Below are 56970 nucleotides of genomic sequence, written 5' to 3'. Positions count from 1 at the left end.
ACCCTAACAAGGGGCATTTCAAGAAAAACGAGGACTGGGACACCGTCGATTGGGACGGGATGGAGCCCAAGCTGAAGGCTGAATTCATCGACTTCCTGATCTCCTCCTGCACCGCCGAATTCTCCGGCTGCGTGCTTTACAAGGAAATGAAGCGGCGTGGTGCCAACGAGGACATCACGACCCTGTTCCAACTGATGGCACGGGACGAAGCCCGGCACGCCGGGTTCATCAACGACGCCCTGCGCGAGGCAGGGATCCGCGTGAACCTCGGCTTTCTCACCCAGCAAAAGAAATACACATATTTCCGGCCCAAGTTCATCTACTACGCCACGTACCTGTCGGAAAAGATCGGCTATGCGAGATACATCACCATCTTCCGCCACTTGGAGGAGCATCCAGAGCATCGCTTTCACCCGATCTTCAAGTGGTTCCGCGAGTGGTGCAACGACGAGTTCAGCCATGGCGAGGCCTTTGCCCTGCTGATGAAAACAGACCCTAAATTGACCGAAAGCTTCGGCAACAAGCTTTGGATCAAATTCTTCCTCACCGCTGTGTACTCAACCATGTGGGTTCGCGACCACCAACGCCCCGTCTTCCACGATGCACTTGGCGTCGATACCACGTGGTACGGACAGGAGGTCTTCCGCAAAACCTCCGAAATATCCAAGCAGGTCTTCCCGCTAACGCTCGACATCGACCACCCGCGCTGGCGACCGAACCTCGACCGCATGGAAGCAGCATCCCGTCAGGTCGCCGCAGGCAAGGCCAAGGGCGGCATCACCGGCACAGCTTCACGCGTTGCTGGCATGGCCAAGGCGGCCTATGCTTTCGTGTCGCTCTACACCATCCCGGCCAAGAAAAACGCGGTGCCCGACAGCCCGCGCCTTGAACCGGCTTACTGAAGGAACCACCGTGACGTCCCCATGGATCGCCGCATTGATAGCCGTTTTCGCCTGGTGGTTTTTCACCGGGGCGATCCTGCTTGTCGTGCGGCGCGCCGACGGAGGCGACGCGGTGGCCCACGGCCGCAACGTGTTCCTGTCGATCCCATTGGCGGCTCTCGGCGTTGCAGGATTGGTCGTTTCGTCAACGGAAATGACAATCCTGAACGTCTACATCGCTTTCCTCAGCACCCTGCTGATCTGGGGCTGGATCGAACTGGCCTTCCTTGCGGGCGTCATCACCGGCCCCGAACGCCGCCCCTGCCCCGCCGGCCTGACAGGCAAACCGCGCTTCATCCGTGCATGGCACACGGTCAGCCACCACGAACTGCTGCTGCTTTTTGCGTTGTTGATCATCCTCAACGTCACGCGGGGCGCGGAAAACACCGTGGCCTTCTGGTCCTATCTGATCCTGTTCGCTGCGCGCATCTCGGCCAAGCTGAACCTGTTCTTCGGCGTGCCGCGCATCAACACCGAATTCGTGCCGCAGCCCCTACAGCACCTCAAAAGCTATTTCCGGCAAGGTCCGATCACCATGGCCTTTCCCATCGGTGTCACGTTCCTGTCGATCACAGCCGCCTGTTTTGCCGAACGCATGTTTTCGGCCCCCTCTCCCGAAGCCCTTGCCGGTTTCGCCCTGCTCACCGCGCTGGCGACCCTCGCCACGCTTGAACACTGGCTGATGGTGGTCCCCCTGCCCGACGCCAAGCTTTGGCGCTGGATGCTGCCCGAGACGACACAAGTAACGAAGGACCAGACCCATGAACTTTGATGCCCTTTTTCAGTCCCAGCTCGACCAACTCAAGCAAGAGGGCAACTATCGTTATTTCGCTGAGTTAGAGCGTAAAGCGGGCAAGTTCCCGCGCGCGGCCAACCACGTGGACGGTGAAAAGCGCGACGTGACCGTCTGGTGCTCGAACGACTACCTTGGCATGGGACAGAACCCGCTGGTGATCGACGCCATGTGCGAAGCGGTGCAGCGCACAGGAACCGGTGCCGGCGGCACGCGCAACATCTCGGGCACCAACCACGACCACTTGCTGCTTGAGGCGGAACTGGCCGACCTGCACGGCAAGGAAGCGGCCCTGCTCTTTACCTCAGGATATGTCTCTAACTGGGCCGCTTTGTCCTGTCTGGGCAGCCGCCTTGAGAACTGCGTGATCCTTTCCGACAGCGGCAACCATGCTTCCATGATCGAAGGCATCCGCCATTCCCGTGCCAAAAAGGTAATCTGGCAGCACAACGACGTGAAAGACCTCGAAGCCAAGCTGGCAGCCCTGCCCGCCAACGCCCCGAAGATCGTCGCATTTGAGAGTGTATATTCGATGGACGGCGACATCTGCCCGATGCGCGAGATCGTCGAAGTGGCCGAGAAATACGGCGCGATGACCTACCTCGACGAAGTCCATGCCGTTGGCATGTACGGCCCCCGTGGCGGCGGTGTGTCAGAGCGCGAAGGCCTCGCGGATCGCATCACCCTGATCGAGGGCACCCTTGGCAAGGCCTTCGGCGTCGTGGGCGGCTACATCACCGGCTCCGCCGCCCTTTGCGACTTCATCCGCAGCTTTGCCTCCGGCTTCATCTTCACGACCGCCCTGCCCCCTGCCGTGGCCGCCGCTGCGCGCGCCTCGATCATGCACCTGAAAGAAAGCTCAACGGAACGCGAGCGCCAGAAACAACAGGTCGCCAAGCTGCGCCAGATGCTGGATCAGGCAGGCATTCCGCATATGATGAACGACAGCCACATCATCCCGGTGATGATCAAGGATCCGGTCAAGACGCGCATGCTGGCCGATTATCTGATGGAAGAATGGGGGATCTACGTGCAACCCATCAACTATCCTACCGTCCCCAAGGGGACAGAACGCCTGCGCTTTACCCCCTCACCGTTGCATACAGACAAGGACATCGCCTATCTTGTCGATGCGCTGTCGCATCTGTGGAAGCAATGTGCGATCAGCCACGCTGTGGCCTAGCGTCACCGGGACATGATTGGTGCCTGATTGCGGAACCTTGCTGAGGCTGGAAAGGTTAGTTCTCTGTCATGACAGCAAAACTTCCTTTCCGCGCGGTCCTGCGCAACGGTGAAATCGTGCTGATCCGAGAGATTGGCCCGGACGACCGCCGCCTGATGCGCGACGGCTTTGAAAAGCTGTCCAAACAGTCCCGTTTCTTTCGTTTCCTCGCCCCGCACAGCCAACTGTCCGAAGCAGAGCTGGACCAGTTCACCGAAAGCAACACAGATGAGCATTTCGCCATCGGTGCGGTCTCTGTAGGGGTTGAAGCGGACTTGCCATTGGCGACCGCCCGCTTTGTGCGGCTTTCCGAAGGGGCAAAAGACGCTGAATTCGCGCTGACAATCATCGACAGTCACCAACGGTTGGGGCTTGGGTCGTTGTTACTGCGCACGATGGCGCGGGCAGCGCATGCGCGCGGGATCGAAAGGTTCACCGCCCTCCTGCACCATGAAAACCGCGGGATGCAGGCCTTGATGCGTTGTTTCGGCGGCCATCGCATGACACCGGGGACCGAAGAGGAATGGATACTGCCCCTGCCCCTCAAGCCCGAACCCACGTTGTCAAAGCAACCCAGTGAAATCGCGATCTGGCGCAAGCCGGTCTGACCCGCTGTTGACCCGGCACTTGGCGGGCGGCCGCGATTGGCATATATTGCCATTACCGAATAAAGGGGCCACACCGATGACCACGCGCAATGTTGTTCTCACGGATCACCAGGACAAATTGGTAAATGACCTGATCGCGTCAGGCCGATACCAGAATGCCTCCGAAGCGTTGCGGGCCGGTCTGAGGCTGTTGGAGCAAGAAGAAGCAGAGCTTGATGCCCTGCGTGCACGCCTGGAGGAAGGTCTCAAAGAGGCCCATTCAGGTCAACGCGCTGAAGGGACGGCCGAGGAAGTGATGCGCCGCGCCTTCGCCCGCGCCAAGGAACGCTTTGAGGGAAAACAGCAGGTTGGGTAAATATATTACGTTCACCCCAACCGCTGCACAAACCCTCGAAGATATCGCCCTATGGACAATGGAAAACTTTGGCCCCGGTCAGGCTGATGTCTACCTTTCCGCCCTGCTCAGTCGCTGCGACGCCTTGCTGAAGGGCGATGTGTTCTATCGCAGACCTGCCTCGTTCTCGGCTGAGTTCCCTGACACGCCATTGCTGCTGGCAAAGGCCGAGTCCCATTTCATCGTTTTTGCGGAAATCGGTGACGAGTATCTGATCATCGACTTCCTTCACGAGAGAAGCGATCTGCCAGCCAAGTTGGAGAAGCTTTCGGAGCGGTTCAAAGCCAACTAGCTGCGCCAGTCAAAGAACCCCTCGCCTGCCTGCGCCAGCAACTTCTGCGCCATCTCGCGCCCTGCCTCGGCCCCGTCCTCGACCGGACAGCGCAGCGCATCATCAATCGCCTCTGACCCATCCGGGCGCAGCACTTCGCCGCGCAGGTGTATCTCTGTGCCGTCCAGATCGGCCAGCCCGGCAATCGGCGTCTCGCACGACCCATCCAGTGCCTCCAGAAACGCCCGCTCTGCCGCAAGGCGCTGCCCTGTGGGCTTATCGTGAATGGCCTCCAGCATCTCGGCCATCCGCATGTCATCCACACGCCGCTCAATCCCGATGGCACCCTGCGCCACCGCAGGCAGCATCGTCTCTACTTCAATCGCGGTCTTGGGCACCTCGTCCATTCCCAGACGGTTCAGCCCGGCCATGGCAAGGAACGTGGCCTCTGCCACCCCCTGCTCCAGCTTCATCAGCCGGGTTTGCAGGTTGCCGCGAAACTCCACCACTTCCAGATCGGGTCGCCGCAATTTCAGCTGCGCGCGCCTGCGCAAGCTTGACGTCCCCACCACAGTACCGGCGGCCAGCTCGTCCAGCCCCTTCGCACGTGGCGAGATGAACGCATCGCGCACGTCTTCGCGCGGCAAATACGTCTCTAACACGAGGCCTACGGGCTGAAGTGTCGGCATATCCTTCATCGAATGCACCGCGATGTCGATCTTGCCCGACAGCATGTCGTCCTCAATCTCGCGTGTGAACAGACCCTTGCCGCCGATCTCTTTCAGTGGCCGGTCGATGATCTTGTCTCCTGTCGTCTTGATCACGACGATGGTGAACGCCTCGAACGGCAGGTCGAATGCCTTCGCCAATCTTTCACGCGTTTCATGCGCCTGCGCCAACGCCAAAGGCGAGCCACGTGTGCCAATATTCAGGGGTGTTAGCGGGGTGGGTAATTCGAAACTCATTCCCTTTCGTACCGCTGTAAACTTGGGCTGACAACTCTTGTATCTATCCACATGAAAAAGCATGATGCCCAAAACACTTTTTCCGGGGAAATACCTGCCATGAGCAAAGACAAAACCATCCTGCGCGCGCTTGCGGGCGAAACGCTGCCCACACCGCCGATCTGGATGATGCGACAGGCGGGTCGCTACCTGCCAGAGTACAAGGCCACGCGGGCGCAGGCAGGGGATTTTCTGTCGCTCTGCTACAACCCCGAACTGGCGGCAGAGGTCACGTTCCAGCCAATCCGCCGATACGGGTTTGATGCCGCGATCCTGTTTGCAGACATTCTGCTGGTGCCACAGGCCCTCGGTGCTGACCTTTGGTTTGTCACGGGCGAAGGCCCGCGCCTGTCAACGATCACAACACAGGCCGAGGTGGACGCGCTCAAGCCGGTTGAGGCCATCCACGACACGCTGAACCCCATCTACGAGACGGTCAAGATCCTGTCGAATGGTCTGCCGGATGATACCACGCTGATCGGTTTCGCCGGGGCGCCTTGGACTGTCGCGACCTATATGGTCGCCGGGCGTGGCACCCCGGACCAGGGGCCAGCGCACGCGCTGAAAGACGAAAATCGCGCCGTGTTCGAGGCATTGCTTGAGCGGATCACCGACGCGACGGTGCTCTATCTGTCTGAACAGATCAAAGCGGGTGCAGAAGTCGTAAAGATCTTTGATTCCTGGGCTGGCTCCCTTCAGGGGTCTGATTTTGTTGATTATTCTCTGAACCCGATGCAGCGGATCACCTCCGAAATCAAAGCCATGCACCCCGATACACCGATCATCGCCTTCCCCCGTGGCGCAGGCGAACGGTTTGAGGGCGCTCATGCAGCCATCGGTGCGGACTGTGTTGCTTTGGATGATGGTGTCACGGCGGAATGGGCGGCAGAGCATGTTCAGAAGGACGGCTGCGTTCAGGGCAACCTTGCTTCCTCGCACATGGTGACCGGCGGTGACGCGCTGGTGTCCGAGACGCGGCGCATCGTCAAAGCCTTCTCCAAGGGACCACATATTTTCAACCTTGGCCACGGGATCACGCCGGATGCTGACCCCGAGAATGTGCAGCTGATGATCGACACTGTGCGCGGCGGCTGATCCGTCAGTCGGTTATCTCAATCGCATTGACCTCCCCATCGACAGATTGGCAGGCGCGCAGCAACACGCCCTCAAGGTGCGTCTGGACATAGGCGGCATGAAATCGGCTTGGCGCCCTGAGGGTCAGCCGCCCCCCTGCCCTGCCCGTGCGCGTCAGCGCCTGAAGCCATGCACCAAACCGCCCTGCGTCCTCTGCATAAAGCACCGCCCGCGCCAGCGCCCATTCCGTGGCGTCGTCAATCTCGGGCGCGGCAACCGTCCCTTGTACCGGGAACGGCACCACCGTCTCTGCCGGGACGCCTTCAAGCCTGAGCGCGAAGTCCGGACCAACCTCTGGCCAGATCCCCTTGGTCGCATCCAGCATGGCACCGGTGTCAAACCCATAGGTCGTTACACGCCCCCGCGCCCCCTGCCGCTTGATCACCAGCCAGCCCATGGCGCGCAGCTTGGCGATATCGCGTTTGACCGTGCGTTCGTTGCACGACCACAGCCGCGCAATCTCGCGCTGACCGATCGACAACTCATCCCGCGCCCAGTTGTAGCGCGCCGTCATCAAGGTGATCAGACGCAGCACCAGCCGTTGATCATGCTTGCCCAACGACAGGGCATGCGCCCCTAACGCCGTGATCAAATCGTATTTGCGTGCGGCAGCCCCCGGCCCCGCCACCTTTTTTTGGAGCATATCTCTGCCCGCCTCTTGCCGCAGCGACACGGCGCTGCTTACCTCATGGTCCGAACTCTTTGGGTCCGGTTTGTTGGCTTTCAGAGAAACTCAACGCTTTTCCGAAGCCTTGCCTGATTTGCGTCCAAAGTTGCGATTCTGTCAAGGGTTAGCTCGATCCTGAATATGTGCCCTACCTAATTCAGAATGAAATTCGTGGTATTAAAGGTATTGGGTGACATCCAGTGCGTCCCCTATTCAGAGCCTTTTGTCCCCTATTAGGGTCTCACACTGCAAATGCTGTCACGTTGTTTTACCCAGCTTTGGCATCAGGTCGGGCAGGCCCTCCGATTCGCGCTTGCCTCAAGGAATAAAGGCGTATCGTCATAATATTGAGATTTACATTTTTCGCAAATTCAGCGTTAATCATGAAACGACGGTAATTAGCGTCCTGAAAAAAGGTGCGATACTGCCGGACTACAGGTGTCCCCGCGGGGACACAGGCGGAAAAATGAATAAAAAGAGGCATTTGAGCATGTTCACCCACCAAGACCTTGCAAAGCTGCAGGCGCAGTCCCTCAAGATGCAGGGGTTCATTCGGCAACAGACCTTCTCGCCCGAGAATGAAAAGACCCTGCGCCGCTTCTCAAGCTGGGAAGTGGCCGAACTGATCTTCAAGGTCAATCAGTCGACCCTGCGCGGCCGGCTGGCCGCCGACCCGTCGCTGCCGCAGGGCCAGACCGAGGAAGAAGGCCGCCAGCACTGGTACACGCTGGAAGAGATCAACGAGCTGCGTCGCCGCCTCAAGGTCAACCGCAAGTCCCTGATGCCAACGCGCCCCGCGGGGAAACGGGCCATCCGTGCTGCCATCGCCAACTTCAAAGGGGGTGCGGGCAAATCGACGGTCGCACTACACTTTGCCCACGCCGCCGCGTTGGACGGCTACCGTGTGCTTGTTGTCGACTTTGACCCGCAAGCCACGCTGAGCCACTCGATGGGCCTCAATGACGTGAACGAGGAATATACGGTCTGGGGCGTGATGGCCCGCGATCTGATCCGCGAGACGGAGCGCATGAACGCGGTCACCCAGGGCGCTGAAAGCGGTGCCGCCCTGCCCCAGCGCAAGCTGCCCAGCTCCATCACCGAGATGGGTCTGAATGAGCTGCGTGTCACGGATTTCATCAAACCCACGAACTGGCCGACAATCGATGCCCTGCCCTCTTGTGCCAACGCAGCCTTTGTCGAATTTGCCAGCGCCCAGTACCGGCATCTGAACCCCGAATGGTCGTTCTTTGCTGCCGTGTCGCGGTACCTCGACAGCCTGCCTGAGGACGCCTACGACATGATCATCTTCGACTGTCCGCCTGCCATTGGCTATCAGTCGATGAACGCGGTCTTTGCGGCGGATGTCCTCTATATCCCCTCTGGCCCCGGATATTGGGAATACGATTCCACCACCTCATTCATCGGACAGTTGGCCGAGGCGCTTGAGGATTTGGAGCGTTTCGGCGGCGCTGTCCCCGCGGGGACACTTTCACTGCCCAAGGTTTTTGCGGATGTGCGTTTCTTGCTGACCCGCTTTGAAAGCAACAATGAACTGCACCGTGCGATGCAGCAGGCCTTCGGTAAGGTGTTCGGCGATAGGCTTGCCGAACATCCTATCGAAATGACCCGCGCAGTTGAGCAATCGGGCCGCTTCCTAAGCTCCATTTACGAGACGGATTACCGCGACATGACACGCGAGACATGGCGGCGGGCACGGGCGTCCTTTGATCAGGCGTACGAGGAATTCAAAGGGCATTTGATCACCGCATGGGACACCATCTGATACAGGTTGGGGAGGATAGAGCATGAGTAAGAAGAAACGCGTATTCGACATTGATTTTGAGGATGTGGACGTCACGCTAGAATCCTCTGTCCCCGCGGGGACAGAGGCGCGGCGGGGTCCAATGGCAGCGGCGATCACGGAAAACGCCGCAGCCCTGACAGAACGACAGGCAGCCGAAGCTGCGATCCGCGCCGAGAACGACGCACTGGCGCATGAGCATGTGCGGCTGAAAAAAGCGGGACTGATCACGGATCTCATTCCGCTGGACGACATCCGCACGGACAAGCTGACCCGTGACCGCGCGCCCGGACGCGATCCTGAGATTGATGAGCTAAAGCGATCGATCCGCGAAATTGGCCTGTCGAACCCGATCCGGGTTGAGCCGGTGGGTGATGGCTTTGAACTCATTCAGGGCTTCCGGCGTGTCACGGCTTACCGCGAACTGTTCGAGGAAACCGGCGATGACGCATTTGCCCGTATCCCCGCGGGGATCAACGCGAAGGGTGAAAACCTGCTGCGGCTTTACCGGCGCATGGTGGACGAAAACCTTGTGCGGCGCGGCGTGTCTTTTGGCGAGATGGCGCAGCTGGCGATCAACTACCGCAAGCAGGCGACCGAAGTCGAAGGGTATGACCACGCGGTCGAACTGCTCTTTGCCTCATCGGGCCGCCAGAAAAGATCCTACATTCGGCATTTCGTGCGCCTGCTGACCGAGACGAACGGGCAGATCAAACATGTCGATACCATCCCGCGCGCGCTGGGTTTGCAGGTCGTCAAACGGTTGGATGAAAACCCCGAGGCCAAGGGCATTCTGAACCGTCTGCTGGCCGCCAAGGAAGGCCGGACAGCAGAGCAGGAGCAGGCGCTGATGAGCGACTTTGTCGCGCAGATGTCGGTGACGCCCAAGAAGAAGGTCAAGCTGACCACGCCCCGTGCGGCCAAGACGACCTTTCGCCTGAACCGTCCCGACGGGGACGCGAAATGCACTGTCGCCGATGGCCGGATCGAGCTGCGGCTGGAGCGCGATTTCAGTGGGGTGGAGCGCAAGCGGCTGGAAGAGGCGGTTGAAGCGTTTTTGGCTGCTCTGGAAGGGTAAAACAGGTTGTCCCCGCGGGGACACACGTCGAAAAGCGTTATATTTCAGATATTTAAGTTGAATTCTCTTCCAAAAAGACGCGGAGGGCGGAAAACACCGCTTCCGCGTCTTCTTCGTGGGCCAGATGCCCCAGTCCCGGCAGGGACACATGACGCGCCTCTGGCATTTTCAGGGCCACATCGCGCGAGGTTGATGGGGGTACGGCTTTGTCGCGATCCCCGGTGATCAGCAGGGTTTTCGATGGATGGCTGGGCAGGGCACGCAGCAGCGGATCCAGATCCCATTGCGCCATCATGGCAAGCGTGCCGTCCACGTGACCTTCGTCCCCGATCAGCGCGCGGTACCAGCGCAAATCCTCCTCCGACAGATGCGATCCGGTGCCTTCGATCAGGCGGGTCACGGACTGTGGTCGGGACGTTGACGCGGTAAACAGGCGGGCCACCCAGGGCGTCATCGCCAGCGCCTTGGCCATCATCGGGAACAGCAGACCGGCAAGCCCTTTGAAATTTCCCAGCGCGGCATTGATGCCGACAACCGGCGGGGCAGGGGACATGTGGCGGGCCATCTCAAGCGCGATGGCGGCACCGGCGGAATGGCCGATGATGGCGTCAGGTTTCCAGCCCTGATCCATGCAAAGCCCGGTCAGATCCTGTGCCATCGGCACCAGCCCCATGCGTTGTTGCGCACCGCTTTTGGTAAACCCTTGTCCCGGCAGGTCCACGGCGACGACGTGGTGGTTCTGCGCAAGCAAGGGCATAAGGTGCCGCCAGCTTTGCGTGCCGCCGCCCGCGCCGTGGATAAGTAATACAAGAGGGCCTTTGCCCATCTCCTGAATATGCCATCGGTGCGGTTTGCACAGGGTAAAGCGCGACTGCGCGGCATGGGGCCAGCTGTCTTTGTATCGTGCCCAATCCATTCAGATTTCCAGCGTGCGAGAGACTGTCTGGGAAAGCGCCTGCGCGTCTGCACGGGGGAGCGAGACATAGTGTCCCCGCAGGGACAGGGAAAGCTCCCTTAGCGCCGGTTCCGGGCGACGACCGGTGTCGATGATAATCGTGTCGATGCCCGCCTGCGCAATCTGGGTCGCAACGCGCGTGGCGTCAGTCGCGGCCTGCGCACGATCCGGTGCCCCATTCAGGGCGACATTGCTGCGCCCGTCTGTGAGCAGGACTATTACCGGGCTAAGACCCTTCCGGAAGGCTGTCGAAGCAGTCTCTAATGCCACGTGCAGACCCGTAGCCAGCGGGGTTCCGCCACCACCCGGCAATTCCGCAAGTCGGCGTTTGGTCTGTACCAGGGATCGGGTGGGCGGCAGCAACGTTTCCGCGCCTTCTCCACGAAATGAAATCAGTGCGACATGGTCCCGCCGGGCATAGGCTTCGGCCAAAAGCAGCTCTACGGCGCCTTTGGCCTCTGCCAGACGGGCGAGAGCGGCAGAGCCGGAAGCATCTACAGCAAACACCAGCAGGCGGTCTGAGAGGTCCTCATATCGCCTGTAGCGCAGATCTGTGGGATGGATGATCGGGCCGGTTCGATCCGGGAGCGCGGTTTTTCGCAGCTTTTGCCACGGCACGGCGGCGCGCAGGGTTGCGATCAGATCGACACGGGCTTGCCCGTTTCTGGCGCTGGTGTTCCGGGCGGGCAGGGGGCGGCCGCGGCGGTTGCCAATGCGCTTTTGCCCTGCACCGCTGCCAGAGGCACTTTTCAAAGTGTTAGAGCCTTTTTGGCTCAGCAGATTGGGGGGCAGCGCAGTCTCGATTGCAGCAAGAAGAAGCTCGTCTGGCAATGTGACCTTGTCAGGGCTTCGCGGTTGTTTGTTTGGTTCTGGTTCAGGTTCGTTCTGGCGCGGCTCTGGTGCCTCCTGCGGCAGTTGAGTTGCACGAGGAGCGAGGACAAGCTCCGCTGCCGCGATCATATCCGCCTCAATGACGGTCTTTCGCCCATTTAGAGCCGCATATGCCTTGGCCGCGCTCAGCGCCAGCGTCGGTGCACGCAGGCTGGTGATACCAAGCGAAACCGCCAGTGTCACAAGATCAGTCATGATCTGATCGGACGTATTGATGTGCGCCGGATCGAGGCGTGCACCGACTGCGATCTCTTGGTCTGATATGTCCTGCAGGCCAAGACCTTCGAGAGAAACATGAAACGCCAGCCGGTCCGTCAAAGCAATGGGCGGCGGCGCGTCTTCTTCGGTGCGTTCGTCCAGCATGATCACCGAGTTGCCCGTGCCTGTATCAAGCATGGAGGCGATGGATGCGGCCATCAGGGGCGGGGTGCGTTCGGCCATGGTCAACACAAAGTGTCTTTTGTGCGCATCAAGCAGCCCGCGTTGGCGCACCAGCGTCCCTTCGGACAGGCTGGTCGAGACGTCGATGCCGCCGGTGAGGGTGTCCTGGGTCATCTGGGGATGCAGCCTGACGCATTGGCTGGGAATGCGCGCAAGAAATGCGTCCCGGACCGGGCCGGACCGGGCGTGCAGAACGATGCCCTTCAGGCCTTTGGGGTCAATTTCCAACAGCCGCAGGGCCGTTATCGCGCGGCCCCAAGGGGTCATCCCAACACGTCCTCGACAATCCGGCTGACGCGGGTGCCGGTGCCTGCTTCATCCAGTGGATCGCGGCGCAAGCGGTGGCGCAGGGCCATCGGCGCCACTTCGCGGATGTGCGAGCGGGTAAGGGCGGTGTCATCACGGTAGGCGGCGTAGGCGCGGGCGGCTTTCAGCAGGGTCAGTTCGCCGCGCAACCCGTCCGAGCCAAGCTTGATGCAAAGCTCTGCCACATCACGCAGGGTCTGTTCAGGTGTTTTGAGCTTGGTCAGGGTCTTGCGCGCCTTCAGGATGCGGTCGCGCAGGGCGGCGTCTTCGGCCTGCCAGCGCAGCATGAAGGCGGTGTTGTCATTTTCAAAAGCATCGCGGCGTTTGATGACCTCGATCCGCTCGTCGATGTCGGTGGGCGAGGTCACGTCAACCGACAGGCCGAACCGGTCCAGCAGTTGCGGACGCAATTCGCCTTCTTCGGGGTTGCCTGAGCCGACAAGGACGAAGCGGGCGGCGTGGCGGATCGACAGGCCTTCGCGTTCGATAACGTTCTCTCCGGATTGGGCGACGTCCAGCAGCAGATCAACGATGTGGTCTTCGAGCAGGTTTACCTCATCAATGTAGAGGTACCCGCGATTGGCCGCAGCCAAAAGCCCCGGCTGAAAAGCCTTTTCGCCTTTTGTCAGGGCCTTTTCGATGTCCAGCGCGCCTGTCACGCGATCTTCTGACGCGCCAAGCGGCAGATCAACGACCGGGGTCGGGATCTTGTGGGCAGTTTTCTTGGTCACCTTGGCCCATGATGGGCAATCGTCAAACCGTTCACTGTTCACCGGGCATGCCTTGACCGCCTTGATCGGTGGCAGGAGGGCCGCGAGGGCGCGCACGGCAGTTGATTTGCCGGTGCCACGGTCACCAAAGACCAGCACGCCGCCGATTGAGGGGTCGATGGCGGTCAGCAGCATGGCGCGTTTCATCTCGTCCTGACCGACGATCGCAGAAAAGGGGAAGGGGTGCTTCATTTGTTCAAAGCCTCTTTCAGAGGGGAGGTGCCGCCCCATGTGCCTTCATCGCCGAGTAGCGTGAAGCGGGCGTAGAGTTCTTCGCGAAACCAGCCTTCGTCGCGGACAGCGCGGATGGCTTCGGCGTGGGGGCCTGTACGGGCGAAATCCGCCATACGCGCGGCGTCTGGCCAGATGGAAAAGGTGACCTGATGCAACCAGGGGATTTCGCCGATGCCAATTTTGAACATCACGTTTGGATCCTGGCCAATCACCCGTGAGATATTGGGTACGCGACGCCAAAAGCGGGTCAAAATGCCCGGTTTGATTGTTGCACGGGTCAGGGCGGCAAGAGGGCCCTGCGCGCTGTTTTCGGTTGGTTCAAAAGGGGCCACGCCGGACCATGCGCCGCGCGCTGTATCGGCGGACATGTAGATCGTCCAGCTTTCCGCTGATTTGGCGCGGTAGCGTTTGAAAATACTTGCGTCAGACTGTGCTTTTTCCGCGGTTTGCTTGTCAGGCCATGTGCAAAGGACGGCATAGACGCCGAAATTTGGAAACGGCGTAAATCCTTCGCCCGTGCCGGAGCCGCAGAGTTTCCAGAAGCCGATGCCGGGGATGCGCGCCATTGCGGGGCGTGCAAGGCCCATCATCACGAACGCCCACGTCCGCGCCATCACGCTGTCAAAGCGGTAAAGGCTGAGGCTGACCACCTGTGTCACTGGTTCCGAGTCCCTTCGGCTGTCAGGCTAGGTTTACATATTCATATGCCTTTGGGAAGGGAGACCCTTGCATGATTGTAAATTAAACTGGACAGTTGTAATGTCGGATAAGCTGACATGGGGATCTTATGACAGACGATGTGCGCGCGATTGTAATTGGAGCCGGTCTTGGCGGGCTTGCAGCGGCGATGCGGCTGGGGGCCAAGGGATACACTGTTACGGTGCTGGACAGGTTGGACAAGGCCGGTGGGCGGGGTTCGTCCATCACGCAAGATGGGCATCGGTTTGATTTGGGCCCGACAATCGTGACGGTACCGCAGGTGTTCGAAAAACTGTGGGAGGCCTGCGGGCGCAATTTCCACACCGATGTTGATCTGCGCGCGCTTGATCCGTTCTACGAGGTGCGCTGGCCCGACGGGACGACGTTCTCTGCCTGCGGTGATGAAGTACGGATGGAATCAGAGGTCGCCAAGATCAATGCGGGCGATGTCAAAGGTTACCGAAAGTTCCTGAGGGATTCGAAAGCCCGCTATGTTGTTGGCTTTGAGGGGATGGTTGCCAAGCCGATGCATCGGCTTTGGGAGACAATCAAGGTATTGCCAACCTTTGCCTGGTTGCGGGCAGACCGGTCGATCTATGGTCTGGCGGCGGCACGGTTTCGGGATGAAAAGCTGCGGATGGCGTTTTCGTTCCATCCGCTCTTTATCGGGGGGGACCCGGCGCATGTGACATCGATGTATGCGCTGGTGGCACATCTGGAGAAAGAATTCGGCGTCCATTACGCCATGGGTGGTGTGCAGCGGATTGCCGATGCGATGGCGGCGGTTGTCCGCGCGCAGGGCGGGGTGGTCCGACAGGGCGCTGAAGTGGATGAAATCCACGTTGAGAATGGTGCGGCGACGGGCGTGACGCTGACTGATGGCACCCGGTTGGATGCCACAACGGTCGTCAGCAACGCGGATGCGGGCCATACCTATGACCATCTGCTGCGCAACCATCGCAAACGGCGCTGGACGGCTGCGAAGCTGCGCAGGCGGCGGTGGTCCATGGGGCTGTATGTCTGGTATTTCGGGACCAAGGGCACGGCGGACATGTGGCCCGAACTGGGGCATCACACGATCCAGAACGGCCCGCGCTTCAAGGGGTTGCTGCGGGATATCTTCATGCGCGGCAAGCTGGCCAACGACATGAGCCTTTATGTGCACCGTCCCAGCGTCACGGACCCAAGCGTGGCACCCAAGGGGGACGACACGTTTTATGTGCTGTCGCCTGTGCCGCATCTGGGATGGAAGGACGCAGTGGATTGGGAGCGGGAAGAGCCGATCTATCGCGAGAAAGTGGCGCAGGTGCTGGAAGGCATGATGCCGGGGTTCCGTGACCGGATTTCGACGGAATTGGTTTTCACGCCAGAGACATTCCGCGACAGGTATCTTAGCCCCCATGGCGCGGGGTTTTCGCTTGAGCCGCGGATTTTGCAGTCCGCGTGGTTCCGTCCGCACAATGTAAGCGAAGAGGCCAAAGGCCTGTATCTGGTCGGTGCGGGGACGCATCCGGGGGCCGGGCTGCCGGGTGTGGTGTCGAGCGCCGAGGTGCTGGGCAAGCTGGTGCCGGATGCCCCGGTCGCGGCGGATACGCCTGTGCGGGAAGACCCGCACGGGATGGCAGCGGAATGATTGCGCCTGCGGATATGGAGCATTGCCGGGCGGTCATCCGCACCGGATCGCTGTCGTTTCACACGGCATCGAAACTGTTGCCTGCCTCAGTGCGCGATCCGGCATTGGCGCTTTATGCGTTTTGCCGGTTGGCCGATGATGAGGTTGACGAAGGCGATCACAAGGCGCGGGCGGTTTTGAATCTGCGCGACCGGCTGGACGAGGTGTATGCGGGCAAGCCGCGCAACGCACCGGAGGATCGGGCCTTTGCCGCGATTATCGAGGCCTTCGATATGCCCCGTGCCTTGCCCGAAGCGTTGTTGGAAGGGTTGGCGTGGGATGCGTCGGAACGCCGATATCAGACACTATCCGGCGTGATAGACTATTCTGCCCGGGTGGCGTCCGCCGTGGGGGCGATGATGTGCGTGCTGATGCGCGTGCGCGATGCCGATGCGCTGGCGCGCGCCTGTGATCTGGGCGTGGCGATGCAGCTGACAAACATCGCCCGCGACGTGGGCGAGGATGCGCGGGCAGGGCGGCTGTACTTGCCGCTGGACTGGATTGAAGAGGCGGGGCTGACGCCCGAGCAGTTTCTGGGACAGGGGACCGCGACAACACAGACACAGCGGATGGTCCGGCGGTTGCTGGCAGAGGCACGCAGATTGTACATACGGTCCGAAGCGGGGATTTCAGCGCTGCCCATCAAGGCGCGTTCGGGCATTTTCGCGGCAAGATACGTCTATGCCGGTATAGGCACGCAGGTGCGGCGCAACGGATATGATAGCGTCACGCGGCGGGCGCATACGTCCAAGGCGCAAAAGCTGGGCTGGGTGATGCAGGCGGGCCTCCGCGCTGCTGGAACTGTTGTAATGCCACAGTCGCCGGTGATTTACGCGGCCCCCTTGCCGGAAGTGGCATTTCTGGTTGACGCGGCCAAGTCCGGACTAACTGGTGCATCTCAGGGCCGCACGGCGGCGCTGCTGGACGTACTGCGGGATCTGGACGCCCGTACCGGATCTTCGCAAATGGCGGCCGAATAGGCCGCGAAAGGAAGAGGTCATGGATCTTTATCTTTTTGGTATCTTTTTGCTGGCCTGCTGTGCCGCGGGGGCGACGGGTGCGGTGTTTCAGCCGGGGCGCTGGTACGATTCGCTGAACAAGCCAAGCTGGACCCCGCCTGACTGGGCATTCCCCGTTGCGTGGACGACGATCTATTTGCTGATCTCTTTCGCCGGGGCGCGGGTGGCAGTGCTGGAGGGCAATGCCTATGCGATGGCGTTCTGGGCGTCGCAGGCGGCGTTCTCAACCCTGTGGACGCCGATCTTTTTCGGGCTGCGGCGGATGAAGGGGGCATTGCTGGTGATGGCGCCGCTGTGGCTGTCGGTCGCGGGCTGCGTCTGGTTCAATTTTCAGCTGGATTTCTGGGCCGGGCTGGCGTTCCTGCCATATCTGGCGTGGGTCACGGTTGCGGCCGCTTTGAATGCGACGGTTTGGCGGCTGAACCCCGGTGTGGACCCGATTGTGCCTGCTGATTTGTGATCGCGGTGGCGGGGTATGCCCCGCCCCACGGTAAACGCTTTCGGTGCGTAGCGCGCTGCTTCCAGTACTTTCAGAAAGTCCATTTGGCGCGTCGTGGGACGCGGACGGCGAGCATGGGCTTTAGCAAAGGGTTGGCATACCGGTTAAGGTCGAGTGCCTCGTGAACGCCCTGGGTTCTTTCGCCGTTGATCTGGGTTTCCACCACAGCGCGGGAATAAAAGGGGGCGTCAAGCATTGCCTTGGTCTGGCGGGGTATGACGCCGGGGTCTGCACGGGTTTCGCGCCGTAGCGCCCATAGGGTGCGTTTGAACGGCGTGCGCGGCGGAGCGGAGACGATTTCGGCAGCGCCTGTGTCCGAGAAGGCAACAGCAGCCTCCAGCGATGTGCCGTCGCGGCGGGTGGCATCGTAAAAGCACGTGGCGCCGGCCTGCGTGGGGTAGCGGCCCCATGTCCAATAGCTGAAATCATGTTCCAGCGGGCGGATGCCAAAGTTGCTGTCGAAATAGCCGTGACCGTTGAATTGCCAGCCCTTGGCCTCAAGATCGACGGTGATGTCACTGACGGGCGCAAAGGGGCGCCAGATGTGAGCCCCGTCAGGAGTGAGCGGCAGTTCGACATTTGTGATCGCCGATGGGGTTAGGGTGATCCGACCGCGCATGCGGGAGATCAGCGGTAGGGAGGAAACCTCGTTGATGTCGATCACCAGTTGGTCGCCCGTCCATGTCATTGAGGAGGGGCCGACGGCGAATTGATCGGGCGAGGTGCGTAGCGCGGATGTGCCGCGATCCGTCATGGCAAAGCGGCCACCGGGGCCGTAGGTGGCCACGTTGATGCAGCAGTGGTTGGCAGGCGTGTGGCGTCCCGACCAGTGGAACCACGGAGAAAAGACCGACCCTATGAAGCCGATGACGGAGACGGCGCGTTTGCCATCGTCTGAGACACCGTCGATGTACCACCATGCGTATCCGCCTGCTGGGACGTCGAGGTCAAAGAAAGGTCTTGCGTGATCGCCTCGGCCGCGTGGGCTGCGCAAAGTGTCGCCATCGGGGTGCCCGCCCCCGGATGCACGCCGCCGCCCACCAGATAGAGCCCCGGTATCTTGCTGCGGACCGTTGGGCGCTGGAACGCGGCCATCATCCCATGTGGGGATCGCCCGTAAAGAGAGCCGTTGCTGGCCGGGAACATCGCGGCGAAGTGTTCCGGCATCGTCAGGCTGCCTGCCTGCGGGCGCGGTGTGAAGTGAAGACCGAAGCGGGCCAGGCGTTGCAGGGTCGCTGAATGACATCTTTCTTGGTCCTCCGGGGAAAGTGTGCTGCTATCTGGGGCAGGGGGGGCGTTCATGATGATCTCGAACCGTTCGGGACCATCGGGGGTGGCGCCGCCGAAACGGTCCTGTGCGCAGATGTAGAGCGTCGCGTCACGGGGCATCTGGCCCTTGGCAAGAGCGCTGAATTCATCGTTCGGATTGGTGCAGAAAAAGACGTTGTGACCTGCAAGGTCAGCGCCTTCGGCGATGGCTGCGAAGCTGTGGACATAGGCCGAGAGGCTGCGACGTTCAGTTGCGTCAGAGGTGACAGCCGTACGGGATTTGTTGCCGAGCAGGCCGGTGTACAATGCACGCGGGTCGCCGTTGAACAGAACGGCATCAATGGGGATGCGGCCAGTTTCGGTTTCGATGGCAGAGGGTTTGCCATTTTGCATCTCAATCCGGTGGACATGTGCATTGTAGTGGAACCGGGCACCCAGATCGGTGGCGCGGGCGGCGATGGCCTGTGCAAGTTTGTGCATGCCGCCCTCGACATGCCAGACACCCTGGCTTTCTGCGTGCCAGATCAAGCTGAGCAGCGCTGGCGAGGCGTCGGGGATGCCGCCCACGTAGGTGGCGTAGCGGCCAAAAAGCTGGGCGAGCTTGGGTTCGGAGAACTGTGCAGACAAGCTGCGTGAAAGGGTCCGGAGCGGGTCCATTTTCGGGATGAGGCGCGGATTGCGCAGGACTGTTGCGCTGAGGGCGTGCAGTGACGGTGCGGCGGTTTGCATCATGGGCGCGTCAAAGGCATCAAAGAGCATCGCTGCGCGTTTGCTGAAGGCGCTGAATTCGTCAGCGATCTTGGGGCCGAACGCAGCGCTGACGTTTTCGATGCTGGCGGTCGGGTTTGCCATCAGGTCAAGTGTGGTGCCGTCGGGCCAGAAGTGTCGGGCGAGGATGTCTTCTTGTTTGAGGGTGACATGATTGGACAGTGCGCTGCCGGTGTCGTCGAATAATTTTTCGAAGACATGCTTCATCGTCAGCACGGTGGGACCGGCGTCAACGGGACCAGCCCGTGATGGGGTGGTGCGCATTTTGCCGCCAGGGTGGGCGTGACGTTCAAATACGGTTACGCGCGCGCCGGCATGGGCAAGCCGAAGCGCGGACGCGAGCCCGCCAATCCCCGCACCAATGATGGCGATATGTGGGGGGCGTCCTGTCATGCCGGAAAGGCAGCGATAGATTCCATATGTCTACTTTAGTTGACACATGGACTGTCATCAATACACTACATGTGACGCTAAAGGAGAGTCGCATGGATTTCGCCGCCCGTATTGATACCGCCATCACCCGTGCCATTCATCAGGGACAGGCCAGGCCTTCGCCAGCCAAGTTGGCGTCGGCCCTGCATTATACTGTGACGCCGGGTGGGGCGCGTATCAGGCCGTCGATTCTGATGTCGGTGGCTGCCGCCTGCGGGGACCGGACGCCGGACCTGACCAACGCGGCGGCGGCGGCGCTTGAGCTTATTCATTGTGCCTCTCTGGTGCATGACGATCTTCCCTGTTTTGACGATGCCGATACCCGGCGCGGAAAACCGGCTGTACACAAGGCCTTTGGTGAACCGCTTGCGGTTCTGACGGGCGACAGCCTGATCGTGATGGCCTTTGAGGTGCTTGCGCGCGCGGCGGTTCATGACCCGGCGCAGGCGGTGCAATTGATGTTGATCCTTGGCAACCGGACGGGGATGCCCAATGGTATCTGTGCGGGGCAGGGTTGGGAGAGCGAGACGGAAGTCGATCTGCGCGCCTATCACCGCGCGAAGACCGGGGCGCTGTTCATGGCGGCCACGCAGATGGGTGCGGTGGCGGCTGGCGAAGATGCGGAGCCCTGGGAAGAGCTGGGCGCGCGTATTGGTGAGGCGTTTCAGGTCGCGGATGATCTGCGCGACGCGCTGTATGATGAAGAGACATTGGGCAAACCCGTAGGGCAGGACGATCTGCACGGGCGGCCCAACGCGGTGACGGAGTTCGGGATCGAGGGCGCGATTGGGCATATGCGCGAGATCCTGACGGGCGCGATTGCATCAATCCCGAAATGCCCCGGTGAGGCGATGCTGGCCAAGCTGGTCACCGCGCAGGCCGAGGTGCTGACCCCGATCAAGTGGCGCGCCAGCCAACAGATGACACCCGGCGAATAATGGCGGATGTCCCGGCACCCATGCCGTCCGCCGGACGGTCGCGGCTGCCTTCCTTTGCAAATATCATTGCCCGGCGTGGATTTCAGAAATGGGCCGCACGGTTTCCGTTGACCCGCCGTCTGGTGCGGCGCGAGGGAGAGGCGCTTTTTGATCTGCTGGCCGGGTTTTGCCATAGCCAGGTGCTGTTGGCGCTGGTTCAGTTGGAGATACCGCAGGCTTTGATTGAGGGGCCTGCCACGTCACGGTCATTAGCGGCGAAGAGCGGCGTGCCCGAGGACCGGATGGCGGTACTGCTGAAAGCGGGTACTGCGCTTGGCTTGCTGAAGTCGAAGCGCGGCGGGCGGGTTGGCCTGACCCAGCGCGGTGCGGCGCTGGTCGGTGTGCCGGGGTTGCAGACGATGATCCGCCATCATGATGTGTTGTACCGGGATCTGGCGGATCCGGTCGCCTTCTTTCGCGGTGAGACCGACCCGGAACTTGCCGGTTTCTGGCCTTATGTCTTCGGCGGTGAAGTCGATCCACAGACCGCGGCGACCTATTCCGACCTGATGGCCCAGAGCCAGCTATTGGTCGCGGATGATACATTGGATGCGGTCAGCCTGAAGGGCGTGCGGCATCTGATGGATGTCGGAGGCGGCACGGGGGCGTTTCTGGCCGAGGTCGGTGCGCGGTTTCCAGACCTCAAGTTGACGCTGTTTGATTTGCCGGCTGTCGCACCACATGCCGAAGCGCGATTTGCGCAGGCGGGATTGGCCGCGCGGACAGAGATTGCGTCAGGTTCGTTTCGCACAGATGCCCTGCCGGCGGGTCCGGACGCGATATCGCTGGTGCGTGTGCTTTACGATCATACGGATGAAACGGTCGCGGCGCTCTTGGCCAAGGTGCATGACGCGCTGCCCGAAGGCGGGCAATTGATTATCTCTGAGCCGATGAGCGGCGGGGCGCGGCCGCAGCGGGCGGGTGATGCCTATTTCGCGATCTACACATTGGCGATGGGAACCGGGAAAGCACGCAGTGCTGATGAGATTGCGCAGATGTGCCGTGGGGCGGGGTTTCAGACCATTGCCCAGCCAGCTGTACGACGGCCTTTTATCACTGCCTGTGTTGTTGCGACGAAAGGTAATACTTGAATGTCTAATTAAGTTGACAGCTGGAAGTGTCAGATTTACCTTACACTATAAGATAGACAGTTTGGTGAGTCTCTTGACGCGCATCAGTCCGTCAAAAAGACGATCAAGGGGGAGACCATTGCAGACAACCGCCGTCATACTGAACGGACCACGTGACCTGAGCCTCGACCGGTTGAGCGTTACCCCTCCGTCCAAGGGCGATCTGGTTGTTGAGGTCACCCATTCAGGGATTTCTACAGGAACCGAAAAGCTGCTTTGGACCGGCGATATGCCGCCCTTTCCGGGCATGGGCTATCCGCTGGTGCCGGGATACGAGGCTGCCGGTGAAGTGGTCGAGGCTGCGCCTGCCACGGGATACAAGCCGGGCGACCGCGTGTTCGTGCCAGGGGCTAATTGTTTTGACGGGGCGTTCGGATTGTTCGGCGGTGCGTCCAGTTTGCTGGTCTCTGACGCCGACCGCGTGACGCGCATTGATCCAGCATTGAAAGAAGAAGGTGCCCTGCTGGCCCTGGCCGCAACAGCGCGTCATGCGATGGCGGGACCGGGCAAGGCTGTGCCGGACCTGATCGTGGGTCACGGTGTGCTGGGCCGCTTGCTGGCGCGGTTGACGATTGCCGCTGGTGCGCCTGCGCCGACAGTCTGGGAAATTGATCCTTCGCGCGCTTCCGGTGCCGAAGGATACGAGGTGCTGCATCCGGATACGGATACGCGCCGCGACTACGCTTCTGTCTACGACGCCTCCGGTTCCGTTGAGGTGCTGGGCGATCTGATCGGTCGGATCATCAAGGGTGGCGAAATCGTGCTGGCGGGCTTTTACGCGGCACCCATCCAATTCGCCTTTCCGCCGGCCTTCATGAAAGAGGCGCGGTTTCGTGTGGCGGCAGAGTGGACGCGCGACGACCTGATGGCGACCCGGTCGCTGGTGGAATGCGGGGCGCTGAGCCTTGGCAACCTGATAACGCACCGCGCGAAAGCTGCGGATGCGACGACGGCCTATGAGACGGCCTTCTCCGATGGCGACTGCCTGAAAATGATTCTCGACTGGAAAGGTCACGCATGACACTTGATATCCCCAATCTGAAAGATGGCGGCACGATCAAGGATTTTGATCAGCGGTTGCGTGATGAGGCGAACGAAGATTTCGCCGACATCGTTGTTGATGAGCCAAAGTCCAAGACCCAGATCATCGCGATCTATGGCAAGGGCGGGATCGGCAAGTCGTTCACGCTGGCCAACCTCAGCCACATGATGGCCGAGCAGGGCAAGCGTGTGCTGCTGATCGGCTGTGATCCGAAGTCGGACACAACCTCGCTGCTCTTCGGGGGCAAGGCGTGCCCCACGATCATCGAGACCTCAACGCGGAAAAAGCTGGCCGGTGAAGAAGTGCAGATCGGCGATGTGTGCTTCAAGCGCGGCGGTGTGTTCGCGATGGAGCTGGGCGGACCGGAGGTTGGTCGCGGCTGCGGCGGGCGCGGGATCATCCACGGCTTTGAACTGCTCGAGAAGCTCGGCTTTCACGACTGGGACTTTGATTATGTACTGCTTGATTTTCTGGGAGACGTGGTCTGCGGTGGTTTCGGTTTGCCGATCGCGCGGGACATGGCGCAGAAAGTCATTCTTGTCGCGTCGAACGACCTGCAATCGCTTTACGTCGCTAACAACGTCTGCTCGGCGGTCGAATACTTCCGCAAGCTGGGCGGCAATGTCGGTGTCGCGGGGCTGGTGATCAACAAGGACGATGGCTCAGGCGAGGCGGCAGCCTTTGCCGAAGCGGTCGATATCCCGGTGCTGGCGGCCATTCCGCAGGATGACGACCTGCGCAAGAAATCCGCCAATTACCAGATTGTCGGCACCATGGAGAGCCAGTGGGGTCAGCTGTTTGCGGACCTCGGGATGGAAGTGGCCGACGCGCCGCCCGTGCGTCCGAACCCGCTGGATCAGGATGGGCTGCTTGGTTTGTTCGATGCGTCGGAGACAGGTGGCAACGTGGTGCTTGAGCCCGCGACGGATGCGGACATGCGCGGCAAGTATTCCAAACCGAAGGTTTCGCTGGAGGTTGTCTACGACGATGTCTGATCGCACCGGATATAACGTCGACTATGACGACGCCGGGTCGGTGGTGATCGACGAGGCAAGCCATGCGCCGATGGCGGGGGATGATGTTCCGACGTCGCAGGACGGTTTGGGCTGCCACTCTGGCGCGACCATGGCCGAGGCCGCGCGGTCAGCAGGTCAGTCGGAGTTGCTGGATCAATTCGCCAAGGACTATCCGCAGGGACCGCATGACAAGCCACAGTCGATGTGCCCGGCGTTTGGGTCGCTGCGCGTGGGTCTGCGGATGAAGCGAACGGCGACGATCCTGTCGGGATCGGCCTGCTGTGTCTACGGGCTGACCTTCGTGTCACACTTCTATGGCGCGCGGCGCTCGGTCGGCTATGTGCCGTTCAATTCAGAGACATTGGTGACCGGCAAGCTGTTCGAGGACATCCGCGAAGCGGTGCATGACATTGCGGATCCCGAAAAGCTGGACGCGATAGTGGTGACGAACCTGTGTGTGCCGACAGCGTCGGGCGTGCCGCTGCAGTTGTTGCCGGATGAGATTGATGGCGTGCGTGTGGTGGGTATCGACGTGCCGGGCTTTGGCGTGCCGACCCACGCCGAGGCCAAGGACGTGCTGGCCGGTGCGATGCTGAATTACGCGCGGCGCGAGATTGAAGCAGGTCCCGTTGCAATGCCCGAAAGTGGGAAATCGGACCGACCCACAGTCAGCCTGCTGGGCGAGATGTTTCCGGCCGACCCGATGATGATCGGTGCGATGCTGGCCCCCATGGGACTGGCTGCGGGGCCTGTGGTGCCGTGCCGCGAATGGCGTGAGTTGTACGCAGCCCTTGATTGCGGTGTGGCCGCGGCGATCCATCCTTTCTACACGGCCAGCGTCCGTGAATTTCAGGCCGCAGGGCGGCCAGTTATCGGCTCTGCCCCTGTGGGGCATGATGGCACGGCAAGCTGGCTGGCCGCGATTGGTGATGCCTTTGGTGTATCGGCAAAAGAGGTGGCGGCGGCGCAGAATGCTTTCCTCCCTGCGATAAAAGCAGCGCTGTCCGCCACGCCGATCAAGGGCACGATCACGCTGTCGGGCTATGAAGGCTCTGAACTGCTGGTCGCGCGTCTGTTGATCGAAAGCGGCGCGGATGTGCCATATGTGGGCACCGCCTGTCCCAAGACGCCATGGTCTGCGGATGATGCGGCATGGCTTGAGGCAAAGGGCGTGAAGATCAAGTATCGCGCGTCACTGGAAGATGATTGCGCGGCGATGGAGGCGATCCGGCCTGATCTGGCGATTGGCACGACGCCGGTTGTCCAGAAGGGCAAGGAGCTGGGGATACCATCGCTGTACTTCACCAACCTGATTTCGGCGCGGCCCCTGATGGGTGTCGCGGGTGCCGGGTCTCTGGCGCAGGTCGTGAATGCGGCCATCGGCAACAAGGACCGGATGGGCAAGATGAAAGCCTTTTTCGAAGGCGTGGGACACAACGACACCGCCGGTGTCTGGGAAGGCAGCCCGAACCTTCAGCCGCAGTTCCGGGCGCAGAATCTGAAGAAGCTTGAGAAGCAGGCGCGCGCTGCCAAAGCGGCGCAAATGATATGAACGGGTTCGCTTGCATATCCCTTTCCCGCAATGCGGAGGTGTCGTCATGCTAGTGCAAGACCACGACCGCGCGGGCGGATATTGGGGGGCGATCTATGCCTTCTGTGCTGTCAAAGGTTTGCAGGTGGTGATCGACGGGCCCGTGGGCTGCGAGAACCTGCCGGTGACTTCCGTGCTGCATTACACAGACGCGCTGCCGCCACATGAGTTGCCGATTGTCGTCACCGGTCTGGGTGAGGGCGAGATGGGCGCGGGGACCGAAGAGTCCATGAAGCGCGCCTGGGAAACACTTGATCCGGCGTTGCCAGCCGTTGTCGTGACCGGGTCCATTGCCGAGATGATCGGTGGTGGCGTCACACCGCAAGGCACGAACATTCAGCGGTTCCTCCCGCGCACCATTGATGAAGATCAGTGGGAAGCGGCAGACCGTGCGATGACGTGGATCTTTACCGAATTCGGGATGACCAAGGGGCGGATGCCGCCAGAGAAAAAGCGCGAAGAGGGTGCCGCACCGCGCGTCAATATCCTGGGCCCGATGTATGGCACGTTCAACATGCCATCCGATCTGCACGAGATTAGACGACTGGTCGAAGGGATCGGCGCTGAGGTTAACATGGTGATGCCACTGGGCAGCCATGTGGGCGAGATGCGAAACCTTGTGAACGCGGATGTGAATGTCTGCATGTACCGCGAGTTCGGACGGGGCCTGTGTGAAGTGCTGAACAAGCCCTATCTGCAGGCGCCGGTTGGTGTGGACAGCACCACGAAATTCCTGCGCAAGCTGGGTGAACTGCTGGGTCTGGACCCCGAGCCGTTCATCGAGCAGGAAAAACATTCCACGATCAAACCGGTCTGGGATTTGTGGCGGTCGGTGACGCAGGATTTCTTTGCCACCGCGTCCTTCGGGATTGTGGCGAATGAGACTTACGCGCGCGGCGTGCGGAACTTCCTTGAAAACGATCTGGGACTGCCCTGTGCCTTTGCGGTGGCCCGCATGCGCGGGAAAAAGACGGATAACGATCAGGTCCGCGCGATGGTGCATGACAAGCGCCCGCTGATCCTGATGGGGTCGATAAATGAAAAAATTTATCTGGCCGAGATGAAATCGGGTTTTGGGCCAGCGCCGACGTTCATTCCCGCCAGCTTCCCGGGTGCTGCCATTCGGCGCGCGACGGGCACGCCTTTCATGGGCTACGCGGGTGCCACGTATATCGTGCAGGAAGTGTGCAACGGGTTGTTTGATGCGCTGTTTCACATCCTGCCGCTGGCGTCCGAGATGGATGCAACGCCGGCAACCCCTACACCATTACGTCGTGACTTCCCCTGGGATGCCGACGCACAGGCGAAACTGGATGAGATCGTGGCAAGCCACCCGATTCTTACCCGGATTTCCGCCGCCAAGACCCTGCGCGATGCCGCCGAAAAACGCGCGCTTGATGCAGGGGACGAACGGGTCGTGCTGGAGACAGTGAACAGCCTGCAATCAGCTTCGGGAGGAGCCAAACCATGACGGATATGACAACAGAGACGATCCACGTAGAGCCACACCGCGCAAAAAGCGGCCCGCCCATGCGCGAATATTATGTCTATTTCGCGATCATTTTCGCAGCGACATTGCCGCTGACGATCCTCACATGGGTGCTGTCCACAGCCCGCCGGATGGAGCTGCCCGAACGCGGGCCCATCAAGGCGGCATGGTCACAGGCCAACATCATAACACCACGCATCTTTTCCGCGTGATGTAAGCCACCCGCGCATTAGCCCCGCGCAGGTGACACGAAATTCGGGAGCCTCCCCGACAAAGAGGTTCATCACTCCCCCCCGGGGTGGTGGATTAGAGCGCAGGATGAGCCTGCGTTGTAACCCGGCCGCGGGGGGTACGCGGCGTCGGCACTTTTTTTCGTAAGGAGAAAAACATGGCTGATAAAAATGACCTGTCCTTCACAGGTTTGACAGACGAGCAAGCGCAGGAATTGCACTCGGTCTATATGAGCGGCTTCACGATCTTCACGATCGTGGCTCTGGTCGCGCATTTGCTGACGTACTTCAAACTGCCTTGGTTCGCCTGGTAATCGAGAGGATTTCGAGAAATGGCACAGTTTTACAAAATCTGGCTGATCTTCGACCCCCGCCGCGTGTTCGTGGCGCAGGGCGTGTTCCTCTTTCTGCTGGCGGCGATGATTCACCTCGTCCTGCTCAGCAACCCAGAGACGAACTGGTTCAACCTCGCCTTCGGCGCGGGTGAATAAGCTCAGCTTTTAAGACACAGCCGCGGGCGGGTCAGCCCCCCGCCCGCAGCAACCACATAATTTCACGCGCATCACATGGCCCGTAGGGACAGGACCGCTGGCGCAAAAGGAGAAAGAAGATGGCACAGCTCAGCTTCGAAAGAAAATACCGGGTCCGGGGTGGGACGCTGGTTGGCGGCGATCTGTTCGACTTCTGGGTGGGGCCCTTCTACGTCGGCTTTTTTGGCGTCACGACGTTCTTTTTCGCCGCACTCGGTACGATACTGATTTTCTACGGCGCCGCCCTTGGCGACACCTGGAACCCCTGGTTGATCTCGATTGACCCACCGTCCCTTGAAGTGGGTCTTGGCATGGCGCCGCTGGCCGAAGGCGGTCTTTGGCAAATCATCACCATGTGCGCGACGCTGGCCTTTGTCAGCTGGATGCTGCGCGAGGTCGAGATCTGTCGAAAACTCGGAATGGGCTATCACGTGCCCTTTGCCTTTGGCGTAGCGATCCTGGCCTATGTCACGCTGGTGATCATCCGGCCGCTGTTGATGGGCGCATGGGGCCACGGGTTTCCCTATGGCATCTTCAGCCACCTCGATTGGGTGAACAACGTCGGATATGCCTACGGCAACTTTCACTACAACCCCGCGCATATGATCGCCATCACGTTCTTCTTTACGAACTGTCTGGCGCTGGCGCTGCACGGGTCGCTGGTTCTGTCGGCAGTCAATACTGGCGGTAAGGAAAACCACATCGTTACACCGGATCACGAAGACACCTATTTCCGCGATCTGATCGGGTATTCGATCGGGCCACTCGGCATTCACCGGCTGGGTCTGCTGCTGGCGCTGAACGCCGGACTGTGGAGTGCGATCTGTATCGTGATCTCAGGCACCATCTGGTTCGACCAGTGGAGCGCATGGTGGGATTGGTATGCTTTGTTGCCCTGGTGGGCGGACCTGTAAGGAGGGTATGAAAAATGGCTGAATATCAGAATATCTTCACGCAGGTTCAGGTTCAGGGGCCGCCCGAAATGGGCGTCGATCCTGACGGACGATTGGGCCGCGAGCGGACGAATTCCGCGAGCTTCTCATCGCTGGCCGGTCTTTTTGGCAACGCGCAGCTGGGGCCGATCTATCTTGGACCTTTCGGGCTGGTGGCCTTGGCGACAGGCTTTGCTTGGTTCTTCATTGTCGGCATGAACTTCTGGTGGCAGGTGGATTACTCTCCGGGGTTGTTCTTCCGCGATCTGTTCTGGCTCGCGCTTGAGCCACCTTCGTCGGATTACGGGCTGGGCTTTGCCCCGCTGGATGAAGGGGGATGGTGGCTGATTGCCTCGTTCTTCCTGCTGGTGTCGGTGATCTCGTGGTGGATCAGGACGTACCTGAGGGCCGAGGAACTGGGCATGGGCAAGCATGTGAGCTGGGCTTTCGCCTCTGCGATCTGGTTGTTCCTGGTGCTGGGTCTGTTCCGGCCGATCCTGATGGGATCGTGGTCAGAGGCGGTGCCTTACGGGATCTTCCCGCATCTGGACTGGACGAACCTGTTCTCACTGACCTACGGCAACCTGTTCTACAACCCCTTCCACGCGCTTAGCATCGTGTTCCTGTATGGTTCTGCCCTGCTGTTTGCGATGCACGGGGCGACGATCCTGGCCGTCAGCCGCTACGGCGGTGAGCGGGAGATCGAACAGATCGTGGACCGCGGCACGGCATCCGAGCGAGCGGCCCTCTTCTGGAGATGGACCATGGGGTTCAACGCCACGATGGAAGGCATTCACCGCTGGGCGTGGTGGTTCGCAGTACTGACAACGCTGACAGGCGGTATCGGTATCCTGCTGACCGGAACGGTCGTGGACAACTGGTTTGTCTGGGCACAAGAGCACGGCTACGCGCCGCTTGATTGATAGGAGAAAGATGATGAGTGACAACAACGACTATCTCCGCACGGGCGAGGGTGATTTCCGACTGCGTGCCGATGTGACAGCCCTGATGTTGAAGGGGGCAGGTTATGCCGCGCTCTTCTGCTTTGCGGTGGGGTTCCTGATCTGGGTGATCTACGCCATCGGTCAGTTGCTGCCCGAGCAGTCCAAGGAAGCGGATGATCCAACGCCGTTTTCCTACAACCTGACTGTCGAGGACACGACGGTCAGCTAACGCTTTGGCGGGGCCGCGTGGTCGGCCCTTCCCACCAGTTCCAGTCCGATCATGTCCCTTGATCTGATTGGAAACGTCGGGAAGAGGCTTTCCCGACATGTCCTGTTGGCTACGGGAACCAGAGGGGACAGCACCGCGTGCGGCGCGGTCCCCTCTGATCCGGGCCAACAGGCACCTCCCTCCGTAGCCAAAGGAGCCAGAGATGCCATACCAAGACACACAGCGGCAGACGCCGTTCCTTGACCGGATCACTGCGCCGCATGATCTCAAAGGTCTGAGCAATGCGGACCTGCGATTGCTGGCCGATGAATTGCGTGCCGAGGTGGTCGAGGCTGTCTCGCAAACCGGGGGGCATCTGGGATCATCGCTGGGTGTGGTCGAGCTGACCGTGGCGCTGCACGCGGTATTCGACACGCCGCGTGACAAGCTGATCTGGGATGTGGGCCACCAGTGTTACCCGCACAAGGTACTGACCGGTCGGCGCGACCGGATGCATACACTACGGCAAGAGGGCGGGATTTCCGGTTTCACAAAGCGCAGCGAATCCGAATACGACCCCTTTGGCGCGGCGCATAGTTCGACCTCTATCTCTGCCGCACTTGGATTTACCGTTGGGCGCGATATGGGCCAGCCGACGGGCGATGCGATTGCGGTCATCGGGGATGGGTCGATCAGTGCCGGGATGGCTTATGAGGCGATGAACAACGCAGGTGCCGAGGGGCGGCGGATGTTCGTCATTCTGAATGATAACGAGATGTCGATTGCGCCCCCGGTGGGGGCGATGTCGTCCTATCTGTCGGGGCTTTATGGATCTCCGCTTGGATCGTTGCAGCAGGTGGCCGAAGGGTTTGAGGCCGCTTTGCCCGGTCCCCTGCGCGATCACGCACGGCGTGCGCGGCAGATGGTGACCGGTGCCGTCGGGGCGCAAGGAACCCTGTTTGAAGAGCTTGGTTTTCAATATGTCGGGCCGATCAATGGCCACGACATGGATCAGCTGATGAACGTACTGCGGGCCGCGCGAACCCGCGCGACGGGGCCTGTGCTGATCCACTGCTGCACGGTCAAAGGCAAGGGCTACGCCCCGGCCGAGCAATCAGCCGACAAGTATCACGGGGTTGGCAAGTTCACGGTGGCCTGCGGGACGCAGGCCAAGAAGCGCCCCAATGCGCCGAGTTATACGAAGGTGTTCGGAGAGGCACTGACCAAGCTGGCCGATCATGATCCGCGTATTGTCGGCATCAGTGCTGCGATGCCCGGCGGGACGGGAATGGATATCCTTGCACGCGCGCATCCCAAGCGGATGTTCGATGTGGGTATTGCAGAGCAGCACGCGGTGACCTTTGCCGCTGGCATGGCGGCATCGGGGCTGAAACCTTTTTGCGCGATCTATTCGACATTCCTACAACGCGGGTATGATCAGGTGGTACATGACGTGGCCTTGCAGAACCTGCCGGTGCGCTTTGCGATTGACCGGGCTGGATTGGTCGGTGCCGATGGCGCCACACATGCTGGCGCCTTCGATGTCGGCTATCTTGCGGCCCTGCCCAATATGACCGTGATGGCGGCGGCGGATGAGGCGGAATTGGTCCATATGGTTGCTACGGCCGCTGCGCATGACAGCGGGCCGATTGCCTTCCGGTATCCACGCGGGGAAGGTGAGGGCGTGCCGATGCCCGAGGTGGGTGAGGTTCTGGAGATCGGCAAGGGCCGGGTCTTGTTCGAAGGCACGGACGTGGCGATCCTGTCGTTCGGCGCGCATCTAGGCGAATGCCTAAAGGCGGCGAAAAAGCTGGAGGCGCAGGGCCTGTCAGTGACGTTGGCCGATGCGCGGTTTGCAAAGCCGCTGGACCGCAATCTGCTGCACCGTTTGGTGCGCAAACATCGCGCGCTGATCACGGTAGAGCAGGGGGCCAGGGGCGGATTTGGTGCGATGGTGTTGCATGATCTGGCGGGTGAAGGTTTGCTGGACGGATCATTGGCCATTCGGACGATGACGCTGCCGGACCGGTTCATTGATCAGGCCGCCCCGGATGCCATGTATGCGGATGCGGGGCTGACGGCGACGGATATTGCCGCGACCGCGATGCAGGCCGTGGGGCATCGGTCGGCGCGGATGCCGGGCGTTTGAGCCAAAGGAGCGGGGCAAGCCCCGCGTTCGATTATTTGATTGGGGCTCTGCCCCAAACCCGGGAGTTATAGGGGAAAGATGAGGCCTGAGGTCAGCCCAGGATCATCTTGTGGTGCTCTTTAAGGTAGATGCGCAGCCAGGGGGTGAATTTTTCGGGATTTTCGGCGATCTCGATGGCGAGCGCCTCCGGGGTGATCCAGCGGGTGTCCATGACTTCGTCAGGATTGGGGTCGAGGGGCATCGTGGCTCCGGCACGGGCGATGAAGACCTCGACGACTTCATGTTCGATCAGCCCGTTGCCGACGTCGGCGCGGTACTCGACCTGGCCCCGGTGTTTCAGGTCGAGGCCGGTGATCCCAAGTTCTTCATTCAGACGACGGTGGGCGCAGGTCAATGCATCCTCGCCCCATGCGGGATGGGTGCAGCAGGTGTTCGCCCAGAGGCCCGGCGTGTGGTATTTGCCAAGCGCGCGCTGCTGAATCAGGATTTTCCCGTCGCGGATCACAAAGACCGAGATGGCAAGGTGGCGCAATCCGCGCTGGTGCGCGGCGAGCTTTTCCACGGGCGTAAGGTCGCCATCGACCCATGCCGGGATCATGATGTTTGTGGGGACCATGCCACCGTCCATTGTGGTTCCTCAGACGCGGGTCTCTGACACCAATCGGGTCAGATGTGCAAGGTTCTTGATGCCGATCTTGAGATGCGCCATCGGCCGTGCCTTGACCAGTTTCTTGTTCATATAGGCCTCAAACGTCAGGCGCTGCACGTCAACGTCGTGACAAAGCGAGACGAAACGCTCGCGACGTTCGTCGGAGCGGTAATAGGCGTTTTGCATGGCACCCAGCACGCGAAAGACCTGTTTGTGTTCGCGCATGAAGAGCTTGCGCGCCAGTTGCAGATCGCGCGCGCGGCCCGTGGTAAGACAGGCAGAGGCCGCAGCGGCGGCGACCTGACCGCCGACCATGGCATAATAGATGCCTTCGCCAGAGGAGGGGGCAACGACACCAGCTGCATCGCCCGCCAGAACCACGTCGCGGCCATTGTCCCATTTGTCCATCGGTTTCAACGGAATGGGCGCGCCCTCTCTGCGGATGGTCTTGCAGTGTTCAAGGCCTGAGGCGACGCGCAGCTCGGCAGTGGCTTTTTTCAGGTCGACGCCGTCGATGCCGGTGCCCATGCCGACGCTTGCGGATTTGCCGTGCGGGAAGACCCAGCCGTAGAAATCCGGGCTGATGGTGCCATCATAGATCACGTCGCAGCGTTTGGGATCGTAGCTCTCGGTGGGGTCGGGCGCCTCGATGATTTCGTGGTAGGCGATCACATAGGGGATCTTGTCACCGCCGGGTACTTCGGCCTTGGCGACGTTTGACCGTGCTCCATCCGCGCCGATGATCAGCTTGGTGGTCAGACGTTTCTTTTCGCCGCTGGCCTTGTCGCGGTAGATGACATGGGTGCCGTCGGCGTCGCGCTCGATCTTGGTGAAAGTGCCGGTAAAGCGATCTGCGCCAGCCTCGGTTGCGCGAACACGCAAATATTCGTCAAAGTGTTCACGGTCGACCATTCCGACATAGCCGTTTTCGATCGGGATATCGACCTGACGTTGGGTAGGGGAGATCATGCGCGCAGTGTTGATACGTGCGACGACCTGTTCGTCGGGGATGTTGAAATCAGTGATTAGGCGGGGCGGCACGGCGCCGCCGCAAGGTTTGATGCGGCCATCGCGGTCCAAAAGCGCAACCTTGTGACCTGAGCGGACCAGTTCTTCGGCGGCTGTTGAGCCTGACGGCCCTCCGCCAATCACGACGACATCGTACATATCTATTCCCCCGGAACCATGGCCGCTGGTGTGGCCCTTTTGTTTTCCATGATGTGCAGCGCCAATGCGGCGGCAGCGATGAACAAGGCGGCCTCGGCCGCAAATACGATGCCGAAGGCAGCTGCGTCAGGCTGAAAGCCGCGCATCACATCGACGGCGGCGGCACCGGTCAGGCCGCCAAAACCGGCGGCGATGGCTTGCGCCGCACCCCAAAGGCCCATGCGCGTGCCTTCGCGCTGGCCCCGCCCCTCGGCGGCCAGCGCCATCATGGAGCCGATGGCAGCGACCGCGAACATGCCGTTGAAGATGCCGAGCGCGATGACGCAGGGGACAAGTGGCAGGCTAGCGGAAGCGATGGCGAAAAGGCTGAGTGCGGAGCCAAGGCAGCCCGCGATGATCCATGCGCGCAAGGAGCCGATCTTGAGGCCTGTGGCCATAATCCCAACGGTAAGCATGCCGATGAACACACCACCATTTTGCGCGCCCGAGAGGGAAGTGGATTGGCCCGGCGTGAAGCCCCAGACAAGGCCAGCGAAGGGCTCAAGGATGAGTTCCTGCATGAAGTAGGCGTTCATGGAGAGGAAGACGAAAATGGTGAAGTTGCGGGTTTTCGGTTCTGCCCAGACCTCTTGCAGGCCCTGTATGAAAGGCATGGTGTCCGGTTCCCGCGTGGCGGTGACACGACGCTCGATACCGGCGATGGCGAGGATGGTAAGGAGCGTGGCGGCAATGACGACCACGGCGACGACCGTCATAAGGCGTGCGGGGGAATAGGGGTCCAGAAAGCTGCCGGCAAGGCCCGCAGTCAGGGCGATGCCGAAAATCATCATCAGCCATGTGATCGTGGCAGCGGCCGCGCGACGCGCGGGGGCAGTTGCCGTGGCCAGCAGCGCAAGGAGCGATGTGCCCGAAGCGCCAACGCCGATGCCAATGAGGGTGTAGGCGAGGATCGAGAGGATCAGGGCGGCCCAGAAGCTCGCCGCGAATAGGGTAACGGCGAAGGCGGCGAGGAAGCCGCCAAGGGCGAGGATGATCATGCCGCCAATGATCCATCTGGTTCGGTTGCCGCCGGTGTCCGAGGTGAAGCCCCAGCGCGGGCGCGACAGTTGGATACCGTAGTGAAGTCCGACCAGCATGCCCGGCAGAATGGCGGGCAGGGCAAATTCAACAACCATCAGGCGGTTCAGGGTCGAGGTGGTCAGCACAACGATGGCACCCAGCGCCATTTGAACCAGTCCCATGCGGGCGATTTGGAACCAGCTGAGGGTCATGCGAGGCTCCTTAGCGCAAAGGCGGCGATCATCATGCCACTGACATAGAGAGTGACGCCGGTGCCATTGTACCACGGCGCACGTCCTTTGGGATCGCGCAGCAGAACGCGCATGGCGGCGATCTGGACCAGCAGCAGAACGGTGATGGCGGCAGCATGCAGGGGCTTTCCCCATATCAGCAGCAGCGAGATCACGAATGATTGCGGCAGCGCCATGCCCCAGCAGGCAACCAGGGCAGCGCGGCGAGGGCCCAAGGTGACGGGGAGGGAATTGACACCGGTCTGGGTGTCGCCTTCAAGCGCCTTGAAATCGTTGAGTGTCATGATGCCATGGGCACCAAGGGCATAGAGGGCAGCGATGATGATAACCGGCCAAGTGGGTGCGCCAGCGGAAAGGACGGCAGCGCCGGTGAACCAAGGCAATCCTTCATAGCACAGGCCAACGAGGCCGGGTCCCCACCAGCCAGATTTTTTCAAGCGCACAGGTTCAGCGGAATAGGCCCATGCCGCGATGACACCCAGGACCGTGGCCGCAAATCCCCAAGGCCCGAGCTGCCAACCCACCAAGAGCGAGAGCAGAGACATTGCCAATGCGATCCAAAGGCCCCAACGGCCCGGAATGCGGCCCGACGGGATCGGGCGGTCGGGTTCGTTGATGGCGTCCACGTGACGGTCGCACCAGTCGTTGGCGGCCTGGCTCATGCCGCAGACGATCGGACCGGCCAAAAGGATACCCAAAAGGATCATTGGCCACTGGCCGGAAAGGACCGCACCGGACGACAGCGCGCCACACAGATAGGCCCACATCGGGGGAAACCAGGTGATTGGTTTGATCAGCCGCAGCATCGCCGCAGGCTCTGGCAATCGCCTTGGGGCAATATCTGTGGAGATGCTCATATATGTAAACCTAGCCTGACAGTACGCGAGTCTACAAGTGTAATGTTGGGCGAACAGTTTGCGGGAATTTGTGTTGCACGTTCACAGGGCGGTGATTAATTTCATTCAGGGGTTTGTCCTGACCGAAATCGTACTAATTATTGGTTTCGTGAACACAGCAAATAGGAGTTCAAAAATGAAAATGTTGAAAACCGCCGCATTTGGCCTCGCCCTGGTCGCGGGACCAGCGTTTGCCGATGGTCACGCTACCGGTGATGCCGTTGCGGGTGAGAACGTCTTTTCAAAGTGCAAGGCGTGCCATTCGATTGTTGACGCTGATGGTGAGGCGATTGTCAAAGGCGGACGTAATGGTCCAAACCTTTACGGCCTTTACACCCGTCAAGCAGGCGGCGAAGAGGATTTTGGCAGGAAATATGGTAAATCCCTCGTTGAAGCAGGCGAAAACGGCCTGACATGGGATGAGGCGAGTTTTGTCTCCTATGTGGCCGATCCACGTGAATTCCTGCGCGAAATACTTGATGACAAGAAAGCCCGTTCGAAGATGTCATTTAAATTGGGTGATGAGAAGGACGCCAAGGATGTCTGGGCATACCTTGTATCCGTGGGTCCAGAAACGAAAACCAACTGATTTTTCGCTTAAGCGATTGATAGAGATTATTGAGGCGGCGTTGCATGTGCAGCGCCGCTTCTCACATGCTGGTGCGTTGCAGTGTTGCCCAGAGCCTGTCGAGTTCCTGCATCGCTGTTTCATAATCGCTGGCTGCACCATCCAGATGCATCAGTTTCAGGCTGTCCGCTGCCGCCTCAACAACATTGCCGCTGATCATGATCAGTGCGTCGGGTAGGTTGATGCGCAAGGCCAGAACGAGGCGGGTCAGGTCGGGCACGGAATGCTTGCCCGCAGCAGACAGGCCAATCAGCCTGTGGCCTGACGTAACGATCCGCTCGACAAGCCGATCGTGCTCGCTGTCCATTTCGACTTCAATATGCCAGCCCGCCTTGCGCGCAAGTTCAGCGGCGATATTGACACCAAGGGTGTGATCGTCGTCCGGGACAGAAGCAAAGAATGCGGACTTTTTGTCAAGTTTACCGGATGGCCTGATGCGGGGGCGGAAAAGGCGCATGATCGCATAGATGCGACCGATGCCGGTAGTGACGCTGGAAAACGGTACTTCGTCTGATTCCCACCATTTGCCAAGTTGCAGGGCTGCTGGTGCCAGATAATCAAGATAAAGCGCGTTTACGTCCGCGCCGTTCTGGTAGTGCTTTTCGATCAAGGTAGCCGCGGCTTTTGGCTCTGGTCCGATAAGCGCTTTGGCGAGATCCATAATGGCGTCACTATGTGCTTGAGGCTGAGCCATTTTCCGGGCGAGCCCCTCAAGCACCTCTCGGGCAAGCGACGCCACAACATCTTGCGGCAATTGCTTTTGCAATTGGTTCAGGTCGTCATACGACCGAACATACAGGTCCTCGACGAACAGACCGCTTGTGTCTTCAGGTGATGTCATCTCTTTCCCCTGATGGGGCGGCCATTCTAGATCCAGCCGCCTTGGCCCATGTGTCTCTGAATTTTGACATAGCATATTCTCATTAATTTACAACTTTGACAACTGATTTTCCTTTAGTCTTCAACGCCTTAGTGTATATTTCTTAGTACACTATGGTGTACATTGCGCTTTACAGTAAAGAATTGCCGCGTTCTCTCAGGGGTTTGTCTTTCAGGGCTGAGTGTGCCCGCTGGGCGAGAAGTCGCCGATCTGTTGGTGGCTTCAAATCTGCCACGATTATCTTCAAGCTCAAATATTTTGAGCTTGAAGTAAATTGAATGGTACCGTAGATTTGGGCAATTAGGCCATTTCAATTGGCGTAGAGCCGTCACAAAGTGTCGGGAGAGGCGCAGAAAACTGCGTCCGCGAAAAACTGGGAGAAAATAGATGATTTCAACGAAAGCAATGCAGACGCTGAGAATGCTTGGTGCGGCAAGTGCCGTGGCCCTTGCAATGGCGTCAGGTGCGGTGGCCGATGGTCACGGCGGCAAGGTCAAGATTGGCCTGATCACAACACTGACCGGCGGGGGCGCTGCCCTTGGCGTCGACATTCGTGATGGTTTCCTGCTGGGTATCAAACAGGCGGGCAACGAAGGAATCGAAGTGGTTGTCGAGGACGACCAGCGCAAGCCTGATATCGCAGTGCAACTGGCCGACAAGATGATCCAGTCCGAGAAGGTGGATATCATGACCGGCATCGTTTGGTCGAACCTCGCGCTGGCTGTGGCGCCAGCCGCAACGGCGCAGGGGAAATTCTATATCTCGCCCAACGCAGGCCCGGCGCAGCTGGCGGGGAAAGGGTGTCACGAGAATTACTTTAACGTGGCATGGCAAAACGATGGACCGCATGAGGCCGCAGGCGCTCATGCGAAAGAGCTTGGGTTCAAGAACCCCTTCATTCTTGCGCCCAACTATCCGGCTGGCAAGGATGCCCTGACTGGTTTCAAGCGGACCTATGCAGGTGATCTGGCGGGCGAGCTTTATACAAAGCTTGGCCAGACGGACTATGCGGCCGAGATCGCGCAAATTCGCGCCTCGGATGCGGACGGCATCTTTTTCTTCCTGCCGGGCGGCATGGGGATTTCGTTCCTCAAGCAATATGCCGACAGCGGAATTGACCTGCCGGTAGTCGGACCTGCGTTCAGCTTTGACCAGACCATCCTTGGTGCGGTGGGCGAAGCCGCTCTTGGTATCCACAACACCGCGCAGTGGAGCCCTGATCTGGACAACGCGGCCAGCAAAGCTTTCGTAGAAAGCTTCAAGGCTGAATATGGCCGTATCCCCTCGATCTATGCGCAACAGGCGTTCGACACGGCCAACCTGATCGTCTCGGCGGCTGCAAAGGCAGACGTGAAAGACACTGATGCCTTCCGTGAGGCCCTGCGTGCGGCAGACTTTGTTTCCACCCGTGGCGACTTCAAGTTCGGCAGCAACCAGCATCCGATCCAGGACTTCTATGTGCGTGAAGTGATCAAGGACGGCGATGTCTTTACCAACAAGATCATCGGCGTGGCGCTGGAAGACCGTCAGGACGTCTACGCGGCAGAGTGCAAGCTGTAAAAATTTGGCACTAACCCCCGGCAAGACATTTGCCGGGGGTTTTTTCATGCGGCGGGGGGCTGATGACGACACTTCTTTTGATCGAGCAGATCCTCAACGGATTGCAGTTCGGGGTCATGCTGTTCCTGATGGCGGCAGGCCTAACGCTGATCTTTGGCGTGATGGGGCTGATCAACCTAGCGCATGGCTCGCTTTATATGGTGGGTGCCTTCGCGGCGGCGGCGATGGCGGCATGGACGGGCAACTTCTTTCTGGCGCTGGTGGCAAGCCTTGTGGCGGCAGCGATCGTTGGCGCGCTTATCGAACTGACGGTGATCCGGCGATTGTATGAGCGCGATCATCTGGATCAGGTGCTGGCAACCTTTGCGCTGATCCTGATCTTTTCCGAGGCCACGCGGTGGATTTTCGGATCGTTCCCGCTGTTTCTGAATATTCCTGATGTCCTCAAGGGCACGGTCACCCTGCCGGGCGGGATCGAGTACTCGGTGTACCGACTGACGATCATCGTGATCGGATTGGCTGTCGCGGTGGGCTTGTTCCTTTTGATTTCCAAGACACGCGTCGGGATGCGCATCCGTGCCGGAGAGAATGACCGCGAGATGATCGCGGCCCTGGGCGTCGATATCTCGGTACTTTACACGATGGTGTTTGCGTTGGGCGCAGCGCTGGCCGGGTTATCCGGGGCTCTGGTGGGCGCGATTCAGTCGGTTGAGGTCGGCATGGGTGAGCCGGTGCTGATCCTTGCCTTTGTGGTGATCGTCATTGGCGGTATCGGGTCGATCAAGGGCGCGCTTGCGGGCGCAATCCTTGTAGGTCTGACCGATACCTTGGGGCGCACCTTGCTGCCCGTCGTCTTTGGGGCCTTCATGGATCCGTCATCAGCGACCACTGTTGGCTCTGCGCTGGCCTCGATGCTGATCTATATTTTGATGGCTGGGGTATTGCTCTTTAAACCCACCGGCCTTTTCGGGAGCGCCTGACATGCTGCGCGAACGCTATATCAACATCCTCATCCTTGCGGGATTGGTCCTGATCCCCGCCTATGCCTATTTCGCGGAGGAGCCGTTTACGATCACGCTGGCCACCCGCGCGGTGATCTTTGCGCTGGCCGGGGTGGGACTGAACCTTGCGCTGGGGCAGGGGGGATTGGTCAGCTTTGGCCACGCCGCCTATTTTGGGATGGGCGGCTATGCGATGGGTATCCTTGCCAGTCATGCGCAGAATTATGAGCCGATCATGGAGGTGCCTTTTCTGATCGAAGGGACCAATTCGATGCCGGTCATCTGGCTGGTGGCAATCGTGATGTCCGCGCTGCTGGCCCTCGTGATCGGGGCGCTGTCGCTGCGAACGTCTGGCGTGTACTTCATCATGGTCACGCTCGCCTTTGGGCAGATGTTTTACTATTTCACGATCTCCTGGCCTGCCTACGGGGGCGAGGACGGCCTGTCGATTTACGTGCGCAACCAGTTTCCGGGGCTGAATACGCTGGACCCGATCCAGTTCTTTGGCATCTGTTTCGTGATCCTGCTGGCGGTGCTGTTCCTTGTGGACCGAATCAACAAGTCGCCCTTCGGTCTGGCGCTGAACGGGGCGCATCAGCAAGAGGAACGCGCGCTGACCGTAGGGATCAACGTCTACCGGGTGCGGCTGGTCGCTTTTGTCATATCAGGGGCGATCACCGGTCTGGCAGGGGCTCTGTTTGCCGATCTCAACCGTTTTGTCAGCCCGACCATGTTCTCTTGGCAGATTTCGGGTGAGATCATGATCTTTATCATCCTGGGCGGTGTGGCACGGCTTTTCGGGCCTGTCGCCGGGGCGGCGCTCTACATCGTGCTGGAACATTTCCTTGGCGGGCTGTCGGAGTATTGGTTCATCTATCTGGGGGCGATCCTGCTGTTCGTGGTGCTCTTTGCGAAGGGCGGCATCATCGGTGGCCTCTCAAAGAAGGAGACGGGCCGTGCCGGATAGCATTCTGAAGGTCAGTAACATCGAAAAATCCTTTGGCGCGCTCAAGGCGAGCGATGGCATTTCGCTGGATTTGGTGCCCGGCGAAATTCACGCACTGATCGGACCGAACGGCGCTGGCAAATCGACCTTGATCAAGCAGATCGCCGGTGGGCTGAAACCTGACGCGGGATCGGTCCAGTTCCTGGGTCATGAGATTACTGGCATGAGCACCGCGCAGCGGGCGCGGCTGGGTCTGGGGCGCACGTTTCAAATCTCTGCGCTGGCCATGGGGTTCACTGTGCTGGAAAACGCGGTGCTGGGCGCGGTGGGGCAAAGTGGCTCTGTCTTTCGCTTTTTCAAACCGGCGATGAAAGATGCGGCGCTGCTGGCCCGTGCGCGGAGTGCGCTCGACCGGGTGAACCTGCGCGATTACGAGAACGTCGTGACGTCCGAGCTTTCTCACGGGCAGCGGCGGCAGCTGGAGGTGGCCGTTGCGCTGACGCTGGCGCCCAAGGCATTTCTGATGGACGAGCCCATGGCGGGCATGGGGGGCGAAGGATCGAAAACCCTGACGAATTTCCTGCAGGAACTGAAGCATGAGGCACCGATCCTGTTGGTTGAACATGACATGGACGCGGTCTTTGCCTGTGCGGACCGGATCAGTGTTCTGGTCTATGGCAAGATCATCGCGACCGGCAGCGTCGAAGAGATCCGCGCGCATCCCGAAGTGCGCGTGGCCTATTTGGGTGAGGAGGACGCGGCATGAGCTTTCTCACTCTTGAAGGGGTCACGGCAAGCTATGGCGCATCACAGGCATTGTTCGGGATCGACCTGAGCGTGGGCGAGGGCGAAGTTGTCGCGCTGATGGGGCGCAACGGGATGGGCAAATCGACCACGATCAAAGTGATTTGCCGCTTGCTCAAGCATTCAGCAGGCAAGGTAAGATTTGCGGGTCAGGATATGAGCAGCCTGCCCGCCCATAAAGCGGCGCGTCTGGGATTGGGACTCGTTCCCGAAGGGCGGCGCTGTTTCACGAACCTGAGCGTTTACGAAAACCTCTATGCCTCTGCCCGTCCGGGGGAGTGGGATTTCGATAAGGTCCACGCGCTGTTTCCGCGATTGGGCGAACGCAGTGATCAGTTGGCCGGATCGCTGTCGGGCGGGGAACAGCAGATGCTGGCGATCGGGCGCGCGTTGATGACGAACCCACGCTTGCTGATCCTTGACGAGGCGACCGAAGGGCTGGCCCCCGTCGTGCGACAGGAAATCTGGGCGTCCATCGCGACGCTGAAGAAGACCACCGGATTGTCAATTATTGTTGTGGACAAGACGATCAGTGAGCTGCGCCACGTCGCGGACAAGGTAGTCATACTGGAGCGTGGCGAGACAGTCTGGCGCGGCACCATCGACGGGCTGAGCACCGACATCAAAGATCAGTATCTGGGGGTTTGATGTGATGAGCCCATTGCCGGAACATGAAGTCAAAGGAGAAGCGAAATGCCTCATGACGTGATACAGCCCGAAGGCTGGGCCAAGGCCAAGGGCTATGCCAATGGGATCAAGACCGCAGACAACCAGTTGTTCATCGGTGGGCAGATCGGATGGACCGCGAATCAGGTTTTCGAAAGCCATGATTTCATCGGCCAGATGGAACAGGCCCTGCGCAACATCGTTGACGTTCTTGAGGCAGCGGGGGGCAAGGTCGAAGATTTGGTCCGGCTGACCTGGTATGTCGTCGACAAGAAGGAATACATGGCGCGGCAGCGCGAGGTGGGTGAGGTCTACCGCAAGGTTTTGGGCCGGCATTTCCCGGCCATGACCATGGTTGTTGTTGCCGGTCTGGTCGAGGATGACGCGTTGGTCGAGATTGAGGCGACTGCGGTGCTTTGACGCAATGCCGCGCTGCGGCGTAGGGCTATTTGAATTCCCTAAAGGTAGAGGCGGGGGCCTCTTTGAGCCGAAGGATTAAGTTCAATGCGTTTCGTGATGCCGCAAAAGGTGAAGTTCAAGCACTGCGATCCGGCGGGGATCGTTTTCTACCCGCGCTATTTCGAAATGATCAACGATTGTGTCGAAGCGTTCTTTGACGAGGCTTTGGAGTGCCCGTTCGAGGATTTGCATCAGGACGGCGGCGTGCCGACGGCAGAGATATCGGTTCAGTTTACAGCCCCCAGCGGTCATGGGGATCGGTTGGAATTGGCCTTGCGCTGCACACGGCTGGGCCGCTCCAGCCTTGGGTTGGAGACCGAAGCAACCTGTGGCGGACAGCGGCGGTTCATTGCCACGTCAACGCTGGTGTGGATCGACGGGAATGGAAAATCGACCCCCTGGCCTGATCCCATCCGCGCCAAGCTGGATGGTTGGGTCCAAAGAGCGGCGGCCTGACGGCTTTCCTACTTCTTATTGGTCATTGCGTCGGAATAGACCGGGCGCTCCATCTGGAACGTGTCACCCGTCCGCGTGTACCATCCTGACCCATGCATCCGCCCGATCAGCTCGATCGCCGGGGTGTCGATATACCCTTTCTCGGCGTCGATGACATATTTGTCTGCGACGTGGATTGCCAGAACCTGACCGATGACGATGGCCTGTTCCGGGCTGGTGCTGACCACGGTGAAGGTCTTGCATTCGAAAGACACCGGCGCACCGGCAATGCGGGGCGGTTTGACATGGGTGGCGGGCGCCGATTGCAGGCCTGCAATCTCCATCTCGCTCACCTCTGACGGGGCATTGGTGCAGGTCTGGTTCATTTCCTCGGCCAAGGCCTCCGGTACGAGGTTCACAACGAATTCGCCGGTATCCAGAATATTGCGGGCCGTGTCTTTCCATCCCTTTTCAGGATCGGCCAGAATACCGATTGCGACCGTGGGCGGTGTGTGGCCCATGGCGTTGAAAAAGCTGTAGGGGGCCGCATTGATCACGGCGTTTTTGCCCAGCGTGGTGACCCAGGCAATCGGACGGGGGGTGACCGTAGAGGCCAGCAGCTTGTAGCTGAACTGCGGCGTATCAGGGTCAAGATCGAAGCGCATTCAGTGAAATGCCATGATGGCATCGCGGGTTGCGCGCACCAGCTTTGCGTCGGGGTCGGCCAGCGTGCCGGTGATGTCAAAGTGATTGTAGCCGGGCATATCGACCTGCGTGACTTTATGTCCCTTGGCCACCCATGCGTCATGATAGGCTTGGGTCTCGCGCAGGAAACCTTCGCGTTCCTCGCCACCCACGGACAGGATCAAATGCGCGTCGGTCTGATTTGGAATATGGCGGATCGGGGACAGGGACCTGACGGTGTCCATGTCCATATTCATCCAGCCGTTCACCTGTGTGTGCAGCAAGGGTTCAAGATCGTAGATACCACTGAGCGCAAGCGCCGCACCGATCACATCGCCGAGCAATCCGTAGTCCTGTCGCCAGCCGTCGGCCAGCACCGCGCCGGTCAGATGGCCCCCGGCGGAAGAACCGCCAACGTGGATTTTTTGGGTGGCAAGTCCCATGGCCGAGCCTTCGCGATGGAGCCATGCGACAGCGGTGCGGACCTCGTGCACGATCTGCTCAAGGGTCACGGCAGGGGCAAGAGAATAGTCCATCACCGCGACAGCAACGCCGTTGGCAACCAGACCGGGAGCAGCAAAGGCGTTCCCTTCCTTGGTGCCCAACCGCCAGTATCCGCCGTGGATCCACAGGAACACAGGGCGCCCCTCGCCCGCGCCATAAAGGTCAAGCGCCGATCCGCTTTGGGGGTCGAAGACAAGGTCGGCCTGCCGGGGCGTGTCCGCCATGGCGCGATTGCTGATCTCGATCAGCTTGCCGAACTCGGCATCGAAGTCGGCGACACTTTCGCGGGCGTTAAAGTCATGGTCGATCTGCGGGTCGAGGTCGTAGGCGCTCATTTGAACTCTGAAGCGTTGACGATGGGATGGCGGATGGTGCCGATACCCTCGACATAGGCTTCCATCACGTCGCCGGGCCACAGCCATTCCTGCGGATCGCGTCCTGCGCCGACCCCTTCGGGTGTGCCGGTGGCGATGATGTCGCCCGGTTCCAGCGTGATACCCTTGGACAGATCGGCAATCAGCTCATCCACCTTGAAAAGCATCTTGGCGGTGTTTGAGTTCTGCTTTTCCTCGCCGTTCACCTTGAGCCAAAGATCGAGCGTTTGCGGATCGGGAATTTCGTCTGCCGTGACAATGCAGGGGCCAAAGGGGGCATAGCTGTCCATGCCTTTCGAGAAGATCCACTGCCCTGCGCGGCGATTGTCGCGGGCAGAAACGTCGATCATCACCGAATAGCCAAAGACGCGTTTCAATGCATTCTTGCGGGCTACGGCTGTTGTCGTGGTGCCGATGATGACAGCCAGTTCGACCTCCCAGTCAAGCTGCTGGGTCATGTTCGCATCATGGCGCACGGGCTGATTGGGGCCGACAACAGCCGTGGGTGGTTTTGAGAAAACGACCGGCTCTTTCGGCAGCGCATCGTCGGTATCGAGCGCCTTGGCGCTTTCGGTGACATGGTCGAGGTAATTCAGACCAATCCCAAAGATGTTCTTGCGCGGGCGCGGGATCGGGGCCAGCAGGGTGACGGTTTCAATCGGCAGGGCAAGCGCGTTGCCGAAATCACCGCCAGCGGAATGCACCGCGTCGCGCAACTGGCGCACGGCGAGCGGGCCAAGATCGATGAAGTCGAGCATCCGCGATGGCAGGTCAAGGCCGACGTGTTCGCCAAAACCGGCAACATCAACAACAATGCCATCGTCGATCACGCCCAGACGGGCTGGCGCTTCGACGTCGGTGCGGTAAGTGACAAGTTTCATAGGGTTCCTCTGGAGTCAGGTTGGCTGTTGGCCGTTGTTGTCGCCGTAGGCTTCCTCGCGATAAAGGCCAAGGGCACGGATAACGGGCAGATCGTTCAGGCAGAAAAGCACCGCGTCGTCGCTATCTGACGCGTTTCCGTGTTCGTGCCAGGCCCAGGAGGGGACGCAGAAGATGTCCCGCTCGGTCCAGTCGAAACGCTGGCCATTGATGATGGAATAGCCCGACCCCTTGGCACATTGATACAGGTAGCTGCCGGTGTGACGGTGCGCCTTGGTCTTTTCGCCCGGCGACAGCATCTGCATCGACGCGCCCATGGTTTTCATGACCGGTCCGTTGTTCGTTGGGTTCACGTATTCCATCAGCGTGCCGTCGAAGGGCGAGGGTTCGGAAGCGGCGGCGTAATGCTGCAGCGCCTCATAGGTGCGATCCCATTCGTATTTGAACATCGGGGAATACCCCTTGTCCCATGCGCCACCACCGGGGGTCAGACCGGGATTGCCCCAAGTCTTGGTCATGTCATCGACGGGGTAGGCGACAGGCTCCGAAAGGTCGGGGTGCACCTCAAAGAAGTTCGCCTCCATTGCATTGACAAGCGGGATGTCCAGACCGTCCTGCCAAATGCACGGGGTGCCTGTGTCCTCCACCGCGTGTTCGTGCCAAGTGCCGTTGGGCGTCAGTACGAAATCGTTGCGGTGCAGCGTCATCTTGTGGCCGTCGACAACAGTATAGGCGCCTGAGCCTTCCATGATAAACCGGATGGCAGAGGCGGAATGGCGGTGTGCCGTTGCCTTTTCACCGGGGTTCATCACCTGAAGGCCGCCGTAAATCCAACCAACGGCGGCGGATACCTCGGTCCTGCCGGGGTTGTTGAAATAGATGACGCGTCGGCCTGCTTTCTCGGGTGTGACCAGATCGACGGAACGCAACACCTTTTCGCGCAGATCCGCATAGCGCCACAGCACCGGTACGGACTGGGACTTTGGCTCCCAAGGCTCAATCTTGTTGGCCACGGTCCAAAGGGCACCGGTATGGTGGCCCTCAAGCTCATCATAATAGGCCAGCAGTTCCGGGGTGTCCTCGACATTGGCGCGGCCCGCGACGTTCTCGCGGTGGTTCTCTCGGGTGTTGCTCATGAAGTCCCCTTTGCGGTCTGGCGCGTCGTCTGTGCGTTTCAATTACAGTATTTTAAGTTTAAAGTAAATTGACGTGCAAGGTGGAACCGTGCTGTCGGGGTCTTTTGCAGGGCCAACTTTACGCCTGCTCGCCCGCCTCGGCCCGGCGCAGCAGGTCGCGGATCAGGTCTAGGTCATCGTGATCCAGAGTGGAAAAAATATCATCGACCACTGTCTCGTGACCCTTGGCCTGTTCTTCAAATTGTGTACGTCCAAGTGGGGTGAGTTCCACGTTCACCACGCGGCGGTCCTTGGCGACGGGGGTACGGGCGACCAGCCCATCCTTCTCAAGCCGGTTCACGATCGTCGAGGCGTTTCCATTCGAGACCAGCAGCATCTTGCTGAGGTCCGACATCTTCATCGGCGCGTCCTCTCGGTACAGGGCCGCCATCACATCAAAGCGCGGCAGGGTCGTGTCATGCGTGACCCTGAGAAACTCGCGCAGCTGGTTTTCGGTACTCCGGGTGACACGCAACAGCCGCAGCCATGTCCGCAGGCGGCGCCGAGGCAGGGGCGTTTGATTATCTGCAGAATTTTCTTTCGCTGACATCACGGCCTACTCCACCAACACGTTGGGTTCAAAACCACCGTTGCGCCATGTTTCCAGTGCAGCGGTAAAGTTTGGCCCACTCAGCCCGTCGATCGTGCTTGTGTAGTAGCCCGCCGCCTTTAGCCGTTCCTGTACGGCGGCAATGGTTTCCCGCGACCAATCGGAGGTGCGCTGGGTCAGCTGTTGAATGCTTTGTCCGCTATCCTCTGCTGCGCCGCGCAAGAGCATGTTTGCCGCCGCCGCCGGGTTGCGGTCCACGATGCGGCCCTCATCGAGAAGGATCGCGCTGGCCACATAGGCGCGGGGTTCACCTGCGTTGATCGCCCGCCGAAAGTACTCAAGAGCATCAGCCGGATCGCCAGCGGTGCCGTCGCGGGCAAGAACACCAAGGTTGAAGGTGGCAATCGCCGACCCCTGATCGGCAGCTTCTTTTAACAACTCCACTGCGCGTTGCTCATCCTTCTCGACACCAACCCCTTCGAACAGGGCAACGGCAAGATTGATCATCGCGTCCGGGCTGCCCAGACGGGCGGCCCTCTCATAAAGCCGCAAGGCCGCGACCGTGTTGGCCGGTACACCGCGCCCGGCTTCGGTCATCAAGCCAAGACTGACCATGGCGCGCAAATCGCCGCGTTCGGATGCCACACGGTAGAGGCGGATCGCCCCTTCCACATCACCGGCGGCAATTGTGGCGCGGGCCAGCAGGGCCGTGTAATGCGGCAGATCCGGATTGGCATCCGCTGCGGCCTGACAGGCGTTGATGGCATTGATTGCGTTCTGTTGCAGTTTGGCAAAGGGCACGCCAGGCGTGCGCGCCGTTGCATCGCGCGGATGTGTGGCAAGACGTTCGCAGAGCCGCGACGCGCCGCCCTCGGTATCTGAGGGCAGGGTCGCGATCAGGCGCCTTGCGTCGCGTGCATATTTTCCATCCGAATACTGATCCAGATAGAACTGTACTAGTGGACGCATCCGGCTGCGTTGTGCCAGCTGCCACAAACGTTCTTCCTGCTCGTTCCGTTCTGTCGGGGCATAGTCGCGCGACAGCACGTTCCCCTCGCCATTTCCTATGTCGAGGAATGCTATCACCTGATCCAGATGGGTACCTTGCGGATAGCGTTCTGCGTAAAGCGCCATAAGTTGCGGATCACCGGCGTTTGCCGCGACCTGCCAAAGCAGTGTCTCGGGCGAAACCGTGTCGGGCCGGGGATCAAACCGGAACTGCCGGGTGAGTGATGAATTCTCCCACGGGATCTGACGCCCGCCCGTCGCCGCCAGGACATCCTTGCGCACCGAAATCATCAGGTCCGACACATCAAGGCCGGGCGTGTAGATATGGCTGAGCAAGGCTTCGGTGAAGAAGCTGTTTCGTCCGGTCCCATCATAGGCGACGTTGTCGGGCTGCGTGGCAAAAGAGATCATGAAATCCGCCGCGTTCCCCACGCGGGCCAGCCCTTCTGACACTGCGTTCAGCGTGCCTTCGAACGGGTTATTCCGGCAGGCGTCCAGAAACACGAATTTGAGCCCCGGCGCTGCCTCCATCCGGTCAAGAATGCTTTGGAGTTTGACGGTCTGGTCCGTGACATCCTCCGGTTTCTGGATCCGGGCATCCGTAGGCACAAGGTAGTTCTGCCCACCGACCTGGAAGCCGTGACCGGCGTAGAAAAACAATGAGACATCCGCCGTTTCAATCGCGGTGGCGAATTTCTCGGCCAGCTCGAACATTTCCGCGTCGGTAACATCGAGCCCCAGAAAAACTTCAAAGCCCAATCCTTCGAGAGCGACAGATAGATCCGCGGCATCATTCCCGGGGTTATCCAGCGGCGTCACATTCTCATAGTCAGAGTTACCGATGATCAGCGCTAAGCGCCGTTCTTCCGTTTGTTGTGCAAAAGCCGCCAAGGGAGCGAACAACGCAAGCGTCAGAGCGACAAACGATCTGATTAATTGCGCGTGCATTTGTCCCTCCGATTACAGTTCGACTGCACGGGCAAGCTCGCTATCTACGGTGTCGAAGGCCTGAATGATCCGGGCACCGGTGTTGCGCTGAACTGCCGCGACTTCGGGATCATCCGCGCGGATCAGGGTGATCGCCTTGCGGATTTCGTCTTGCGCCTGATTGATCGCCCCGCGCGCTTCTGTCAGGGCATCCCGGCGAATGGCGCGACGCTCGGATGCCGATGTGGCGCCCGCGAGGCGGCGCTGCGCGCGTGCGGCAGCCGCGTTTACTCCGTCCCTGGCGGTGCGGATTGTCGCGGCGACATTCTCGAGCCCGGGTGGCAGATCATTAACAATTTCGTCTAGAGCGTTCGCATAGGTATCGAGTGATTCGCTCAGACAAGCCATGTAGTTGGTGAAGTCTTGATCCGCCGATCCGCAGGAACGCACGGCCAGCTCAAGATCGCTGGACAAGCTATCCACGAGGGCAAGGGTTGTTCGGGCGTCGCCAAGACTTTGCTGTGGTCCGTCGAAGCCCTGCACATTGCCTTGAACGGGGTCGGCTCGGTTTTGACTTGTGAACAAAGAGAGTGTCAGCCTGTCGGTTGGATTTGGAAGAGTGCTACTCCATGGGGGCATTGGGTTGACCGTGGGCGGCACCACAATGTTGTCCACGGTAAAGACGCCATTGACCCGGGTGACGTCATAGTTGTCGACGCCAGTTCCGGTCAGCTCGCCAATCAAGATGTCAAAGGGGCTGTCGTCAACTGAGGCTTCTGCTGCGGCCCCATCGCTGGTCAGAACTGCGCTATCCACTGTATCGCCGTTCAGAAGTCCGGTTACGGTGAACTCCGTGCCCGCGAAGGTGAAGGTTTGGCCTTCCTGCTTGAGCTGGTCGTTCGCTGTGACGGTCAGAGGTGCCTGGATCACGGTCAGTGATCCGTCAGCGAAGATCAACGTGTACTTTTCGAGCCCCGTGCCCACAGGGTCACTTGGGATGATAGCAAAGGGCCCATCGGCGACCTGTGCCGTCACTGGAGTGCCGTCGCTGTTCAGCGTGACGCTGTCCACACTGTCACCTTCGGCAAGGCCTGCTACGGTGAACTCCGTGCCGTCGAATGTAAGCTCGGTGCCGTAAAGTTTGCTTTGATCGTTTGCGGTGATTGTTAGGTTGCCTGGCCCAATGATCATGATGCCGTTGACCAGCGTGATCTCGTAATTATCGAGGCCCTCGCCCTCGGGGTCAGTGATCACGATGACGAAACCTTCGCCGCCAAGGGGGACACCCGGAGCTGCACCATCGCTGGTCAGGTTAGCACTATCGACACTGTCCTCGTTCAACAGGCCGGTAACGGTGAACTCAGTACCGGTAAAGACGAACTCTGTGCCGAAGGGCTTGGACTGATCGTCGGCCGTGATCGTCAGCGGAGCAGGGGTCAATGTTAATTCACCCGGGAAGATTCTGATGTTGTAGTTTTCAAGGCCAGTGCCCACCGGATCATCGCCGTCGATCAAATAGGGGCTATCGGTGACTGGTGCCTCGGCTGGTTGTCCGTCGCTCTTGATCGTGAGCGAGCTGAGCGTATCCTCACCGAGCAAGCCCGTAACGGTGAACTCTGTGCCGTCAAAGACAATCTCCTCACCGTAGGTTTTTTGAGCGTCGTCGATTTCGACGTCGACTGCGCGCGGGACAACGCGCAGACTGCCTGGTACAATCGAAATGCTGTAGTTTGACAGTCCCGATCCAGTCAGGCCGCTGAGCCCGAGGAAATAAGCATTGTCGGATACGGGTACGTCGGCCGCCGCGCCTTCGCTGATCACGATACCCCCGGTAATGCTGTCGCCTGGGAATAGGGTGTTTGCGGTATAGTTCACTCCACTGAGGTCCAGCTGCGTGCCGTAGGCCTTGCTGGTGTCCTCGACGATCACCTCAAGTGGCGCGGGCGTGATGATGATTGGAAACTCGAAAGAGCGCACGTCATAGACTTGCCCCTGATCGCTGACATACGTTGTAGGGAACCGGTAGGTTTGCTCCCCTACGTTAAAGCTTGAGAGGATGACCTGATCTCCCAGTACACTGAGATCTCCATCATCGAACAGTGGCCCGAAGAAGTAGGACGATGGTCCACCATAGAAGACGGGATCAATGGCAGAGAAATCGAGGGTGGTTCCTGCATACTGACGACTGGGCGTGCCCTCTTGAAAATCGAACGCGGAGATCACCGGATCGACCGAATAGAGCCGTGCCTGGTCGACGCCGTCCTGGGGAAACGACCAGAAATCCATGAAATCCCAAGAACCCCCAGAGCTGGCGAGCGAAATGAAGGCCTCGCTATCGGTTAGGCTTACAAAAGTGCCCGGAATAGTGCCCTCGTCCGGGAACGCTCCTTCAAAATAAGTAAAGAGACCGGGGCTCGCGCCTGTTTCCTCGCCCAACGTTCCACTCAAAAGTTGACCGGTACCGGAGACGCTGTAGAACGACGATATCACGCTTGTATCAGACTCATTGTCTACGCCTACAACCGCTCCCCCGTTGGCAGAACTGTAGGAGCCAGTCAGCGTCACTGGGCCATTGGCGATTACGCGCGCGATTTCGCCCGAGTTGATACCAGCGATACCACCCAGCCTCACGTCCACGCCCGCTGTGGGATTGGCGGTTACACTGCCGGTGAAGTAGGAATCAGTGATGCTGTCTTGGTTATCCCCCGCAATTCCGCCGATCGAGCCGCTCAATGCTTGGGTATAGCTGACGTTGCCGTTGCTTCTGACGATGCCGATGTTTCCGGCGTTTACAGCAACGATGCCGCCGATGTATTGGCCCTCGCTTGGACCTGGAAAGCTCGAGGAGGGATCGAGTATGTCGGAGACGGTCGCATCAGAGAAGCTGGCCTCGATCGTTCCAAAATTTTCCGCTACGATTCCGCCACCGTAGCTGCCTCCGCCGCTTTGGGTGTGCACGGTTAGGGAGCCGCTGGTGGACACGCCGAAAACCAGGCCGTCATTGCGCGCGGCGAGAATCCCTGCTGTACTTCCGGCGACGTCGGCATCAGCGATGTTCAGTTGTGAGATAAATGCACTTGAGCCCAACGTGCTGAACAGTCCGGCCGGATCTGGTTCGCTATCCGCAGTGTAGCGGCGGATGAAGAGTTCTGAAATCGTGTAACGGTTGCCATTCAGATTCCCGTTGAAGAACAGCGGGACAAAACCGGCGTCCTGTGTTTCGTTGACTGGCGAGTCCAGGCTTACCCAGTCGGCAGTGCCGGAGGCGTCGATGTGATTGCCAAGTTGAAAGTACTGTCCACCGTCCAGCGTGCCGAGGCCTTGCAAGCCGTATATATCTCTTATGATATAGGGGATCCCTTGAGGGCCGCCATCACCGCCGAATGCGCGCAGGTAGCTGGTGCCGCTGTCGAGAACGAAGTTTCTGGCTTCAAAAGTGGGAAAAGAGGGCAGCGTCAAATCATCCTGCGACCAGTTACCCCTTTCTAGGTGGAAGGTGCCAACCTGGATGCTGCCGGATGGCCCCGTGGAGATCTCGCCGGAGATCGAGTCATTTCCAGCGTTGATCGTGAGGCCTCCGTCAGGCGCTGTAATTTGTTCGTTCACGATGATGTCGTTTCCTAAGAAGCCATCTGTATTTAGCGTGAGAACAGAGGAGCCGGCCCAGCTAATAGGCGCATTGACTGTAATGTTTCCCTCACCGAGGGAATCAATGAACGAATTAGGGAGGTCCCCAGTCCCATCGGTGGCTACTTCGACATCTCCCAGTTCCAGTTGAGCCATCAGGTCTGTGTTCAGGATTTGATTATCCCCGGCGTCGCTCCCCACAATTTCCACGTTGGACGGATCGAGTAACAGTTCTCCCGGAGCACCATTTGGAGCGCGCAGATCAGTCAGGCCGCGATAGGACAAAAGCTCTTTGCCGGAGACTTCGACGAAGCCACCATTTCCGTCACTTGCCCCGCCGCGGGCGGAAATATTCCCAGCAAATGTCGTTTCGACATCCGACCACAGAATGATCCGCCCGCCATCGCCCGCCGTGATGCCATCTGCGTTGATCGTCGTGGCCGCATCCAGGTTCAGAGTTTCGGCGGTCGGCAGGCCAGCTCCGCCCTGGAACTCGCCACCTACGCGGATATCGCCGCCCCCGTTCTCGCCGCTAGCGTCCAGCGTTGCTCCGGCCAAGGTGATGTCACGGCCCGTAATCGTGATCTCGCCGCCGCGCTCGGGGCGCAGGGCAGGGCGAATGGACTCCGTCACCTGGATCGTGGGTATTGTGCTGGCGCGCATGCGCCCGCTAACCGTGACCTTGCCACCCGATCCGCCGCCCAGCGTGATCCGCCCGTTGCGTCCGCTGACCGTCGTTGCTTCGACCACGCCGCTCATGTTGATGGCGTGGCGTGCGGCATTGCGGGCGGTGGCGGCGGAAATTTGGACGGTGCCACCGTTGGCCTGGATCGTGCCTGAGTTTTCGATCAGGGCCTCAAGCCCATCGTCGTCCGTATCGCTCGGCACGGCGACCTGCAGGAATCCGTCGCCGGAAAGGTCCAGCGTCACCCGCTCGCCCGCGCCAAGGCCCACGAAGCCCAAGGGCGCTTGGATGGTGCCCGAGTTCTTGACCTTTCCGCCTATCAGCGCCGCGTAGCCGCCTGTGACGACCTGCACGTTGCCCGCATTCTCGACCGTAGCCGAGGCGCCATTGCCTTCGAACACCGTCTTTCCAGTCACGAAATCCTCGGTGCGCATGTTCAGCGTCGAGGCGACAAAGCTGCCCGTATTCACGTTGCCCGTCGGGCCGATGAAGATACCGTTGGGGTTGACGACGAACACGCGGCCATTGGCATTGAGCTGTCCATGAATCTGGCTGGTGGTGTCGCCGGTCACACGGTTCAGGATCGTGGCATCAGCATTGGGCTGGCGGATGTCGACCCGCGCGCCCTGGCCGATGGCAAACCCGTCCCAGTTCACGACCGCGCGGTCGCTGCCCTGGGTGATCGTCATCGTATTCGCTGAAGGTGTGCCGATCTGGGCGGACCCATGCACCACAGTGCCGCCGGTCGGTAACGTGTCGGCCAGCGGCCAGACCGGGGTCAGCGCTGTGGTCAGTGCCAGCGCAAGGCGAGAATAGCGGCGGTGCCCCTTTCCGTCAGAAACGGAATGAGCTTGAAATGCTGAAGCGGTTGTTGTCCGGCTGGTCGTCATCACGGGTCCCCCTGGCATATTCGATCCGCACGGTTGCGGACCGGAAATTCGATTTGCTCAAAGTATTGAATTCAACACCGATCCCGTAGGAGGTCGCAGAAAGGTCTGCAGTCTCCTGCGCCGTTGGCTGTTCGAGGGAAACATCCCCGTAGGCAGCAAAAATATAAGGACTGATCAGCAAGGGCGTCTTGCCGAAATTGGCTTGGCGCGGCGCCGAGACCTCGGCGCGGGCGACGAAACCGCTGTCACCCTTGATGGTGCCCGCATCAAAAGCCGAGAGCTCCTGACCTCCAGCTATGCCGAATTGCTCACCGGTGAGGAGAGGATCGCCGAAAGACGTTTGTGCGCGACCCGAAAGAGAGAAGTTGAAATTCTCGTTAATCTTTTGCCGCAGGCGGCCCGAGACGATCAGCTTGGTGAACTCTGCATCCGCGCCCTGCCGCGACAGCGGGGTGCCTGCGCCCACCTCGGTAGCCGTGCGTGCGCCAAGCGCGTCGATCCCGCGCGAGAGCACCGCACCCGCCTCGAAAGCGGAACCACCCTCGGTGAGCCAGAAGCCATCGACCGCGGCACGGATCACGGTGGCGTTGTCCTTGTAAATCGGCGCGCGCCCGCCGCTGGGCGCGACGAGGAATTGCTCATCCGTCTGTTTGTCCAGAGTCAGCTGGCCCGAGATGTTGCGGTTACGAGAGCGGACAAAAGGATAGAAAAGACGTGCCGACCCGCGCTTGAACCGGCTGGTGCTGGGCGCGATCAGCGTGTCGGGCGCTGTGCGGCTGTCCGTCAGCTCCAAGTTCAGCGTCAACCCGTCCAGTCCTAGAGGAAACACGGTGCCAACCGAAAGCGTGCGGACCCGCGGATCGCTGCTGAAAACTGAGCCCAAGTTGTTCTCATTGTCCCCGCTTGGCGCGCCTGAGAAGCGACCGTAGAACGTCTCGCCCATGTTCAAGGGCGAGTTCACCTCGATCCCGGCGCTCAGGGTGAGAGGCCCAAGTTCGTCCGAATTGGCGTTATCGAATGCGAAAAAGCCAGTCACGGGACGGAACTCTGGCTGGAGAATCAGCGAGGCACCCCCCGGCGTCGCGCCGGCCGCTAGCGCGGATCCTAGCGCCACGCCATAGGTATCGCCTGCCAACAGCAATTGGCGCTCCAGCTCGGGCAGGCGCAGACTGCGTTGACCGACAAGCGGATCGGTGATTTTGGCGATCCGGCCACGCACCGGCTCGGGTACTTTCGACGTGTCCACAGTCTCAACGAAACCGTCGATCACTTCGATGCGAAGGCGTCCACCGTCGCGCAACTCCTGTGCAGGAAGCACGATACGCGCTAGCACGAACCCAGCCTGCGCGTATGCGTTTTCAAGATCTGCTGTGGCGTTGAAAATCTCCGCGACAGAGATCGTCTTGCCCGAAAGCCGCGCGCGAACCGTTGCGTTTGCCGCGGCCATTTCCGGCAGACCGCCATTGATGGTGACGCCGGACAGGTTGATCAGCAGTTTTTCCGACCCTTCTGGGGCCTTCGTTCCGCGTTCCCCAGAAAAGACGACCGCGCCAGTCAATCGCTGCGCATCAGGGGCAAAGGTAGAAGCCGTAATTTCACTGGCTGACTGCGCGGCTGCAGGCAAAGGCACATTGGCAAGACAGCAAACAAGCACTGTAGCAAGGGTGCCGGTCAATCTGCGCTGCCCGGATAAGGTCGACAAACCGCATGAAATTCGGTCGAAATATTTGGCCTCGGGCACAACAGAACTCCTGCTGAAATAGGATTAATCAAATGTTTTAGGCAAACTGCCCTAAAGTCAATGTATCCTTTCCGCAAATGGCCGGGAACGCAATACGTTCGGACATCATCGGCCCGGTTTGTGCGGTCTGCGTCTTAACTTGCGGGTTTGAAAAACCTTGCAATGATCCACTGGCTGGTTTTGACTTGGTCCAGGGCTGCCATCCATTTTTTATCACAAACTGATTTTTCGGCGGCCTGTCCGATATTTTTTGGAGGTCCTGGTATGCCGATTGAAGGTTTGACCAAGCAGCAAAGTGATTTCATTGAGCGCTTTTTGAAGGTGCCGATGATCGGCAAGCGCAAGAAAATGAAGGAGCGACGCCGCGAAGCGGCAGAGCAGTTTCGCCTGTTCAACGCAGAACACGATCTGATCCGCGA

Annotated in this window: 55 protein-coding genes (2 of these 55 running past the window's edge); 34 read left to right on the top strand and 21 right to left on the bottom strand. The window is 60.0% G+C overall.

Features of this window, described 5'->3' with window-relative positions; genetic code table 11:
* The 6 genes from acsF to GV827_RS17335 form a co-directional block, all read left to right on the top strand.
* Positions 1–902, top strand: the 3' portion of a protein-coding gene (gene acsF / locus GV827_RS17360; RefSeq protein WP_164355077.1) for a magnesium-protoporphyrin IX monomethyl ester (oxidative) cyclase. 229 nt of this gene lie to the left of the window's left edge; 902 of the gene's 1131 nt are visible here — the last part of the coding sequence; its start codon lies beyond the left edge, outside the window; the stop codon is at positions 900–902.
* 10 nt (positions 903–912) lie between these two features.
* The gene (gene puhE / locus GV827_RS17355) at positions 913–1713 is read left to right on the top strand and encodes a putative photosynthetic complex assembly protein PuhE (RefSeq protein ID WP_328823176.1); all 801 of its coding nucleotides are present in this window, start codon (positions 913–915) and stop codon (positions 1711–1713) included.
* Positions 1703–2917 carry a 5-aminolevulinate synthase gene (hemA, locus tag GV827_RS17350; protein ID WP_164355075.1) on the top strand — a complete coding sequence of 405 codons (1215 nt, stop codon included), beginning with the start codon at positions 1703–1705 and terminating at the stop codon, positions 2915–2917. The genes puhE and hemA overlap by 11 nt, the downstream gene beginning before the upstream one ends.
* A gap of 68 nt (positions 2918–2985) precedes the next feature.
* A complete protein-coding gene (locus tag GV827_RS17345; RefSeq protein ID WP_164355074.1) occupies positions 2986–3564 on the top strand; it encodes a GNAT family N-acetyltransferase in 579 nt (192 codons plus the stop codon).
* 76 nt (positions 3565–3640) lie between these two features.
* Positions 3641–3919: a type II toxin-antitoxin system ParD family antitoxin gene (locus tag GV827_RS17340; RefSeq protein WP_164355073.1), complete on the top strand. Its 279-nt coding sequence runs from the start codon at positions 3641–3643 to the stop codon at positions 3917–3919.
* Complete coding sequence (locus GV827_RS17335; protein WP_164355072.1) at positions 3912–4250, top strand: type II toxin-antitoxin system RelE/ParE family toxin; 339 nt, start codon at positions 3912–3914, stop codon at positions 4248–4250. The genes GV827_RS17340 and GV827_RS17335 overlap by 8 nt, the downstream gene beginning before the upstream one ends.
* On the opposite strand, the gene hemC is transcribed toward GV827_RS17335, so the two are convergent.
* Positions 4247–5194 (bottom strand): hydroxymethylbilane synthase, encoded by a 948-nt coding sequence (gene hemC, locus GV827_RS17330; RefSeq protein WP_164355071.1) that lies wholly within the window; start codon positions 5192–5194, stop codon positions 4247–4249. The two genes, GV827_RS17335 and hemC, sit on opposite strands and share 4 nt — an antisense overlap.
* A 99-nt stretch (positions 5195–5293) precedes the next feature.
* Here hemC and hemE point away from each other — a divergent pair, with 99 nt between their 5' ends.
* A complete protein-coding gene (gene hemE, locus GV827_RS17325; RefSeq protein ID WP_164355070.1) occupies positions 5294–6328 on the top strand; it encodes a uroporphyrinogen decarboxylase in 1035 nt (344 codons plus the stop codon).
* A gap of 4 nt (positions 6329–6332) precedes the next feature.
* On the opposite strand, the gene GV827_RS17320 is transcribed toward hemE, so the two are convergent.
* Complete coding sequence (locus GV827_RS17320) at positions 6333–7010, bottom strand: hypothetical protein (RefSeq protein ID WP_164355069.1); 678 nt, start codon at positions 7008–7010, stop codon at positions 6333–6335.
* Positions 7011–7524: 514 nt separating this feature from the next.
* Here GV827_RS17320 and GV827_RS17315 point away from each other — a divergent pair.
* Complete coding sequence (locus GV827_RS17315; protein WP_164355068.1) at positions 7525–8817, top strand: AAA family ATPase; 1293 nt, start codon at positions 7525–7527, stop codon at positions 8815–8817.
* A 22-nt stretch (positions 8818–8839) separates the two neighbouring features.
* Positions 8840–9913: a ParB/RepB/Spo0J family partition protein gene (locus GV827_RS17310; RefSeq protein WP_164355067.1), complete on the top strand. Its 1074-nt coding sequence runs from the start codon at positions 8840–8842 to the stop codon at positions 9911–9913.
* 52 nt (positions 9914–9965) lie between these two features.
* Here GV827_RS17310 and bchO read toward each other — a convergent pair whose 3' ends face one another.
* The 4 genes from bchO to crtA are packed head-to-tail and all read right to left on the bottom strand — an operon-like array spanning position 9966 to position 14169.
* On the bottom strand, positions 9966–10829 hold the full coding sequence (gene bchO / locus GV827_RS17305) for an alpha/beta fold hydrolase BchO (protein ID WP_164355066.1): 864 nt from the start codon (positions 10827–10829) through the stop codon (positions 9966–9968).
* Positions 10830–12467: a magnesium chelatase subunit D gene (locus tag GV827_RS17300; RefSeq protein WP_164355065.1), complete on the bottom strand. Its 1638-nt coding sequence runs from the start codon at positions 12465–12467 to the stop codon at positions 10830–10832.
* Positions 12464–13468: a magnesium chelatase ATPase subunit I gene (gene bchI / locus GV827_RS17295; RefSeq protein ID WP_164355064.1), complete on the bottom strand. Its 1005-nt coding sequence runs from the start codon at positions 13466–13468 to the stop codon at positions 12464–12466. The genes GV827_RS17300 and bchI overlap by 4 nt, the downstream gene beginning before the upstream one ends.
* Positions 13465–14169: a spheroidene monooxygenase gene (crtA, locus tag GV827_RS17290; protein ID WP_328823175.1), complete on the bottom strand. Its 705-nt coding sequence runs from the start codon at positions 14167–14169 to the stop codon at positions 13465–13467. The genes bchI and crtA overlap by 4 nt, the downstream gene beginning before the upstream one ends.
* A gap of 128 nt (positions 14170–14297) precedes the next feature.
* Between crtA and GV827_RS17285 the strand changes: the two genes are divergently transcribed.
* From GV827_RS17285 to tspO, 3 genes are read left to right on the top strand one after another with little or no spacing between them, the layout of a single operon-like run.
* Complete coding sequence (locus GV827_RS17285; RefSeq protein WP_164355063.1) at positions 14298–15842, top strand: phytoene desaturase; 1545 nt, start codon at positions 14298–14300, stop codon at positions 15840–15842.
* The gene (crtB, locus tag GV827_RS17280) at positions 15839–16861 is read left to right on the top strand and encodes a 15-cis-phytoene synthase (RefSeq protein WP_164355062.1); all 1023 of its coding nucleotides are present in this window, start codon (positions 15839–15841) and stop codon (positions 16859–16861) included. Before GV827_RS17285 ends, crtB begins: the two co-directional genes overlap by 4 nt.
* 19 nt (positions 16862–16880) lie before the next feature.
* On the top strand, positions 16881–17360 hold the full coding sequence (tspO, locus tag GV827_RS17275; protein WP_164355061.1) for a tryptophan-rich sensory protein TspO: 480 nt from the start codon (positions 16881–16883) through the stop codon (positions 17358–17360).
* A gap of 70 nt (positions 17361–17430) precedes the next feature.
* On the opposite strand, the gene crtC is transcribed toward tspO, so the two are convergent.
* On the bottom strand, positions 17431–18309 hold the full coding sequence (crtC, locus tag GV827_RS17270) for a carotenoid 1,2-hydratase (protein ID WP_164355104.1): 879 nt from the start codon (positions 18307–18309) through the stop codon (positions 17431–17433).
* A complete protein-coding gene (gene crtD / locus GV827_RS17265) occupies positions 18255–19829 on the bottom strand; it encodes a 1-hydroxycarotenoid 3,4-desaturase CrtD (protein ID WP_164355060.1) in 1575 nt (524 codons plus the stop codon). The genes crtC and crtD overlap by 55 nt, the downstream gene beginning before the upstream one ends.
* A gap of 92 nt (positions 19830–19921) precedes the next feature.
* On the opposite strand from crtD, the gene GV827_RS17260 reads away from it, so the two are divergent.
* The 13 genes from GV827_RS17260 (at position 19922) to dxs (ending at position 32106) form a co-directional block, all read left to right on the top strand.
* A complete protein-coding gene (locus GV827_RS17260) occupies positions 19922–20806 on the top strand; it encodes a polyprenyl synthetase family protein (protein WP_164355059.1) in 885 nt (294 codons plus the stop codon).
* Complete coding sequence (locus tag GV827_RS17255; protein ID WP_386334878.1) at positions 20806–21936, top strand: methyltransferase; 1131 nt, start codon at positions 20806–20808, stop codon at positions 21934–21936. The genes GV827_RS17260 and GV827_RS17255 overlap by 1 nt, the downstream gene beginning before the upstream one ends.
* A gap of 118 nt (positions 21937–22054) precedes the next feature.
* A complete protein-coding gene (gene bchC / locus GV827_RS17250; protein WP_164355058.1) occupies positions 22055–22996 on the top strand; it encodes a chlorophyll synthesis pathway protein BchC in 942 nt (313 codons plus the stop codon).
* Complete coding sequence (locus tag GV827_RS17245) at positions 22993–24012, top strand: chlorophyllide a reductase iron protein subunit X (RefSeq protein ID WP_164355057.1); 1020 nt, start codon at positions 22993–22995, stop codon at positions 24010–24012. Before bchC ends, GV827_RS17245 begins: the two co-directional genes overlap by 4 nt.
* Complete coding sequence (gene bchY, locus GV827_RS17240; protein ID WP_164355056.1) at positions 24005–25585, top strand: chlorophyllide a reductase subunit Y; 1581 nt, start codon at positions 24005–24007, stop codon at positions 25583–25585. Before GV827_RS17245 ends, bchY begins: the two co-directional genes overlap by 8 nt.
* A gap of 46 nt (positions 25586–25631) precedes the next feature.
* Positions 25632–27095, top strand: coding sequence for a chlorophyllide a reductase subunit Z (gene bchZ / locus GV827_RS17235; RefSeq protein WP_164355055.1), 1464 nt, complete (start codon positions 25632–25634; stop codon positions 27093–27095).
* On the top strand, positions 27092–27325 hold the full coding sequence (gene pufQ / locus GV827_RS17230; RefSeq protein WP_164355054.1) for a cytochrome PufQ: 234 nt from the start codon (positions 27092–27094) through the stop codon (positions 27323–27325). Before bchZ ends, pufQ begins: the two co-directional genes overlap by 4 nt.
* A gap of 176 nt (positions 27326–27501) precedes the next feature.
* Entirely contained in the window at positions 27502–27657 is a 156-nt protein-coding gene (pufB, locus tag GV827_RS17225) for a light-harvesting antenna LH1, beta subunit (RefSeq protein ID WP_164355053.1), read from the top strand.
* An 18-nt stretch (positions 27658–27675) separates the two neighbouring features.
* Positions 27676–27834 carry a light-harvesting antenna LH1, alpha subunit gene (gene pufA / locus GV827_RS17220; protein WP_164355052.1) on the top strand — a complete coding sequence of 53 codons (159 nt, stop codon included), beginning with the start codon at positions 27676–27678 and terminating at the stop codon, positions 27832–27834.
* 119 nt (positions 27835–27953) lie between these two features.
* Positions 27954–28787 (top strand): photosynthetic reaction center subunit L, encoded by an 834-nt coding sequence (gene pufL, locus GV827_RS17215; protein WP_164355051.1) that lies wholly within the window; start codon positions 27954–27956, stop codon positions 28785–28787.
* A 14-nt stretch (positions 28788–28801) separates the two neighbouring features.
* Positions 28802–29728 carry a photosynthetic reaction center subunit M gene (gene pufM / locus GV827_RS17210; protein ID WP_164355050.1) on the top strand — a complete coding sequence of 309 codons (927 nt, stop codon included), beginning with the start codon at positions 28802–28804 and terminating at the stop codon, positions 29726–29728.
* A 13-nt stretch (positions 29729–29741) separates the two neighbouring features.
* Positions 29742–29978: an RC-LH1 core complex protein PufX gene (gene pufX, locus GV827_RS17205; protein ID WP_164355049.1), complete on the top strand. Its 237-nt coding sequence runs from the start codon at positions 29742–29744 to the stop codon at positions 29976–29978.
* A gap of 202 nt (positions 29979–30180) precedes the next feature.
* Positions 30181–32106, top strand: a complete 1926-nt coding sequence (gene dxs, locus GV827_RS17200) for a 1-deoxy-D-xylulose-5-phosphate synthase (RefSeq protein ID WP_164355048.1) — start codon at positions 30181–30183, stop codon at positions 32104–32106.
* A gap of 91 nt (positions 32107–32197) precedes the next feature.
* On the opposite strand, the gene idi is transcribed toward dxs, so the two are convergent.
* Genes idi through chlG form a run of 4 tightly spaced genes read right to left on the bottom strand, consistent with a single transcriptional unit; the run spans position 32198 to position 36089 of the window.
* Entirely contained in the window at positions 32198–32722 is a 525-nt protein-coding gene (gene idi / locus GV827_RS17195) for an isopentenyl-diphosphate Delta-isomerase (RefSeq protein ID WP_235930411.1), read from the bottom strand.
* A 21-nt stretch (positions 32723–32743) separates the two neighbouring features.
* On the bottom strand, positions 32744–33922 hold the full coding sequence (locus GV827_RS17190; protein WP_164355047.1) for a geranylgeranyl diphosphate reductase: 1179 nt from the start codon (positions 33920–33922) through the stop codon (positions 32744–32746).
* A 2-nt stretch (positions 33923–33924) separates the two neighbouring features.
* Complete coding sequence (locus GV827_RS17185) at positions 33925–35193, bottom strand: BCD family MFS transporter (protein WP_164355046.1); 1269 nt, start codon at positions 35191–35193, stop codon at positions 33925–33927.
* Positions 35190–36089: a chlorophyll synthase ChlG gene (chlG, locus tag GV827_RS17180; RefSeq protein ID WP_164355045.1), complete on the bottom strand. Its 900-nt coding sequence runs from the start codon at positions 36087–36089 to the stop codon at positions 35190–35192. The genes GV827_RS17185 and chlG overlap by 4 nt, the downstream gene beginning before the upstream one ends.
* A 175-nt stretch (positions 36090–36264) precedes the next feature.
* Here chlG and GV827_RS17175 point away from each other — a divergent pair, with 175 nt between their 5' ends.
* A complete protein-coding gene (locus tag GV827_RS17175) occupies positions 36265–36717 on the top strand; it encodes a c-type cytochrome (RefSeq protein ID WP_164355101.1) in 453 nt (150 codons plus the stop codon).
* Between the two features lie 61 nt (positions 36718–36778).
* Here the strand turns inward: GV827_RS17175 and GV827_RS17170 are convergent, their stop codons facing one another.
* Positions 36779–37597, bottom strand: a complete 819-nt coding sequence (locus GV827_RS17170) for a cobalamin B12-binding domain-containing protein (RefSeq protein WP_164355044.1) — start codon at positions 37595–37597, stop codon at positions 36779–36781.
* A 444-nt stretch (positions 37598–38041) separates the two neighbouring features.
* Between GV827_RS17170 and GV827_RS17165 the strand changes: the two genes are divergently transcribed.
* From GV827_RS17165 to GV827_RS17135, 7 genes are all read left to right on the top strand, one after another.
* Complete coding sequence (locus tag GV827_RS17165; protein ID WP_164355100.1) at positions 38042–39196, top strand: ABC transporter substrate-binding protein; 1155 nt, start codon at positions 38042–38044, stop codon at positions 39194–39196.
* Between the two features lie 62 nt (positions 39197–39258).
* Positions 39259–40176 carry a branched-chain amino acid ABC transporter permease gene (locus tag GV827_RS17160; protein WP_164355043.1) on the top strand — a complete coding sequence of 306 codons (918 nt, stop codon included), beginning with the start codon at positions 39259–39261 and terminating at the stop codon, positions 40174–40176.
* Between the two features lies 1 nt (position 40177).
* Positions 40178–41164: a branched-chain amino acid ABC transporter permease gene (locus GV827_RS17155; RefSeq protein ID WP_164355042.1), complete on the top strand. Its 987-nt coding sequence runs from the start codon at positions 40178–40180 to the stop codon at positions 41162–41164.
* On the top strand, positions 41154–41909 hold the full coding sequence (locus GV827_RS17150; protein ID WP_164355041.1) for an ABC transporter ATP-binding protein: 756 nt from the start codon (positions 41154–41156) through the stop codon (positions 41907–41909). Before GV827_RS17155 ends, GV827_RS17150 begins: the two co-directional genes overlap by 11 nt.
* Positions 41906–42595 carry an ABC transporter ATP-binding protein gene (locus GV827_RS17145; protein ID WP_164355040.1) on the top strand — a complete coding sequence of 230 codons (690 nt, stop codon included), beginning with the start codon at positions 41906–41908 and terminating at the stop codon, positions 42593–42595. Before GV827_RS17150 ends, GV827_RS17145 begins: the two co-directional genes overlap by 4 nt.
* A gap of 45 nt (positions 42596–42640) precedes the next feature.
* Complete coding sequence (locus GV827_RS17140) at positions 42641–43033, top strand: RidA family protein (RefSeq protein ID WP_164355039.1); 393 nt, start codon at positions 42641–42643, stop codon at positions 43031–43033.
* 84 nt (positions 43034–43117) lie between these two features.
* Entirely contained in the window at positions 43118–43528 is a 411-nt protein-coding gene (locus GV827_RS17135) for an acyl-CoA thioesterase (RefSeq protein WP_164355038.1), read from the top strand.
* 8 nt (positions 43529–43536) lie between these two features.
* On the opposite strand, the gene GV827_RS17130 is transcribed toward GV827_RS17135, so the two are convergent.
* From GV827_RS17130 to GV827_RS17095, 8 genes are all read right to left on the bottom strand, one after another.
* The gene (locus GV827_RS17130) at positions 43537–44172 is read right to left on the bottom strand and encodes a flavin reductase family protein (RefSeq protein ID WP_164355037.1); all 636 of its coding nucleotides are present in this window, start codon (positions 44170–44172) and stop codon (positions 43537–43539) included.
* Positions 44173–45030, bottom strand: coding sequence for an alpha/beta hydrolase (locus GV827_RS17125; RefSeq protein WP_164355036.1), 858 nt, complete (start codon positions 45028–45030; stop codon positions 44173–44175).
* A complete protein-coding gene (locus GV827_RS17120; RefSeq protein WP_164355035.1) occupies positions 45027–45950 on the bottom strand; it encodes a fumarylacetoacetate hydrolase family protein in 924 nt (307 codons plus the stop codon). Before GV827_RS17120 ends, GV827_RS17125 begins: the two co-directional genes overlap by 4 nt.
* Positions 45951–45965: 15 nt before the next feature.
* A complete protein-coding gene (locus GV827_RS17115) occupies positions 45966–47084 on the bottom strand; it encodes a cupin domain-containing protein (RefSeq protein ID WP_164355034.1) in 1119 nt (372 codons plus the stop codon).
* Between the two features lie 118 nt (positions 47085–47202).
* Complete coding sequence (locus tag GV827_RS17110) at positions 47203–47673, bottom strand: MarR family winged helix-turn-helix transcriptional regulator (protein WP_164355033.1); 471 nt, start codon at positions 47671–47673, stop codon at positions 47203–47205.
* Positions 47674–47679: 6 nt separating this feature from the next.
* The gene (locus tag GV827_RS17105) at positions 47680–49629 is read right to left on the bottom strand and encodes a caspase family protein (protein ID WP_164355032.1); all 1950 of its coding nucleotides are present in this window, start codon (positions 49627–49629) and stop codon (positions 47680–47682) included.
* 12 nt (positions 49630–49641) lie between these two features.
* A complete protein-coding gene (locus GV827_RS17100) occupies positions 49642–54810 on the bottom strand; it encodes a two-partner secretion domain-containing protein (protein ID WP_164355031.1) in 5169 nt (1722 codons plus the stop codon).
* The gene (locus GV827_RS17095) at positions 54755–56551 is read right to left on the bottom strand and encodes a ShlB/FhaC/HecB family hemolysin secretion/activation protein (protein ID WP_328823173.1); all 1797 of its coding nucleotides are present in this window, start codon (positions 56549–56551) and stop codon (positions 54755–54757) included. The genes GV827_RS17100 and GV827_RS17095 overlap by 56 nt, the downstream gene beginning before the upstream one ends.
* A 264-nt stretch (positions 56552–56815) precedes the next feature.
* Here GV827_RS17095 and GV827_RS17090 point away from each other — a divergent pair, with 264 nt between their 5' ends.
* Positions 56816–56970, top strand: the 5' portion of a protein-coding gene (locus GV827_RS17090) for a hypothetical protein (protein ID WP_164355030.1). 4957 nt of this gene lie beyond the right edge of the window; only the first 155 of its 5112 coding nucleotides appear in the window; the start codon lies at positions 56816–56818; its stop codon lies off the right edge, out of view.

It is taken from the genome of Sulfitobacter sediminilitoris (assembly GCF_010667575.1).
Classification (GTDB): domain Bacteria; phylum Pseudomonadota; class Alphaproteobacteria; order Rhodobacterales; family Rhodobacteraceae; genus Sulfitobacter; species Sulfitobacter sediminilitoris.
This window is presented reverse-complemented; position numbering and strand designations above follow the sequence as displayed.

Coding starts and splice junctions, on each gene's coding strand:
- hemA (WP_164355075.1), top strand. CDS start 1,703: ATGAACTTTGATGCCCTTTTTCAGTCCCAGCTCGACCAACTCAAGCAA.
- GV827_RS17345 (WP_164355074.1), top strand. CDS start 2,986: ATGACAGCAAAACTTCCTTTCCGCGCGGTCCTGCGCAACGGTGAAATC.
- GV827_RS17340 (WP_164355073.1), top strand. CDS start 3,641: ATGACCACGCGCAATGTTGTTCTCACGGATCACCAGGACAAATTGGTA.
- hemC (WP_164355071.1), bottom strand. CDS start 5,194: ATGAGTTTCGAATTACCCACCCCGCTAACACCCCTGAATATTGGCACA.
- hemE (WP_164355070.1), top strand. CDS start 5,294: ATGAGCAAAGACAAAACCATCCTGCGCGCGCTTGCGGGCGAAACGCTG.
- GV827_RS17320 (WP_164355069.1), bottom strand. CDS start 7,010: ATGCTCCAAAAAAAGGTGGCGGGGCCGGGGGCTGCCGCACGCAAATAC.
- GV827_RS17315 (WP_164355068.1), top strand. CDS start 7,525: ATGTTCACCCACCAAGACCTTGCAAAGCTGCAGGCGCAGTCCCTCAAG.
- GV827_RS17310 (WP_164355067.1), top strand. CDS start 8,840: ATGAGTAAGAAGAAACGCGTATTCGACATTGATTTTGAGGATGTGGAC.
- bchO (WP_164355066.1), bottom strand. CDS start 10,829: ATGGATTGGGCACGATACAAAGACAGCTGGCCCCATGCCGCGCAGTCG.
- GV827_RS17300 (WP_164355065.1), bottom strand. CDS start 12,467: ATGACCCCTTGGGGCCGCGCGATAACGGCCCTGCGGCTGTTGGAAATT.
- bchI (WP_164355064.1), bottom strand. CDS start 13,468: ATGAAGCACCCCTTCCCCTTTTCTGCGATCGTCGGTCAGGACGAGATG.
- GV827_RS17285 (WP_164355063.1), top strand. CDS start 14,298: ATGACAGACGATGTGCGCGCGATTGTAATTGGAGCCGGTCTTGGCGGG.
- crtB (WP_164355062.1), top strand. CDS start 15,839: ATGATTGCGCCTGCGGATATGGAGCATTGCCGGGCGGTCATCCGCACC.
- tspO (WP_164355061.1), top strand. CDS start 16,881: ATGGATCTTTATCTTTTTGGTATCTTTTTGCTGGCCTGCTGTGCCGCG.
- crtD (WP_164355060.1), bottom strand. CDS start 19,829: ATGACAGGACGCCCCCCACATATCGCCATCATTGGTGCGGGGATTGGC.
- GV827_RS17260 (WP_164355059.1), top strand. CDS start 19,922: ATGGATTTCGCCGCCCGTATTGATACCGCCATCACCCGTGCCATTCAT.
- GV827_RS17255 (WP_386334878.1), top strand. CDS start 20,806: ATGGCGGATGTCCCGGCACCCATGCCGTCCGCCGGACGGTCGCGGCTG.
- GV827_RS17245 (WP_164355057.1), top strand. CDS start 22,993: ATGACACTTGATATCCCCAATCTGAAAGATGGCGGCACGATCAAGGAT.
- bchY (WP_164355056.1), top strand. CDS start 24,005: ATGTCTGATCGCACCGGATATAACGTCGACTATGACGACGCCGGGTCG.
- bchZ (WP_164355055.1), top strand. CDS start 25,632: ATGCTAGTGCAAGACCACGACCGCGCGGGCGGATATTGGGGGGCGATC.
- pufQ (WP_164355054.1), top strand. CDS start 27,092: ATGACGGATATGACAACAGAGACGATCCACGTAGAGCCACACCGCGCA.
- pufB (WP_164355053.1), top strand. CDS start 27,502: ATGGCTGATAAAAATGACCTGTCCTTCACAGGTTTGACAGACGAGCAA.
- pufA (WP_164355052.1), top strand. CDS start 27,676: ATGGCACAGTTTTACAAAATCTGGCTGATCTTCGACCCCCGCCGCGTG.
- pufL (WP_164355051.1), top strand. CDS start 27,954: ATGGCACAGCTCAGCTTCGAAAGAAAATACCGGGTCCGGGGTGGGACG.
- pufM (WP_164355050.1), top strand. CDS start 28,802: ATGGCTGAATATCAGAATATCTTCACGCAGGTTCAGGTTCAGGGGCCG.
- pufX (WP_164355049.1), top strand. CDS start 29,742: ATGAGTGACAACAACGACTATCTCCGCACGGGCGAGGGTGATTTCCGA.
- dxs (WP_164355048.1), top strand. CDS start 30,181: ATGCCATACCAAGACACACAGCGGCAGACGCCGTTCCTTGACCGGATC.
- idi (WP_235930411.1), bottom strand. CDS start 32,722: ATGGTCCCCACAAACATCATGATCCCGGCATGGGTCGATGGCGACCTT.
- GV827_RS17190 (WP_164355047.1), bottom strand. CDS start 33,922: ATGTACGATGTCGTCGTGATTGGCGGAGGGCCGTCAGGCTCAACAGCC.
- GV827_RS17185 (WP_164355046.1), bottom strand. CDS start 35,193: ATGACCCTCAGCTGGTTCCAAATCGCCCGCATGGGACTGGTTCAAATG.
- chlG (WP_164355045.1), bottom strand. CDS start 36,089: ATGAGCATCTCCACAGATATTGCCCCAAGGCGATTGCCAGAGCCTGCG.
- GV827_RS17175 (WP_164355101.1), top strand. CDS start 36,265: ATGAAAATGTTGAAAACCGCCGCATTTGGCCTCGCCCTGGTCGCGGGA.
- GV827_RS17170 (WP_164355044.1), bottom strand. CDS start 37,597: ATGACATCACCTGAAGACACAAGCGGTCTGTTCGTCGAGGACCTGTAT.
- GV827_RS17165 (WP_164355100.1), top strand. CDS start 38,042: ATGCAGACGCTGAGAATGCTTGGTGCGGCAAGTGCCGTGGCCCTTGCA.
- GV827_RS17160 (WP_164355043.1), top strand. CDS start 39,259: ATGACGACACTTCTTTTGATCGAGCAGATCCTCAACGGATTGCAGTTC.
- GV827_RS17155 (WP_164355042.1), top strand. CDS start 40,178: ATGCTGCGCGAACGCTATATCAACATCCTCATCCTTGCGGGATTGGTC.
- GV827_RS17145 (WP_164355040.1), top strand. CDS start 41,906: ATGAGCTTTCTCACTCTTGAAGGGGTCACGGCAAGCTATGGCGCATCA.
- GV827_RS17140 (WP_164355039.1), top strand. CDS start 42,641: ATGCCTCATGACGTGATACAGCCCGAAGGCTGGGCCAAGGCCAAGGGC.
- GV827_RS17135 (WP_164355038.1), top strand. CDS start 43,118: ATGCGTTTCGTGATGCCGCAAAAGGTGAAGTTCAAGCACTGCGATCCG.
- GV827_RS17130 (WP_164355037.1), bottom strand. CDS start 44,172: ATGCGCTTCGATCTTGACCCTGATACGCCGCAGTTCAGCTACAAGCTG.
- GV827_RS17125 (WP_164355036.1), bottom strand. CDS start 45,030: ATGAGCGCCTACGACCTCGACCCGCAGATCGACCATGACTTTAACGCC.
- GV827_RS17120 (WP_164355035.1), bottom strand. CDS start 45,950: ATGAAACTTGTCACTTACCGCACCGACGTCGAAGCGCCAGCCCGTCTG.
- GV827_RS17115 (WP_164355034.1), bottom strand. CDS start 47,084: ATGAGCAACACCCGAGAGAACCACCGCGAGAACGTCGCGGGCCGCGCC.
- GV827_RS17110 (WP_164355033.1), bottom strand. CDS start 47,673: ATGTCAGCGAAAGAAAATTCTGCAGATAATCAAACGCCCCTGCCTCGG.
- GV827_RS17105 (WP_164355032.1), bottom strand. CDS start 49,629: ATGCACGCGCAATTAATCAGATCGTTTGTCGCTCTGACGCTTGCGTTG.
- GV827_RS17100 (WP_164355031.1), bottom strand. CDS start 54,810: ATGACGACCAGCCGGACAACAACCGCTTCAGCATTTCAAGCTCATTCC.